This window comes from Auritidibacter ignavus (assembly GCF_029853775.1).
Taxonomy (GTDB): Bacteria; Actinomycetota; Actinomycetes; order Actinomycetales; family Micrococcaceae; genus Auritidibacter; species Auritidibacter ignavus.
The window spans coordinates 2,536,369-2,591,900 of sequence record NZ_CP122564.1 but is presented as its reverse complement, the minus strand read 5'-3'; the positions used below and the strand labels follow the sequence as shown (position 1 = coordinate 2,591,900).

The window sequence follows — 55,532 nt, the reverse complement described above, 5'->3', positions numbered from 1 at the left end:
GCGCCGTTTTTCGGGACCGGATCTTGTAGACCACGTAGGCGATCAATGCCAGCAGGAGCAACCCGATCACCAGGTATTGGAACCAACCGGCGGCCTGTTCCAGCAGGTACCAGTTCTCCCCGAGCAGAAATCCACCGTAGACAAAGATGGTGTTCCAGATCGCTGATCCGGTCAGGGTCAAGAGCCCAAACTTCCACCAGTTCATGCGCTCAACTCCCGCCGGTAGCGAGATCAGTGAGCGGAAGATCGGCACCATACGACCGAGGAACACGGTCCAATAACCGTGTTTGTTGAACCAGTTTATGGTGGCGTCGATCTCCCTGCGCTCCACGAGCGGCAATTTCGTCAACAGATTCATGGTGCGCTGGTTCCCCAGCCAGGCACCCAGCCCGTAGAGACAGTATGCGCCCAGGACTGATCCAACGGTCGCGAACAGCACCGCGGAGGCCCAGGTGAACTGCGCCTGGTCGGAGGCGGCGCTAAATCCGGCCAGGGGCAGGATCACTTCGGAGGGAATCGGCGGGAAGAGGTTTTCGATCAGCACCAACAGCCCGACACCGGTGGGGCCTAAGGCGTTCATTACCGCCACGGCCCAATCGCCGATCAGGCCAAAAGCAGAGTCGGCGGAGTTGGCCTGGGTGGCCATCACCTCCTGGAGCATGATGGTGTCTCCGATCGTTAGTACCGGCGCACTCCTTCGGGGTGTTCGGCAAGTTCTTGGTGGGTCCGTTGAGCTATTTTATGCTCGGTGTAGAAACTCAAAAATGGCACCACGCCACCGCCGGCCATCGCCAACAGCGTCCAGCCGGACCAGCGCATCAGAGCCCACAGTCGGAAACAACCCACCAAATACACCACGTACATCCATCCGTGGACGATGAGTACTAGCAACGACAAGTTTACTCCGCCCAGCACGGAGTCCGGGGGGTGTAGTCCCAGCGTGTTATCCGCACTATCAAAGGTGGTGCCACCGGCGAAAAGCTCGAGGTCGAAACCGTATTTCAGGATCATTTCGACTACCAGCGCCAGGAGCAAAATACCGGTCAGATAAGCGCAGATCCGGTAAAAGGTCAGGGCTCCACGAATCTGTTTGTGGGTGCCGCCAAAACGGCGTTTGCCCACCGACTCAGGGCGGGGTGGCGCAGCCGGCAGATCCTCTTCGGTGATCTGGTCGGGGTCGGGCAGGGTGTTGGGGTCGATGGGAGGTTGTCTATCAGTCACGATCTGTCACGGTGCCTTCGTTGGGTCGAGCTCACTGGTCGGCGGGTGGTTCAGGGTCATGCCCATAGTAATTTCGATAGGCTACCACCGCCGCGGCTTTTTCGGCGCGGGCTTGTTCGCGTCGTTTTTCGAGTTCTTTGCGTCGCCAATGCTGTTCCCACAGCCGGTCGAGTTCTGCCTCGCGTTGGTCTTTCAGGTAGTCATCGCGCACGAATCGCCACCACAGATACAGCGCGAAAGCCGCAAAAATCACCCACTCGATCGCGTAGAAGACGTTGAGCCACACCACGTCGGTTTCCTGCTCCGGGGCGGAGACACGGACAGCTTCCAGGCCATCGGATGTGCTGGACGAGCCGGGGGCCTGAACGGTGTGCACCGTCCCTTCGGTGTCCTCGAATTCTTCGACGACAACATAGCCGGCATAGAGCGGCTCATCCCAGATATTGGTCAGCTCGGCGGTAGCCAGGGTCGAGACGGTTACCGGGGTGGTGGACAGATCAGAGCCGGTATCCGGCCCATCGGCAGGAAGGAGTCTTCCGGTCATGGTCACGGTCTGGCTCGGTTCGATGCCACTAGCCTCAGTAAACAGGCGTTCTGCAACGCTGAGGTCCGTGGGGTTCTGCTCGGTGGCCTCAAAATCCAGCGGTTCTTCGCGCCAGCCCCACACCACCGGAATACTCACGTTACGATCGGTGCCGGTCACCGTGGCACGCGAGACGATCCAATATCCGGTCTGGCCGTCGTGCACGCGGTGAGCAACTTGGACGGTGTGCTCGGGCTCAACAGTGCCGGTGAAGTACACCATCTGGTCAGCCTGAGTGGAAACCATAGCGGTAAATGGTTCGAAGAATTCGGTCATCTCCACCGGGTTTTCGGTTTGTTCCGGTGGCGGGGCAGGGTTGGAGACTGCTTGGCGGGCTTGCCAGACCGACAGGGCCATGAACACCGCCGAAACCAGGATCGCGACCGCTAGGAAACCCAGCCACCGAGGCTTCAGCGCGGTACGGAGCATCAGACCTCGCTTTATCGGGGGTAGCTACAGCAGATGGGAAGGGGTTAGACCTGGGCGATCTGAACTTCGACTTTCTGGAATTCTTTCAGTTCGGTATATCCGGTCGAAGCCATGGCACGCCGGAGTGCGCCCATCAGGTTGGCGGTGCCGTTGGTGTGATCGGTAGGTCCCAATAATACTTCACGCAACGGGGCGACGGTGCCCACATGGGTGCGATCGCCACGGGGGAAGACCGGATGGGCGGCTTCCAGGCCCCAGTGCCATCCCGCTCCAGGAGCTTCTTCGGCTCGGGCCAGGGCGGCGCCGAGCATCACCGCGTCAGCGCCCATACCCAGAGATTTCACGATGTCTCCCGAGTTTCCGAGACCGCCATCGGCGATCACGTGCACGTAGCGTCCACCAGATTCATCCATGTAGTCGCGACGGGCCTCAGCAATATCGGCAATGGCGGTGGCCATCGGCACCCGGATGCCTAAGGCACGACGGGTGGTGGAGGACGCGCCACCACCGAATCCGACCAGCACCCCGGCAGCACCGGTGCGCATCAGGTGAAGAGCGGGCGTGTACCCGGCGGCACCACCGACGATCACCGGAACGTCCAGCTCGTAAATGAACTGTTTCAGATCCAGGGGCTCGGAGGTTTCGGAGACATGCTGTGCCGAAACGGTGGTACCACGAATGACGAACATGTCCACCCCGGCGTCCAGCACGGTGCGGTAGAACTCTTGGGTGCGCTGAGGCGTGAGCGCCCCGGCGACCACGACTCCGGCGTCGCGAATCTCGGCCAGCCGGGCGGTGATCAGGTCGGGCTGGATCGGGGCCGCGTAGAGCTGCTGGAGGCGTGCGGTGTTCTCTGGGGAGAACGCTGCAACTTGCAGGTGGGCGATCTCTTCCAGAATCGGTTCCGGGCTCTCATAGCGGGTCCAGAGACCTTCGAGGTTGAGCACGCCCATGCCTCCGAGCTTGCCCAGCTCGATCGCAGTGGCCGGAGACATGACCGAGTCCATCGGGGCTCCGATGACTGGCATGGAGAACTTGAAGGCATCGATCTGCCAGTCCAGCGACACATCTTCGGGGTCGCGGGTCCGGCGGGCCGGAACAATATTGACCGCGTCCAGCGGGTAGGATGCTCGGCCTCGTTTGCCGAGACCGATCTCAATCTCGTGACTCACTAGTTGGCTCCAGATTTAGCGGTTGTGGTAGTTGGGGGCTTCCACGGTCATCATAATGTCGTGGGGGTGGGACTCTTTGAGCCCAGCAGGGGTGATCCGCACGAAGCGGCCGTCGCGTTTCAAGGCAGGAATGTCGGCGGCGCCAGTGTAGAACATGGTTTGGCGCAGACCGCCCACCAACTGGTGCAACACGGCACTGACCGGACCGCGGTAGGGCACCTGTCCCTCAATGCCTTCGGGGATCAGCTTCTCTTCGCTGGGCACATCGGCCTGGAAGTAGCGGTCCTTGGAGTAGGAACGGTGACCATCACGGGTTTGCATCGCACCCAGCGATCCCATGCCGCGGTAGGCCTTAAACTGTTTGCCCTGGTAAAACACCAGGTCGCCAGGAGATTCTGCGGTGCCAGCCAACAACGACCCCAGCATCACCGAATCGGCGCCGGCGACCAGCGCCTTGCCGATGTCACCGGAGTATTGCAGACCGCCATCGGCGATCAACGGCACGCCGGCAGGAATGGTCGCTTTGGCGGATTCGTAGATGGCAGTCACCTGGGGCACGCCGACACCGGCCACCACACGGGTGGTGCAAATAGAGCCGGGGCCCACCCCGACCTTGACCGCATCGGCTCCGGCATCAACCAGAGCTTTCGCGCCGGCGTAGGTGGCGGCCTGTCCGCCGATAACATCAATATGCCCCGCGGCAGGTTCCTTCTTCAGTCGGGAAACCATATCCAGCACGCCGTGGGTGTGACCGTTGGCGGTATCGACCACGAGTGCGTCGACTCCGGCGTCTACCAAGGTCATAGCACGGTCCCAGCCGTCACCGAAAAACCCGACCGCAGCCCCGACCAGCAGGCGCCCTTCGTGGTCTTTGGAGGCCAGCGGGTATTCCTCGGCCTTGTCGAAGTCCTTGACCGTGATCAGCCCCTGGAGGTGGTTGCGATCATCGACCAGCGGGAGCTTTTCGATCCGGTTTTCAGACAGCAACCGGATGGTTTCTTCACGAGTAATGCCGACGTGGGCGGTCACCAGTGGCATCTTCGTCATGGCCTCGGCCACCGTGATGGTGTCGAACTGTCCTCGGGGCACAAACCGAGTGTCGCGGTTGGTGATGATCCCGACTAACGTGTTGTCTTCTTCTACAACCGGCAAGCCGGAAACCCGGTAGCGGCCACAGAGTTCGTCCCACTGGCTCAGAGTGGCTTGCGGAGAAATCGTGACCGGGTCGGTGATCATTCCGGACTCATTGCGCTTGACCTTATCGACTTCCGAGGCTTGGTCTGCGATGGACAGATTGCGGTGAATCACTCCCATCCCACCCATGCGGGCCATGGCGATCGCCAGACGGGACTCGGTGACGGTGTCCATGGCCGCTGAGATGATCGGGACGTTAATGTTGATCCGCTTGGTGAGCCGGGTGGCGACATCGGCGTCAGCGGGAATGACTTCAGTGGCATTCGGTAACAGCAACACATCATCGTAGGTCAGCCCCACAAACCCGAAGGGGTCGGCGGCTTCGGTGACTGGCTGTTGTGACGGTCCAGAGGTGTTGTTGTTCACGATGGTCGCCTTTCACGAGATGATGCAGGAACAGCACCAAGTATTCGATCAAAACACAGGTTGGTTCTCAGTCTATTCCTCTGGGGTTACTGCGTCACGGTCGGTGACCGACGATGACCGACCTCGGCACGGGGTATTGGGGCCTGATATGGAGCCGCTGGCAATGGCTACTCACCGAAGGGGTCCGCAGGTAGGGTGTGAACTAGATGAAAAGGGGTTTCTCGTGACGGCACCATTGAAATTTTTTCACAGTTCACTGCTGAATCATGCGCCCAAACGGGTTTGGGACTGGTATTCCAGCCCGGGGGCTCTGACTCGGTTGACTCCACAGTGGTTGACCACGGTGGTAGAGCCTCCCACCAACGGCCTGCAACCTGGTTCGCGAACTCACCTGGTGCACGGGGCGCCGTGGGTCGATGCGGTGGTCTCAATGGTGCCGGGGCTGAAGCATCTCACGCCGGTGGGTACCAGCTGGGTGGCGGAACACACCACATTAGAGCCGGGAGTATCCTTCACGGACGAGATGGTGTCCGGGCCCTTAGCATCCTGGGAACACATCCACCGGTTTGTGCCCAGTGGCACCGAGGAGACTCTGGTCTGCGATGAAATCACCTACGAGTTTCCCGGTGATCTCCGGGAGGTGCTGCGACTGCGCGAGGAATTTGAAGAGCAACTGGAACGCGTTTTCCGCCACCGCTCCCGGGTCGTGGCCGGCGACTTGAATTTCCACACCGATCTCGCGTGGAGCAGGCCGTTGACTGTCGTGATCGCCGGTGCCTCGGGTCTGGTGGGTACCCAGTTGGTGGCCCTGCTGACCGCCGCTGGTCACCGGGTCATTCGGTTACAGCGCCGTCGTGGTGAATCGCGTCGGCTCGATGCGGACCGGTTCAGTTGGGATCCTGCTCGGCACCAGCTGGACTCGGAGGTGCTCGAGGACGCGGATGCGGTCATTAATCTCGCCGGTGCATCGATCGTGGGCGTGATGACCGAAAAGCATCGCAACGCGATCTTTGCCTCCCGGGTGCAGACCAACTCCACGCTGGTCGCGGCCATGAAACGTACCACTCGTGCTCCAGCCAGTTTTATTACGGCTTCGGCCTCGGGGTTCTATGGTCACGATGCCTCTCCGATGTCTCTGGCAGCTGAGCCGATTACCGAAGATCATCCCAGCGGTGACGATTTCTTAGCGGCTGTGTGCCGTCAGGTGGAAGGCATTGCCCGTGAGGCCGAAGATCTGGGGATCCGCACCGTGGCGATGCGCACCGGCCTCGTACTCTCAGCTCGTGGCGGTTTACTGGCCACGCAATTGCCCCTGTATTTTGCCGGCGCGGGAGGCCCGTTGGGTCCGGGAACCATGTGGATGCCCTGGATCGGGCTCGATGATCTGATCCAGCTGTATGTTTGGGCGGTGACGCACGATAGCATCACTGGCCCCCTCAATGCAGTCGCCCCGGCGCCTGTCCAGCAACGCGAATTCGCCGAGGTCCTCGGCGAGGTGATCACCCGGCCCACACGCCTACCCACCCCCGGGTGGGCGCCGGCGCTGGTGTTGGGGCGACAAGGCAACCGTGAATTAGCAATGGCCTCGGCGCGGTTGAGTGCCGAGAAGGCGTTAGCTTCTGGCTACCGGTTCCGCGCCGAGACCATCGATGAGGCGATTCGACAGATTTTTGGGCGTTAGCCCTCCGTCACCTCGACGTCGAATTCCTCGGCGTAGGCCTGAGCATCCAACAGAGGACCATTTTCGGTGACCTCCACGCTGAACAGCCAACCCTTACCGTAGGGGTCCTGATTCACCAACTCGGGGTCGTCCACGACCTCCTCATTGATGGCAGCCACGGTCCCGCTCACTGGAGAGTACAGATCAGACACCGATTTGGTGGACTCGAGCTCACCGCAGACCTCACCGGCGGTGACCTCATCACCAACCTGTGGCAGGTCCACGAACACAATGTCGCCGAGCTGTTCGGTCGCGAACTCGGTGACACCGACTTTCACCGGGCTGGACTCATCGATCCACTCGTGTTCGGCGGAATATTTCAGGGTTGACAGGATTGCGGGCATCGCAGGTGTCCTTTACTTTGTGGTGGGTTGATGGAAGCTGTTTCTGGAAGCTACTGAGACGATATACCGGGTCACCGGTTACGCTGGTAGAAGGGCAGGGGCACCACGGTGAACTCGTGCTGTTTACCGCGAATGTCCACAGTGAGCACTGTACCTGGTTCCGGGGCCGGTGCCTGGATATAGGCCAGTGCGATCGGATATCCCAGGGTAGTCGACAGCTGACCGGAGCTCACTTCTCCGATGGGCTGTCCCTGCTCGTCCAGCAGGTGCGCCCCTTCGCGGGCAGCGCGTCGACCGGTTCCTTGCAAGCCAATCAGCACTCGGACCGGGGTCGCCTCGTTCTCCCGGTCGGCATCTACCGCGGCACGCCCCGGGAAGTCTTCGGTCTTTTTGGCCGAGACCACGCCCAGCGACCCGGCTTCCGCCGGAGTAGTGTGCTCGGTCAGCTCGTGACCGTAGAGTGGCATCCCGGCTTCCAGGCGCAACGAGTCGCGACACGCCAGCCCACAGGGTAGTAGTTGCTCATCAGCTGCCCGAAGTTTCTCCCACAGGCTCACCGCCTGGGTGGCATCCAAGAACAGTTCAAAGCCATCTTCCCCGGTGTAGCCGGTTCGGGCCACCACCAGTTCGCCCAGGTTGTCAATCTCCCAGCGAGCGCAACGATAATATCCCAGCTCGGTTACGACGCTGGCGGCGTGTTCATCGATCAAGTCGGTGAGCACGCTGGCGACGATCTGTTCTGCGGCCGGGCCCTGCACAGCAATGATTGCGGTGTGCTCGGTGGTATCGACGAGTTCAGCTGGCTGCGCTAGCCCCTGGTTGACGCCAGCGATCTGGTCGCGGACCGGGTCCACGTTCGCGGCGTTGGGGACCACCATGAAACGGTCCTCGCCCAGCCGGTAGACGATCATGTCGTCCACAATGCCACCGGATTCGGTCAGAGCCAGGGTGTATTTGGCCCGGCCGATAGCCATCGGGGCGAAGTTTCCAGCTAGCGAGCTATTGAGCAACTCCACAGCGCTGGGACCGGAGATCAGCAGGTTACCCATATGCGACAGATCAAAGATACCGGCATGAGTGCGCACCGCTTGATGCTCCACACGCTCGGAGTCATAACGCAGTGGCATGTCCCAACCGGCGAAATCGGTGAACTTGGCACCGGTTTGCTGGTGCGTCTCGTACAGTGCACTCGTTTTTAGCTGTTCAGTCATGGCTTTACTCCCCCTGCTGTTGGTCGTCGCCGGATACCTCAAAGGCTTCAATGGGCGGGCAGGAACACACCAGGTTGCGGTCACCGGCCGCACCATCGATGCGTCCCACCGGCGCGAAGTACTTACCACGACGCAACTCGGGAACCGGGAAGGCGGCTTGTTCGACCGAGTAGGCCCGATCCCAGCTGGAGCTGATCACAGCATCCTGGGTGTGCGGTGCCCGACGGAGCACCGAATCCTCGGCGGCCACCTTGCCGTCAATGACTTCCTGAATCTCTTCACGCATGGCATGCATCGCCGCCAGAAAACGCTCGATCTCGTCCAGCGACTCGGACTCGGTCGGCTCGATCATCAGTGTGCCCGGAACCGGGAAAGCCTGGGTCGGGGCATGGATGCCGAAGTCGATCAAGCGCTTAGCCAGGTCTTCGACAGTAATCCCGGAGTCCTTGGTGAGCTCGCGGACGTCGATGATACATTCGTGCGCGACCAGGTTGTTGTCTCCGGTGAACAGGATCGGAAAGTCCTCGTGGATCCGACGTGCCAAGTAGTTGGCGTTGAGGATGGCAGTCTGCGATGAGGCCTTAAGTCCTTCAGCACCGGTCATCGCAATATAGGCCCAGGAGATGGGCAACACGCCGGCGGAACCGAAGATGGTGGCCACCACGGGATTGCCACCGCGGGCTGTCAGATCGTGGGCACCGTCGTCTGCCAGCGGGTCACCGGGCAAGAAATCCACCAGGTGCTCCCCCACCCCGATGGGCCCCACACCGGGGCCACCACCACCGTGCGGGATACAAAAGGTCTTGTGCAGGTTCAGGTGGGAAACATCGCCACCAAATTGGCCGGGCTTGGCCAGCCCCATCAGCGCGTTGAGGTTGGCGCCGTCAAGGTAGACCTGACCGCCGGCGTCGTGGATCTTCGCGCACACCGCGCGCACCTGGGTTTCATACACGCCGTGGGTGGAGGGGTAGGTGATCATGATCGCAGCGACCTGATCCCCGGACTTCTCCAGGATGCTGTCCAGATCTTCCATGTCGATCGAGCCATCGGGGGCGGTTTTGACCACCTTGACGGTCAGTCCGGCCAACACTGCTGAGGCAGCGTTGGTGCCGTGGGCCGAGGCCGGAATCAAGCACAGACGACGCTGTTGATCACCCTGAGCGATGTGGTAGTTGCGGATCGCCATCAGACCAGCGTATTCACCCTGCGAGCCAGCGTTGGGCTGGACCGAGACGGCAGCGTATCCGGTGATCTCCGCCAGCCAGTCTTCCAGTTCTGCAATGAGCTCGCGCCAGCCGGCGGCCTGATCGGCCGGAACGTAAGGGTGAATGCTGGCAAATTCGGGCCAGGTGATAGATTCCATTTCCGTAGCGGCGTTGAGCTTCATGGTGCACGATCCCAATGGGATCATGGTCCGGTCCAGCGCCAGGTCTTTATCCGCCAAGCTGCGCAGGTAGCGCATCATCTGTGTTTCGGAGTGGATGGTGTTGAAGGTCGGGTGGGTCAGGTAGTCGCTGGTACGCACGAGGGAAGAATCCACCACATCGGCGATCTCGTAGGAAACTTCGTCCAGCTCGCGTGTAGCGCTGGCCGGAAGCTCGGCGCCAAAAGCCTTGGCAACCGCTTCCAGGTGCGCAATGGTGGTGGTCTCATCCACGGACACACCCACGCGGGTCGCATCCACGTGGCGCAAGTTGATATCGGCGTCCAGGGCCTGGCTGATGACCTGCTCGGCTTGGGCTTCGGAGCCGGTGTCGACCACGAGAGTGTCAAAATAGCTGGTGGTGGCCAGGTTTAGTCCGGCCGAGGTAAGGGCCTCGCCGAGCACGCGGGCCTTGGCATGCACCTCGGAGGCAATCTTCCGCAACCCGGCCGGGCCATGGTAGACGGCGTACATGGAGGCAGTGACCGCCAGCAGTGCCTGCGCGGTGCAGATATTGGAGGTCGCCCGGTCGCGTCGAATGTGCTGTTCGCGGGTTTGTAGGGCCAAACGGTAGGCCGGGGTTCCGGCGTCATCAGTGGAAACACCCACCAGACGGCCCGGCAAGGAACGCTCCAGCCCGGCACGAGCCGCCATATAAGCCGCGTGCGGACCACCGTAGAACAGGGGCACACCGAACCGCTGGGTGTTACCCACCGCAATGTCAGCGCCTTGCTCACCGGGAGGGGTAATCAGGGTCAAGGCCAGCAAGTCAGCGATGACCGTCACGAATCCGCCGGCTTCTTTGGCGGTGGCAATCACCTCGGACTGGTCACGGACCCCACCGTTATTGCCGGGTTGCTGCAGGATGATGCCACACAGGCCTTCTTCCGGCAGATTGTCGGTGACGTTGTCAGGGTTGGAGAGGTCACGAATGTCGATCTCCAGGTCCACCATGGTAGCCCGAGAGGTCACTACCGAGAGGGTCTGCGGGAAGATGTTTTCGTCGACCAGGATGATGCCTTTGGATTTCTTCCGATTGGCACGGCGCATCATCAGCATCGCTTCGGCGGCGGCGGAAGCTTCATCCAGCAGGGAGGCGTTGGCCAACTCCAACCCGGTCAGGTCCATCACCATGGTTTGGAAGTTCAACAATGCTTCCAACCGGCCTTGGGAGATTTCGGCCTGGTAGGGAGTGTAGGCGGTGTACCAGGTCGGATTCTCCACCACGTTGCGACGAATGACTGCCGGGGTGAAGGTGTTGTAGAAACCTTGCCCGATCATCTGGGTTTTCACCTGGTTTTTACCGGCCATCTCCCGCAGGCGATCCTGCGCCTGTTCTTCGCTGAGCGGGGCGGGCAGGTTCAGCGGCTCGGTAATCCGAATGTCTTCGGGAACGGCGGCGTCGACTAGATCCTCAACGGAGGCATAGCCGACTGTGTCGAGCATGGTCTGGACATCTTGTGCGGTGGGTCCGAGATGACGGGTGATAAATGAGCTCATCGGAGTACCTCTCATTGTGCTGTCGGTGGCCCACGACCGGTAGTCGTGTCCCCGCTCTGTTCAAGACCTGAGAGTTTTAGCCGCACTCGGTCGGGACCGGGTCCGGTTTTGCACCGTCGGTGAGACCTGAGTGACTCAGGGCTACTTTCCAGAGTTGCCTAACACAAGCGATTCTGTGACCTGAGAGATTCTTGGGGGTGTTACTCCTTCGGTACCTCCTCCGGTGTTGCCACCGAATGAGATTCTCCCGCCTGCGCTCAACGGCATCACCGTCAGTTTACGTGATCTGGGAATCACTGCTCAACACATCACCATTCTGACGGGCACACTCACGACACGCCGGAAAAAACACGTGTGGCCCCGCCAATTCAGGCGGGGCCACACTGAAGATGTCAGGACGCATCAGCACGGTCAGCGCCGGTGATTAGTCCTCGTCTTCGTCTTCGTCGGTCTTGTCGGCGACCAGGGTTTCAGTGGTCAGCACCAGACCAGCAATGGAGGCTGCGTTCTGCAAAGCTGAACGGGTCACCTTCACCGGGTCGATGATGCCCTGCTCCAACAGGTTGCCGAATTCGCCGGTCTTGGCGTTAAAGCCCTCGTTGGCTTCCAGCTCAGCGACCTGAGAGATAATGACGTAGCCGTCCTCGCCGGCGTTCTCAGCAATCCAGCGCAACGGCTGCACCAGAGCGCGACGAACCACACCGACGCCGGCGGCCCGGTCGCCGGTGAGCTGGTCCAGCTCGGCGTTGTCATCCAGAGCCTTCAGTGCGTTGATCAGCGCGGTACCACCGCCGGCGACAATGCCTTCTTCCAGGGCGGCACGGGTCGAGGAGACAGCGTCTTCAATCCGAGCCTTACGCTCCTTGACCTCGACCTCAGTGGCTGCACCAACCTTAATCACACCGACACCGCCGGCGAGCTTAGCCAAGCGTTCCTGGAGCTTCTCGCGATCCCAGTCGGAATCGGTGGCATCGATTTCGGACTTGATCTGAGCCACGCGCGCTTCCACGTCAGCATCGGAGCCAGCACCTTCCACGATGGTGGTGTTGTCCTTGGTCACAGTCACTCGACGGGCGCTACCCAGGACTTCCAGGCCAACCTGGTCCAGCTTCATACCGAGATCTTCGGAGACCACCTGACCACCGGTGAGGATCGCGATATCCTGCAACATGGCCTTGCGACGATCACCGAAGCCCGGAGCCTTCACGGCCACAGCATTGAGTGTCCCGCGGATCTTGTTGACCACCAGGGTGGATAGTGCCTCACCGTCGACGTCTTCGGCGATGATCATCAACGGCTTCTTCTCGTTGAGGACCTTCTCCAACAGGGGCAGGAATTCCTGGACGTTGGAAATCTTGGACTGGGTGATCAGGATATAGGGGTTCTCCAGTACCGCTTCCTGACGGTCAGTATCGGTGACCATGTAGGGCGAGAGGTAGCCCTTATCGAACTGCATACCTTCGGTGATATCCAGATCGGTCGAGGTGGTGGAGGATTCTTCGATGGTGATCACACCGTCAGTGCCCACTGCATCGAAAGCGCGAGCCAGCAGTTCACCGACTTCGTCGTCGCCAGCGGAAATAGCCGCCACCTGAGCCAGGTTCTTGTCGGTGACGTCCTTGGCGTTGTCCAGCAGACGCTGTTCCACAACAGCCACGGCCTGCTCGATGCCCTTCTTGACTTCGTTCGGGGCAGCGCCGGCAGCCACCAAGCGCATACCCTCATTGACGAGAGCCTGAGCCAGCACAGTGGCGGTGGTGGTACCGTCACCAGCGATGTCTTGAGTTTTGGTGGCAACTTCTTTAGCCAGCTGGGCGCCCATGTTTTCGTAGGAGTCTTCCAGCTCGACTTCGCGAGCGATCGAGACACCATCGTTAGTAATGTTCGGGGCGCCGAATGCCTTGTCGAGCACGACGTTGCGACCCTTGGGCCCCAAAGTGACCTTCACAGTGTCGGCCAGACGATCGATACCGGCCTGCAGTGCACGGCGAGCATCGTCATTGAACAGTAGCTTCTTGGCCATCTGTTCTCCTTCCGGTTATTTCAGGACAGTCTTTTCACTCAATCTGTTCTGTCAGTGAATGATCAGCGACTGAGCAGACTTACTTGGTGACAACAGCCAGCACGTCACGTGCGGAGAGCACCAGGTACTCTTCGCCGTTGTACTTAACCTCAGTGCCACCGAACTTGGAGAACAGCACGACGTCGCCTTCGTTGACGTCGACGGAGACGCGCTCGCCACTATCGGTGATACGACCGGGACCAACGGCCACGACGGTGCCTTCCTGTGGCTTCTCCTGTGCGGTATCGGGAATGACCAAACCGGAAGCGGTGGTCTGCTCGGCTTCCAGCGGCTGGACGACAATGCGGTCCTCAAGGGGCTTGATGGAAACTGCCATAATCAAACTCTCCTGTAGTTCTTTGTCACGTTTTTCGTGAACTGAATCAAGGTTTTTGCGCCGGGCGAGCCAACCGTCGTCGCGGGTGCCGGATGGCGTCTGGCATTTAGCACCTTCACTGTTCGAGTGCTAACTCGACTCTATTCTGTGATTAGCACTCGGTCAAGATGAGTGCCAGCCTGTTCTGCTCAGAGAGGAGCAGGCGGTAACGTGAACATCGTGCCAACACACCAACCCACTGCTGAAAACGCCGAAACCTGGGCGCAACTGCTCTCTCCGGCCGGTCGCGCTCTGCTCGATAAGCTCACCACCGAGACGAGTTATCACCGTGAAGATCCCCTGCAGTTAGCGACGCAACTGCGCCGGGACGGCGTGGACTCCACGCTCGCTGCCGCAGTGCTCACCCAGCTGAAGTTGCGCGAAAAAGCCCACGCAAAGTTCGGCGAGTTCGCCCAGCACATGTTCTTCACCACTGATGGGTTACAGCAGGCCACCCGCCTGGGCGTGGCGGCCCACCATGCCCGCCGTTTTCAGGCCCACGGCATCCAGCACGTGATTGATCTCGGATGTGGGATCGGCGGCGATGCCATGGCTTTTGCGGCGATCGATTTGCAGGTCACCGCGGTGGAGGTCGACGACATCACCGCGGCGGTGGCCACCTTGAATTTGACGCCGTTCCCGCACGCTGAGGTGATCGCCGCCGAGGTCGAGACCTGGGTCGCCGATCATGCCGAGCAGCTTTCGGGAGCCGGGCTGTGGTTGGACCCGGCCCGACGTGAAGTCTCCACCGCCGAATCCGCCCACCGGATTTTCGATCCGGAGTCTTTCTCTCCCCCCTTGTCCTTTGTCGAACGGCTCGCCGATGCCGGACACGCCGTCGGGGTCAAGCTCGGTCCCGGTCTCGCCCATGACTCCATTCCCACCACCGCCGAGGCCCAGTGGGTCTCGGATCACGGGTCGGTAGTGGAGGTAGCCCTGTGGTTCAATGATCTTGCCCGTCCCCGGGTGCGCCGAGCCGCCTTGGTGACGACCGCCCACGGTAGTGCTGAGTTCACCTCGGATCGGGAGTTCGGTGACGATCCCAAGGTAGAGGTCCGTCCTACTCCCAGTGTGGGTGGCTATCTCTACGAACCCGATGGCGCGGTGATCCGTTCGGGGCTGATCCGCGAGTTGATGGCTCGGGAGTTTGGGGCCACCGCGCAAGACTCTCCCAGCTGGTTGCTCGATCAGCACATCGCTTATTTCTGTTCCGATCACCTGGTCGACAGCGACTTTGCGACCGCTTATCGGGTTGTGGAGGTTCTGCCCTATCATCTGAAAAAGCTCAGGGCCTGGATCGCCGAACACGGGATCTCTCGCCTTGATATTAAAAAGCGTGGAGTGGACGTCACCCCTGAGCAGCTTCGTCGGATGCTGATGGCAGGTACGGCGAAAACTCGCAAGAAAACCAAGGCCGGTGGCCATCAGGCGACCTTTGTCCTGACCCGGATCGGTAACTCTCGAGTGGCGCTCGTCGTCGAACCGGCCGAGCAGTCCTGACCGCACCCCCGCCGAAAACTGGTCCTAGAAGTAGACCGCCACCGGGCCGTCGTGATCGTCGATAATACGGACCGTGGTGCCGAAAATCTCGGTGAGTACCTCGGGTTGCATAATCTCTGCGGTGGGGCCGGCATGAGAAATCTGGCCGTTTTTCATCGCGACAATATGATCGGCGTACCGGCCGGCAAAGTTGATGTCGTGGAGCACGATCACCACGGTGCGACCCAGGGCATCGCAGGCTCGGCGCAGTTGGTGCATCATGTGCACCGAGTGGGACATATCCAGGTTGTTCAGCGGCTCATCGAGTAAGAGGTAGTCGGTTTCTTGGGCCATCACCATCGCCACATAGGCGCGTTGGCGCTGACCGCCCGACAGCTCATCGAGGTACCGGTCCTGGAGGGTGACCAGATTGAGAAATTCCAACGCCTCATTGATGGCGCGTTCGTCGTCGACGGTGAGTCGCCCTTTCGAGTGAGGGTAACGACCAAAACCGACGAGTTGGCGGACGGTAAGACGGGTGATGAAATGATTCTCCTGACGCAGGATGGCCAGCGTTGTGGCGATTTGAGCCGAGGGCACCTTGTGCACGTCCTGACCGGCGACGGTAATCCAGCCGGTATCAGGTTGCTGAAGCCGTCCGATCATGGTCAATAGCGTGGACTTACCGGCACCATTGGGGCCTACCAACGCGGTGACTTGCCCGGCTGGGATTGCTAAGTCGATGGGGCCGATCTCAGCGTCTTCTGAGTATTTTTTGGCGATATTGCTGATCTGAATCACAGTCGCCCCTTTCTCATGATCACGACCAGGAACACCAAGCCACCGATCATTTCAATGATCACGGTCACCGCCCCTTGAGCATAAAAGATATTGCGCAACACGAAGTACGCTCCGGTTAACACCACATAGCCGAGCAATATGGCCACCGGGAAGATGCGCTTGTGATCGTAGGTGTCGGTGAAGCTATAGGCCATCGCGGCGATCAAGAACCCCAGGAAGGTCATCGGCCCCACCAACGAGGTGGTCACCGCCATCAGGATCGAGACCAGCAGCAGGGTTTTCATCACCTCGTGTCGGTGGACCAGCCCCAGGTTTTCAGCCACCGGTTTGCCGAGGCTGAGGACGTTGAGCCGGTTGGCTCGGCGTAAGAGCAGAAACGCGACGACGATGACAAGTGGGATGACGACCGGTAAGAAGTCGGTGTTGGCGTTGGCGAGATTGCCGAAGGTGCGTGCCGAGAGCACATCGAATTCATTGGGGTCCAGCATCCGTTGCATAAAGGCCGACAGGGAGCTCAGCCCGCCACCGATCACGACACCAACCAGCAGCATGATGTGCACGTTGGAAAATCGGCCGGAGAGTAGCCAGCCGTAGAGCAGTGAGGCGAGTCCGACCATCAGCACCATTTGGAGGATAAAGGGCACCAGGCCCCGGCCGATCGCTGCACCGGCGATACCGAAGAAAAACACTAAGGCGGTTTGGATCGCCACATAGAGGGATTCGAACCCCAGGATCGAGGGGGTCACGATCCGGTTGGCGGTGGCTGTCTGGAAGGAGACGGTGGCCATCGCGTGGCAGGTGGCGACCAGCATCATCACCACGATGGTCGACAACCGCGATTCGACAATCAGCCAGAACCCCTTGTGCCCGAACGGGACCGGAATACCGTAGGTGAGCATTCCCATCGTCGTCAGCAGGGATAACACGATCAGTGAGGCCACCAGGATGAAGTAACGCTTGCGGTGCCGTGCGGTGACAAAGGACCCGGTTTTCGCCCGATGTCGTTGCGGGGCCTGCGGAGTTTTAAACACGCGTGCGCCTCCTGACCAGCAGGTAGACGAACACGGTCGCTCCCAGGACACCCAGGATCATCGAGACAGGAATCTCGAACGGCATGATGATGGTGCGACCAATGATGTCGCAGACGGTCACCACACAGATGCCGACCAGACACACCCACGGCAGGTTTGAGCGCAGGTTATCTCCACGGAACAACGAGACGATATTGGGCACGATCAGGCCCAAAAACGGTAACGCTCCGACGATCACGGTGACCACACCAGTGGTCACGGCCACCAGAGCAATACCGGTAAAGAGCACCAGCCGGTAGTTCAAACCGACGTTGGTGGCAACTTCTTCACCGAGTCCGGCCACGGTGAAGCGGTCGGCTGTCAGAAAGATCAGCACCAATACGATCGCGACAATCCACAGTAGCTCGTAGCGTCCTCGCACGATCGAGGTGAAGGATCCGGCAAACCAGATGCCCAGGTTCTGCAACATGTCGTATTGCAACGCGATGAAGGTGGAGAAGGATCCCACCACAGCACCGAGCATGATGCCAACGATGGGCACAATGAGTGATGATTTCAGCGCCACGCGCCGCAGGAAGAGGAAGAAGACGATGGTACCGATAAAGGCAAAGAGGATCGCTCCGACCATACGCATCATCAGGGTCGGTTCGGGTAGTAGCAGCCAGGTGAGCATCAACCCCAGACCGGCCCACTCAATGGTTCCGGTGGTGGAGGGCTCAACGAACCGGTTTTGAGTCATCAGTTGCATGACCAGTCCGGCCACCGACATGGCGGCACCGGCCAGGATCAGTGCCAGGGTGCGTGGCAGCCGGGTAATGAAAAACATCTGCCGTCCACCCTCTTGGCTCAGGTCGTAGACGCCGATGAACAATGATGCGATCACCAGCCCGAGGGTGACCAGAACGCCGAGGGCTAAGGGCCACATGGTGTGCCAGATTGACCGGTGAGCTGTGGGGCCACTGGTTGGTGGTGTAGATGTCTCGGAACGGGACGGGGCCCTGTTCCGGGAGATCGTCTCTGACATGTCTCCTCACTTCGGCCACGAAATGGCCTGCCCCATCGGTGCGACGGGACAGGCCACCTGCTCGGCCAGGTCGGGATTAGTTTTCAGCCCCACCAGCGTCTTCAAAGGCCTCAGACATCTGGTTGAACAGCTCGGTATAGTGCTGAATGTCTTCGGCAGTGTAGAAATCAGGGCTCATGTAGATGACCTGATCTTCTTTCACCGCGGTGACGTCAGCCAAGGCTTCGGACTCTTCAATGAGTTCTTCAGCCGAGGAATACCCCTCTTCGTCACGGGCGCTGGTACCTGCGTCGCGGTCCAGAACAATCAGCCAGTCGGGGTTGGCTTGGGCGATGGTTTCCACGGAAATGTCGTCACCTTGGTGGTTAGCGGAACCGTCTTGGTCCAGAGCTGGAGTCAGCCCGATGATGTCATAGACCGGGCCCACGGCCCGACCGGTGGTCGGAGCTGAGTAGTTGATGTCCCCACCGGAGGTGATCAGCCCGGCTACGGTCCAGTCCTCATCGTAGGCGGCTTGTGCATTGTCGATGGCCACGTCGAAGTCATCGACAATCTGCTCGGCGTCCTGCTCACGCCCGAAGATCTCGCCCAGCAAAGTGGTCAGCTCCCGATACTGGTCAGCGACGTCACGGAAGCCTTCTTGTTCCTGACCTTCGCGGTCAACGGGGGAGGAGACAATGTTGGTGTCCACCATGGTTGCATCGGGAGCAGCTTCCTGCATGGCTTCAGTGTGCTGATCGAAACGTTGACCGTTCAAAATCAGATCCGGTGCGGCAGCGGTGACCTGTTCGAAGTCCGGTTCACGGTGGTTTCCGATATTGAGGATGTCCTCGTTCTCGCGGTAGGGCTTCAGGGTCTCGGTATCGGGCATCAGATCCACCGGTGCTGCCGAGAGCTCAATATCCCAGTCAGCCAGGGTCCCAAAGATCCGGTTATCAGTGGCCACAATGGATTCAGGGTTTTCGGGCAACTCCACCGTGTTGCCACCCATGTCGGTGACCTCGGTAGCAGTAGCACTACCGTCCTGTTCCGAATTGCCACCGTTATCGTTGGCCGACTCGGTGCCACCACAGGCGGTTAATCCCAGGGTTGCGGCGGTCACGAAGGCCATGACGCCCAGACGAGTGCGAGTCTTATTCTGCATTCTTGAACTCCAATTGAGTATTTGGTGAGTGTTCGCAAGCCTCAGGGTGGGACCCTTTCAAAAGGCTGGGCTTACCTAACTTCATTTACGCTACTAGAGCATTGCCAATTCGTCCACCGTTACCTGCCAGATATTCGCCATTCACTCATCGTTATCTCAGCGCCATCGAGCCATTTCGCCAGAAAAACCGCAGGCTTTCTTTTCGTCCGCACCTGTCGTGTGGCATAAAACACTCTCGCCGGGTGGCTGTGGAGGGAATGACATGGAGCTACCGAGCGTGGTTGGTGGGCAGAATATGTCGAACGATGTCAGCCCGGCATGTCGCACCAGGCCACAACTGGGATACCGGCTGATGCACTGGCTAAAATCATCGGTATTGTTACCGCTCGGGAAAGGCTCAAGTACCGCTGATGCATCTACCCTTCGCACCGTCTGAACCCGCAACACTGGGAATTGAGTGGGAGTTGGGGCTGGTTGATCGCCAGACCGGAGTACTACAACCTCTGAGCGATCGGATCGTTGACCGGGTGGTGGCACCCTCTGAGCAACGACCCTATTTGGTCTCCGGTGAGTTTATGCTCAACACCATTGAGCTCATCACTGGTGTGTGCCGTACCGTTGACCAGGGATTAGACCAGCTGGCTGCCGCTGGGCGAGAAGCTCTCAAGCACGCTCAGGCCGAGAACCTGCTGTTGTATTCGCAGGGCACTCACCCCTTCGCGTCGCCACGACAGGAAACGGTGGCTCCTCAGCAGCGTTATCAGCGGATGCTAGACCGCACCCAGTGGTGGGGCCAGCAGATGGTGATCTACGGGGTCCATGTGCATGTTGGGTTACCGAGTACTGGTGCGGCGATGCCGGCGATCAACCAGCTGATTAACTACTACCCACACTTATTGGCATTGTCAGCCTCCAGCCCGTATTGGGAATCTCAAGATACCGGATATGTCTCCCAACGGACCTTGATTTTCCAACAGCTACCAACCTCAGGACTTCCTTTCCAGTTTGAGCAGTGGTCCGGGTTCGAGTCGGTGGTCAGCGATCTGATCAAAATCGGGATGGTCGACGATGTCACCGAGTGCCGGTGGGACGTTCGCCCGGTGCCCCGTTTGGGCACCGTGGAAATGCGGATCTGCGACGGGGTCTCGACGCTGAAAGAGATCGGTGCGTTGGCAGCGTTGACCCAGTGTTTGGTGGCTGAAGTGATCACCCCTGAGTCAGACCGGTACGCCCCGGTGGAGATTATGGCACCCTGGTTTGTTCAGGAGAATAAATGGCGGGCTGCCCGGTACGGGCTGGATGCGATCGTGATTATCAATGCCGCCGGGGATGAACAGCTGGTCACCGAACACCTCATGGAGACCATCAACCGGTTGGAGCCTGTTGCCCATCGGCTGGGTTGTCACACGCAGCTAGGCTGGGTGGAGGATTTGATTCGATCCGGGGGCCCGGCGGCGCAACAACGCCAGATTGCTCAGCGAGGAGACCCGGGGCGCGCCCCGGATGTTGCGGATCTAGCCCACGTGGTGTTGGATGCGGCCGGTCGCACCGAGCATTCACTGCTCAACTGGGGTTAGACGCTAATCTGGTCGACTGGTTGGCTCGGGTTGGCGGAGAAGTCCAGACCGGAGGGAGCCACCCCGGCCGAGACGAGATGCGCACCCAGGGCTGCCACCATGGCGCCGTTATCGGTGCAGAGCCCAACCGGCGGGATGGTCAGCGAGATACCGGCTTGCTCGCACCGCTGGGCCAAGAGGTCGCGCAATCGCGAATTGGCGGCTACTCCCCCGCCCAGAAGCACGTGGTCGATGCCGTGCTCTTGACAAGCCAGGACCGCTTTCGAGGTGATCACGTCTACGACGGCTTCCTGAAAAGAGGCGGCGATATCGGCCACCGGCACCTGGTCTCCGCGAGCGCGGAACTGCTCCACAGCCCGAGAAACCGCGGTTTTTAGTCCGGAGAAGGACCAATCGTAGCGGTGCGGGCCAGGCTCTTCGGCGCTACCGACGAATTTAGGGGCGGTCAAGCCACGTGGGAACCGAAACGCGGTGGGATCGCCTTCTGCAGCAAGTCGGTCGATGACTGGCCCACCGGGGTATCCGGTGCCTAGTAGCCGGGAGACCTTATCGTAGGCCTCACCGGCGGCGTCGTCGATGGTACTACCCAGCAGCTCGACGTTGTGGGCCAAGGAGGTGACCTGCAGAATTTCGGTGTGACCACCGGAGACCAGTAACGCTCCCAGGGCCTCCGAGTCCTCGGAGCCGAAACGACTGTGGCGTGCTGGCACGTCGTCGGTGTGGGCTTGATGGAGAAAGCCGACCCCGATGTGGGCCACCAGATGGTTGATTCCATATAGTGGCTTACGATAAGCCACCGCCAGCGCTTTAGCCCCGGCGACACCGACCATCAACGCTCCGGCAAGTCCGGGTCCGGCGGTGACTGCGATGGCGTCCACGTCCTCGGGGCTCACCTGGGCTTCCTCGAGGGCCGCATGGAAGACGGGCAGGAATTCGGTGACGTGGGCACGGGCGGCGATCTCGGGGATCACCCCGCCGAAGGCAACGTGTTCGTCCATCGAGGAGGCCACCTGGTGGGCCAGCAATTCTCGACCGCGCACAATGCCCACACCGGTTTCATCACACGAGGATTCGATGCCGAGCACCAGCGGTGCCCGTTCGGTCGGCATGGTCACAGGATGTGTCGGGAAGGTCATGAACGCGCTTTCGGGTCGTCGTGGGTCGGGGTGTTGGGCAGTATTTTACGCATCACCAAGGCATCGACTCCGGGCGGGTAGTAGTGCGGGCGGGTTGAAATGTGCTCAAATCCCAACTGTTGGTAGAGCTGTTGAGCGCCGGGGTTATCGGCACGTACCTCTAAGAGCAGGTCGGTGGCGCCACGTTGCTGGGATTCGTCAAGCATCCACTGCATCAGGGCGGTCCCGATACCCTGGCGACGAACGGATTCTGCTACCGCGATGGTTTGGATATCGGCCAGGGGTAGCACACACATCAACCCCGCGTAACCGACGACCTGCTCTGTTGGTTCGCCGGTGGTGACCGCAACCCGATAGGCTCGGGTCCCGCCTTGCTCCGGTGGGGTGGTGGCGGCCAGTTCGTCGTGGAAGAAGGAGGCCGGCCAGGCATCCAGAGGGAACAGTTCTCGTTCCAGCGCATGCACGGCGGGGATGTCCTCGGCTGTCATCTGACGCAGTCGGTAGGCAATAGTCATCGGGATCACCCGTGGCGCATTGCGGCCGGGATGTGGGCGTCGTGACCGCGCAGGTACATCGGTGTAACCGGTTCGAGCCCACGGCCACGGCGGAGTGCCCGGATGCCGTAGTGCCCCAGGAATTCTGCCAGCGGCTGAGCCCGGTCCCATCCGGGTACGGCGTGCAGAGCGTCAGGGTACAGCCCGGCTCCGGCGCCGACAACCGGCAACCGGGTGACGTCTTCGGCGGAGGTGACAAAGGGGCCGTGCAGGCGCTGGGATTGTCCCCCGATCAGCTCGTAGTGGGCCCAGTACACCTCGTGTCGGCGGGCATCGGTGGCGACCACCAGTTCTTCGTACCCCTCACGCCACAGTGGTGCCACAGCCTGTTCGGCGAGCGCATCCAAGCTCATCACCCCATAGCAGGGAATGCCCCAGCTATCAGCCAGGGTGGCGGCGGTGAGCACACCGACGCGCAGTCCGGTGAAGGGGCCGGGGCCCACCCCAGCGAAGACCGCCTGAAGGTCCTGGACCCCCAGGCTGGCTTCCTCGAGCACTTCCGCCACATAGCCAGCCAAAACTTCGGAGTGGCTCCGTGTGTCCTCGGTGTGCCGGGTGGCGATGGTGTCGTGCCCGGTGACGATCGCTACCGAGGCTCCGGCAGCGCAATCAACAGCGAGATAGTACATACGGGAGTATCCCACCTTAGGGTTGGTCGGGGCCAGTCGATTCCTCGAAGACGACGGCTGGGTGATCAGGAATCAGCTCGGCAAGGTGAAAACGGCTGTGGTGGTCGCAGACAACGATCCGGCGAGATTCGTCGTGGTCGTCTGCGTCGGAAAAGTCGGTCACCATCGGTGCAGTGGGATCCGGGGTCCCACAGCGCTGAAAGTCTAGTTCGAGCCAGCCGGTAGTGGCGAACAGGGCCTCTGCGAGGCCACGGCCCCATTCGATGACGGTTACGGACTGCTCGAGATCGGTGTCGAGGTCGAGGCTGGCGAGCTCGTCGGCGCCCGAGATCCGGTAGGCATCCACATGGACCAAGTCTGGCAGTCCGGGGTGCTGGTTGCGGTGGTGGTGGGCGATGACGAACGTCGGGGATTTCACCGGGTCGGTGATCTTCAGCCCGGTAGCCAGGGCCTGGGTGAAGGTGGTTTTGCCGGCACCGAGGTCTCCGGTGAGCACCAGCCCGTCACCGCCACGCAAGTGCGTGGCCAGATGATGGGCTACCGCGGTGGTTCCGGTTCGATTAGCCACGGTGATGACCAAGGAGTCCTGGGACTTGGTGCTCTCAGCCATCGATGCCCTCCGATACGTGGGGGTAGATGTGTTGCCGGGGTACCCGCTGGGAAATGCGGCTGACGATCTCGTAGTTGATCGTTCCGGCAGACTGTGCCCAGTGGGCCGCGGAAAGGCCCGAGCGTTCCCCGAAGAGTTCCACCTCAGCACCGACGGGTGCAGTAACGGTGTCTTCGGGGCTGATATGCAAGTCCACGACGAATTGATCCATGGCCACGCGCCCGCAACTGCGGTAGATTGTCCCGTCGATCCACACCGGGGCTTCCCGAGCGATCCGCGGGATGCCGTCGGCATAGCCCAGGGGGATCAAGGCCAGCCGGGTTGGCGCGCTGGTGTGATAGAGGTACCCGTAGGAGACCCCTTGGCCTTTCGGCACCGGTTTATTGTTGGCCACGCGGGTGCGTAAGGACATCACCGGGCGTAGTCCGAGGTCTTCGGCGCAGCGGTCGGCGAAGGGGCTGAGCCCGTAGATCGCGACTCCGGCGCGCACCAGATCCAGGTGGGTGTCGGGGCGGGACAGGATAGCCGGAGAGTTGGCGATATTGCGCAGGTCGATGGTCAGCCCATGGGTGCGGGCCCGCTCAACGGCCCAGTGGAAGACACGGAGCTGTTCGTCCACGTCTTCTTCTCGTTCGGGTTCATCGGCTACCGCCAGGTGGGAAAACACCCCGACGGTGCGGATGAGTCCTTGTTGTTGGTACCGTGCGGCGGTTTTGACCAGGTCTTCCCACTGTTCGGGAACGCAACCGTTGCGACCCAGCCCCGTGTCGATTTTCAGGTGAATTTTCGCGGGGGTGCCCATCTGTTCGGCCACCGAGGCGATATGGGGTAGCTCCCAGCCGGAGACGCCCAAATCGATATTGTGTTCCACCGCCTGGGCGAAGTCCGTGCCGGGTGCGTGCAACCAGGCCAGGGTGGGGGAGGTAATGCCAGCGGCCCGTAGCTGGAGTGCTTCTTCGACCAGGACCACGCCCAGCCAGCTGGCACCGGCCTCGAGTACCGTGCGGGCAACGGGGATCAGCCCGTGACCGTAGGCGTCAGCTTTGACGACGGCCATCAATTGGGCCGGGGCGACCCAGTCTTTGATGACGCGAATATTGTGGGCGAGGTTGGCGTGATTGATCACGGCGATCCGGTGCCCGTCTGGGGCCTCTGGGATGAACTCAGCAGAAGACATAACGACTCCATTATTCCACCACCGCTACGGCGACGGTACCGAATGTGTGGGATTTAGCCTCGTGAGGCGAGTACGGCTCGAACGGCCGGGGCTAGGTCCGAGGCGGAGACTGGTCCGGCGTGGCGTGCGCTCACGGCCGCGGCCCCGTGGAGGTGGATGGCAGCCAGCACATGGTGCAGCACCTGGTGTTCGGTGACAGGCGAGTTCGTGCGTGTCCACGCCGTGGCCAAACTGACAGCGATCAGCCCCGCCAAGGTGTCGCCGGTGCCGGCTGTGGCGAGGTCGGCGCTTTGGGCCGGGTGGAGTCCTCGCTGACCCGATGGGGTGGCCACGACGGTATCGGCGGCTTTCAGCACCACGTAGCAACCGGTTGCCTGCGCCAACGCGGTGGCCCAGGCCAGCGCGTCTTTGTCTCCACCGATCGTTGCCGGAACTGCCTCAGTGCCCACGAATCTCTGGCTCAGTCGCGACATTTCCCCGAGGTGCGGGGTCAGCACGGTGGGTGCGGTCCGCGAGCTGGTGCCTCCGAGACGGAGTCGGTCGAGCCACCCCTGGTCCACCAGGTCTAATCCGGTGGCATCAATGACCACCGGTAGGTCGTGTTCCACAGCATGGTCGAGCCCCTCGTCGAGCCGTTGCCGGCTGGTTGAGGTGTCGTCGAGCCCGGGGCCGATCACCAGGCTGGTGACCTGGGGCACCGGTGCGGCGGTGACCACGGTTTCCGGGCGATCGCCGAGTACGAGCGGTCGTAGGCTCGGCACGGTTTCTGGGTCGGCGATCAGGTTTACCATGCCGATTCCGCAACTGGCCACAGCTCGGCTACACAGCAGGGACGCGCCCGGATAGGCTTCGGATCCGGCAATGATTCCAACGACACCGCGGGAATATTTGTAGTCGGTAGCCCGTGGGGGTGGAAAACACGTTGTGACGTCGTGGGGGTCCGGGCACCACACCGTGGGTTGGTAGGATAGGTGCTCCTGCAACCCGATATCAACAGTGTGCACACGACCGGCGTGCTGGTGCCCTGCCGAGAGCAACAGTCCAGTTTTGGTGGCCCCAAAAGTGACCGTGGCGGTAGCGGTCAGCGTGTCTCCGTCCAGCTGTCCGGTATCGGCGTTGATCCCGGAGGGGATGTCACAGGCGATAACTGTGGTCTCCGGACGGGGTCGATCGATACCTCTCTGGGCCAGCACGGCGCTCATCGAAAAAGGACCGGAAGCGCCAGTGCCCAAGACCCCATCGATCACCACGTCGGTGCGCTGGCCCAAGGCGGTGACGAACCGGCCCCCTGCTCGGTGGAACGCGCTCACCGCGTCCTGCGCGTTCTGCTCCGGATTGCCGAGCACCGCAATGGCCTCGACCGAGACCCCACGCTCGGCCAGCATCGACAGCGCCCAGAGGGTGTCAGCACCGTTCTTTCCTTTGCCGATCAGCCCCACAACCCGGCTCCCATAAACCGCACCGTGAGCAGTCTCCGCCAGGTAGGCCAGTACGTGGTGCGCGAGTCCCCAGGCCGCACGGCGCATTAAAAGCGCCGAGGCGCCACGGGCAATTAGGGGCGCCTCGGCCTTTCGGACACTGGTTCCAAAGTAGAGCTTTTTCACGAGAGACCTTAGCCTTCAGCGACCACCATGGCTGCCGCCCAGCCACCGTCGTGAGACAGGGACAGGTGCCAGCGACGCACGCCCTTCGCTTCAGCAATATCGGCGATCGTTCCGGTCACCACCACGTAGGGTTGCCCGGATGCTTCGGCGCCGATGGTGCAGTGTTGCCAGTTCATGCCACCCGGGGCGGCCAACGCTTTGGCAACGGCTTCTTTGGCGGCAAAGCGGGCGGCCAGGGATTGCAGATTGAGCTCACGTTCGGGCGGGGTGAACAACCGTTCCTTAAGTTTCGGGGCTTTGCGAAGTTGCCCCGCAAAGCGGTTGATATCCACCATGTCTATCCCGATACCGATGATCATGTGCTCAGTCTACCGTTCCCTGTTGTTCGTCCTGGTGTTACTGTCTGCTGGCACCCCAGAGGAGCGTTATTCCACGGTGACCGCTTTGGCAAGGTTGCGTGGCTGGTCCACGTCATAGCCCTTGGCAGCTGAGAGTTCCATGGCGAAGATCTGCAACGGCACCACGGTCAACAGTGGCATCAGTAGCGGCATGGTCTCCGGCACGTAGAAGACCTGCTCGGCGAATTCCTTGACCTTCTCGTCTCCTTCGGCTGCCACGACCACGGTGGCTGCACCGCGAGCGCGAACTTCCTGAATGTTGGAGACCACTTTGGCGTGCAATGAGTGTCGGTCCCGCGGAGAGGGCACCACCACAAACACCGGTTGGCCCTGATCGATCAACGCGATGGGGCCATGCTTGAGCTCACCGGCGGCAAAACCTTCAGCATGGATATAGGCCAGCTCTTTGAGTTTCAAGGCACCCTCGAGAGCCACCGGGTAGCCCACGTTGCGACCCAAGAACAACACCGAGTTGTTCTGCTGCATCTGTTGCGCCAAGTCTTTGACCGCCGCAGCGTTTTCCAGCACCTTGTGAATCTTTGCCGGGATTTCGGCCAGTTCGGCCAAAATATCCTTGATCTGCTGGCTGAAAAGTTGCTTCTGTAACTGAGCCAGGTAGAGCCCCAGCAGGTATGCTGCGGTGATCTGGGCCAAGAAGGCCTTGGTGGAGGCCACCGCGATTTCCGGGCCCGCATGAGTATAGAGCACCGCGTCCGACTCGCGCGGAATGGTCGCTCCGTTGGTATTACAAATCGAGACGGTGCGCGCGCCCTGCTCGGAGGCATAACGGACCGCCATGAGCGTATCCATGGTTTCACCGGACTGAGAGATCGACACCACCAGGGTGGAGGGATCGATGATCGGATCACGATAGCGGAATTCGTGCGAGAGCTCGACTTCCACCGGGATCCGTACCCAGCGTTCAATGGCGTATTTAGCCACCATTCCTGCGTACGCGGAGGTTCCGGCGGCCAAGATCACAATTTTGGAGATGGCCTTGAGTTCTTCTTCATCAATGCGCAGTTCGTCCAGGGTCAGCCGACCGCTCGCATCGTGACGTCCCAACAGCGTATCCGCCACTGCGGTGGGCTGTTCGTGGATTTCCTTTTCCATGAAGGTCTCGTAGCCACCCTTTTCAGCAGCCGAGACGTCCCAGTCAACGGTGAAGGGTTTGCCTTCGGCCGGCTGGCCCTCGAAGGAAATGATCTCCACTGAATCGGCGCTGATGGTTACGATCTGGTCTTGATCCAGTTCAATGGCGTTGCGGGTCTCATCGATGAAGCCGGCAACGTCAGAGCCCAGGTAGTTGGCGTCATCGCCCAGACCAACCACCAACGGCGAGTTGCGACGCGAGGCCACCACGTGATCCGGATGCTCGGCGTGCACAGCCAGTAGCGTGAAGGCCCCTTCGAGCCGGTTGACGGTCAGCCGCATGGCCTCGGTGAGGTCCTGGTGCGCCTCGGTGCGGTAGAGGTGGCCCATCAACACCGCGGCCACTTCGGTGTCGGTTTCAGAGATGAAACTGTAGCCATCGGCCACCAGCTCATCTTTCAGGGCCGCAAAGTTTTCCACGATCCCGTTGTGGATCAGAGCGAGTCGGCCCTGATCGGCCAGGTGGGGGTGAGCGTTTTCGTCCGAGGGCACACCGTGAGTTGCCCAGCGGGTGTGTCCGATACCGACCTGCGCTTCGGGCACAGGGTGCTCGGCGATGTTGTCCAGAAGGTTCTGGAGTTTGCCTTCTTTTTTGCGCATTTCCACGTGGCTTGGTTCCTCCGTGGCAATGACCGCAATACCCGCGGAATCATAGCCACGGTATTCAAGTCGTTTCAGGCCGGTCGTCAACACGTCCACCGCGTTGCGCTGTGTCACGGAGACTGGCTGTCCTGCGTATCCAACAATTCCACACATGGATTCAACAATAGCCGGTGATGGACCACTTCCAGACCATTGAGTATCGTTGTCGCCGGAATTGAGCTACCTGTCACCCGATGCGCACCACTGATGTCACTCACAGCACGGTGTTTACCGTCGTGGTCCATAATAGAGCGGTGACTGATTCTCAATACTCCACACCCTCGGTGCCCAAAGTTTTTGGTGCCCGGCAGACCCCGGTGTCGCCGGTGACTGCCAGCAACCCCCGGGTCGGTTCGCCACCGATGGAAGAGCAAAATCACTACTCGCCGTTTATTGAACTGGACCGTCCAGCCTGGGCCCGGCTCGCCCATGAGCTAGAACAGCCCTTTGATGAGTCCGACGTGGAACGTTTGCGGGGACTGGGAGAGCAACTCTCTCTACAGGAGGTCGCCGAAGTATATCTGCCCTTGTCTCGCTTGTTATCGATTTACGTCGATTCCTCGTCGAAACTGCGCCAGGCCTCCAATGAATTCCTCGGAGAGTCCACCCGACGCACCCCCTACGTCATCGGAGTCGCCGGCTCGGTAGCAGTCGGAAAATCGACCACGGCTCGCGTACTCCAGGAGATGCTACGTCGCTGGCCCAATACCCCGCGTGTGGAACTGGTCACCACAGACGGTTTCCTGTACCCGAATGCAGAGTTAGAGCGTCGCAATCTGCTGGGTCGCAAAGGCTTCCCGGAATCCTACGACCGACGTCGCCTGCTGCGGTTCGTCTCCGATGTGAAAGCCGGTAAACCCGAAGTGCGGGCTCCGATGTACTCGCATTTGACCTACGACATTCTGCCCGACCAACAAGTGGTGGTCCGTCGTCCGGACGTGTTAATTATGGAGGGGCTGAACGTGTTGGCCCCGCCCACCGTTCGAGCTGATGGCACCGCAGGGTTAAGTGTCTCTGACTTCTTCGATTTCTCGATCTATGTTGATGCCCGGACCACGTTCATCAAGCGCTGGTACACCGAGCGTTTCATGGACCTGCGCAAATCGGCTTTCACCGACCCCCGCTCCTATTTCCACCGCTATTCCACGCTGTCGGATGCTGAAGCCGAGCGTACGGCATCCGATATTTGGGATCGGATCAATGGCCCGAATTTGAAGGTCAATGTACTACCCACACGCGGGCGTGCCAGACTAGTGTTAACCAAGGACGAGCATCACCGCGTCAAGCGGGTTTTAATGCGGAAAGTTTAACGAAGCGTTCGATGGCTCCACCACGCACACAGCTCAGCGCCTATCGGGCGGTGGCCTCTGCTGCCATCGTCGTGCTGGCGCTGACTTCGTGCGCCTTAGCCGAACCGAGAACCTCGGCCACCCACCGGATGGAACACCGGGTACAGCACCCGCAAGAGCACCCGCGGGTGGAGTTTGTGATCGACTCACCGCTTATGGTCTCTCCCGCCACAGGACCCCCGTCGTCTCGCGAGCCCCTCTTACAGGCCCGGAGCGCTCCAACTCGCCAGGAATCGGTGCTGGAATCCTCGCCACATCCGGCGCGTCAACACTCGATTCTGCACAGTTCGCCCCGGCCCTTGCGACAACAGTCCATTGTCGAGCCATCCGCTGTCCCGACCGCGCCGGGTCCGAGCGCCGGCACCGCCTCAGAGTCGAGCCCAACATCGCCGAGTCGCCCGGAGCCCACCGAGACCACGACTGTCGAAGAACTCGACCATCAGGACCCCGCCTCCATCCACGTCATGGTCAATAAGCACCACCCGCTGGAGCCAATAGACTACGCGCCCGAGGACCTGGTGTCCGTTCAGGGCACCGGCACCTCACAGACTGTCACCTTACGCCAGGAGGCTGCCACCGCACTGGAAGAGCTCATGGAAGCAGCCACAGACGATGAGGTCACGTTCTCCTTACTGTCGGGCTACCGGTCCTATGAACGACAAAACCAGCTCCACCGGCAGTATGTGGCCAGTCATGGTACCGATCAGGCCGAGCACTTCTCTGCCCGTCCCGGCTACTCCGAACACCAGACGGGGCTGGCCGTGGATGTGGCCGGAGAGAATCATCACTGTGTGCTGTCGGCCTGCTTTGGCGAGACCGTCGAGGGCCAATGGCTCGTTGACCACGCCGCCGAGCACGGCTGGGTGATCCGTTATCCGCAGGATTCCGCCGAGCTAACCGGGTATGCCTATGAGCCCTGGCACCTGCGATACGTCGGGAAAGAACAGGCTGAAGCAATTGTCGATGCCGGGGGCATTGCCGAAACAGCGTGGGGCTTTGAGGCCGCCACAACATATCCGGAAGAGTCACACTAGTCACACGGTTCTCTACGTCCTACGATGAATGTCATGCTCCAAGGATTCAAAGACTTCATGATGAAGGGCAATGTCATTGACCTGGCCGTGGCTGTGATTATTGGTGCGGCATTCAGCCAGGTCGTGACCGCGCTGACTGACTCGGTCCTGATGCCGTTGATTTCAGCGCTGGTGGGATCACCGAACTTCGACTCTTTCGCGGTACTGGAACTGAACGGCAACGAGATCCGCTTCGGCGTCTTACTCACCGCGGCCGTGAACTTCCTGCTGATCGCCGCTGCGGTTTACTTCGTGATCGTGCTACCGATGAATAAGATGATCGAAGCTCGCAACCGTCGACTCGGCATCGAACCCGAAGAGGACGCCGTGGCCGAAGACGTTCAGCTACTGACCGATATCCGCGATTTGCTAACCGCCCAGGCCAAGGCCCAGGGTACCGATCAGCTCGCAGATCACTCCCGCGACGAATCCTCTGGACGCCACGCCGAATAGATTTCTCCCATCATCAACAGCTCAGCGCCGGCCAAGTGCCCGGCGCTGAGCCCTTTAACCGGAACCATCCAAACACGGTGCCCAGTTCAGCGTGGCCTGTTCGCAATCCGGTGCAGTAATCAACGTCCAGCTCAACAAGACGAGGCCGGTAGCCAGCACCACAATCCCGATGAACAGCACCCACTGCCACCGCAACAGGTGTTGGGCTGGTTGTGGCATCACGTCCCCTGCGTCAACGTTGTCCTGTTGCGACGGGTCGACGAGATGTTCTGATGCCATGATGTTCGAGATCCTTGACAGGAGATTTACAGAGCGAGCTGTGTGGCGACCTCTTGGGCCAGATACTCAGCTTCCCGCTCAGCCTGCGCCTGATCAGCGGCTTCGACCATGACGCGAACCACCGGCTCGGTACCAGAAGGACGCAAGAGCACCCGCCCGGTTTCGCCTAGTCGGGATTCCGCCTCGGCCACTGCCTGCTGTACTGCGGGATGATCTTTCACTGCGGTTTTGTCCACGTTCTTGACGTTGATGAGCACCTGGGGGAGCTTCGTCATCACGGTGGCTAATTCGGCCAGCGACGATCCGGTTCCAGCAACGCGGGCAGCGAGCTGGAGACCAGTCAAGACGCCGTCGCCGGTGGTGGCGAAGTCCGAGAAGATCACGTGGCCGGACTGTTCGCCACCCAGGGAGTATCCGCCTTGGTCCATGGCTTCCAGCACGTAGCGGTCGCCCACCTTGGTTTCCACGACGTTGATGCCCTGGTCTTGCATGGCCAGCTTCAGGCCGAGGTTCGACATCACGGTGACCACGAGCGTGTCGTCTGCGAGCTGGCCGGCTTCTTTGAGCGCTGTAGCCATGATGCCCATGATCTGATCACCATCAACTACATGGCCCTGGGCATCAACGGCCAGGCAACGGTCAGCATCCCCGTCATGCGCGATCCCGAGATCGGCCCCGCGGTCCACGACAGCCTCTTGGAGACGTTCCAAGTGGGTTGAGCCGTATCCAGCATTGATATTCAGGCCGTCGGGGGCCGCCCCGATGACCACCACATCGGCGCCGGCGTTAGCGAAGGCCTGCGGAGAACAACCGGCTGCGGCACCGTGGGCGGCATCGATCACGACCCGCAACCCGTCCATCCGGTTGGGAAGACTTTTCAGCAGGTGAAGCACGTAGCGGTCTTCTGCGTCGGCGAACACCCGCACCCGCCCGACCTCAGCTCCGGTGGGGCGTTGTGGTGGCTGTGACATTTGCTCCTGGATGGCGTCTTCCTGTGCGTCGGAGAGTTTCAGGCCACCGCGCGCCAAGAATTTGATGCCGTTGTCTGGGGCAGGGTTGTGAGAAGCCGAAATCATCACACCGAAATCGGCGTTGATATCGGCAATCAGGAAAGCTGCCGCCGGGGTGGGAAGCACCCCAGCATCGTAGACGTCGACGCCGGAAGCGGCGAGACCAGCCAAGACCGCGGCGTTAATGAATTCCCCGGAGATTCGTGGGTCTCGGGCCACCACGGCCAGAGGACGACGGCCGTCGGTGGTGTGATGACCTAAAACCACCGCTGCGGCCTGCGCGAGCTGTACAGACAGTTCGACGGTCAGTTCTTCATTGGCTTTGCCTCGAACGCCGTCGGTTCCAAACAATCGAGTCATTCCACTTAGTGTAATCGCGAAAGATAAATGCCCGAGATTCACCACGCACGTGGGATCGTTTCCTGGTTTTTGCCGGCCTGTGATTTCGTGTCACACCGTGAGAAAACAGTCGCCACCGCACCGCGACGGGTTCTTGCTGGGGTGCCTTGGACACAGCGTCAGGGGACCAAAGCACGTATGCTGGATCACATCACCACTATTCACACAGAAGAGGTAACGATGATGCGCAAACTCAGCGCCCTGCGGGCACTGGTGATTGCAATGCTGTGTCTCATACCGGCATTGCTCGCTGGATCGTCTGGTGCCTGGGCCGATGCCGAAGAAGTACCGCCCGGGGATTCAGGAGACAATCAGGTCGCCGGTGACGACGCTGGTGAACTGTACGTGATCGGGACGGATACGACCTTCGCTCCCTTTGAATTCCGGGATCCGTCCGGCGAATTGGTCGGTATTGACATCGATATTATGACCGCGATTGCCGAGAATCAGGGCTTCCAAGTCGAGTTCCGTTCGATGGGCTTTAACGCGGCCCTGCAGGCGTTGAGCTCCAATCAGGTCGACGGTGTGATCGCTGGTATGGGGATCACCGACGAACGCCAGGAAGTCTATGACTTCTCCGACCCATACTTCACCGGCGAGCTGACCATCGCCGCCAACGAAGGCAGTGGCATCACCGGCTGGGAAGACCTGGAAGGGGAGACGGTTGCGGTCAAGACCGGGTCCCTATCCGAAGAGTGGGCCCAAGAAATGCAAGAGGACTACGATTTCGAGCTGAATTCGCTGGACCAGACCACCTCCTTAGTCGAATCAGTCAAAGCCGGCCACGATGCCGCGCTGGTTGATGACTTACCGATTATTGCCTACGGAATTCAGCAGGGCTCGGGTTTGGAACTGGTCTCTGATCCCGAGCCGGCCGGCGATTACGGTTTCGCTGTCAATAAAGGCGAGAACCAAGAATTGCTGACCATGTTTAACGAGGGCTTGCAGGAAATCCAGGCCTCGGGTGAGTACGACGAGATCCTTGACCGTTATCTGGGGGAAGATGCCGAGGGACCAGATAATTCGACATTCATCTGCCTGTTGCAGACCTCCCTGCCGGCCCTGATGATTGGTCTGGGAAACACCCTGGCGATTACCGGCATTTCCTTTGCCATGGCGATGGTGCTCGGTCTGGTCTTCGGTTTCTTGAAGGTCTCCTCCAATATCGTGTTGCGCGGTATTGCCACCACCTATGTCAATCTCTTCCGGGGCACTCCGGTTCTGGTCTGGGCGTTTTTCTTCTACTTCGGTCTCCCCCAGCTCATTCAAACAGAAGTCAATATTTGGGTGGCCGGTGCCCTGACGCTGTCTCTAAACGCCGGTGCTTATATCGCCGAAATTGTTCGCGGGGGTATTCAGTCGGTTGACTCCGGTCAGCAAGAGGCGGCTCGGTCACTTGCCCTAACGTCCGGACAGTCTATGCGCTACGTGGTCTTGCCACAGGCCTTCAAGATCATGACCCCGTCGCTGATCAACCAGCTGGTGATTATGATCAAAGACTCCTCGTTGCTGTTGGCTATCGGTTTCGGTGAGTTGCTCTATCAGGCGCAGCAGATCTACGCTGCCAACTTCCGCGTGACCGAAGTGCTGGCCATTGCCGGTCTGATCTACTTCATCGCCATCTATCTGCTGACCAAGCTCGCCAACTTTGTCGATAAGAAGGTGAATCACTGATGAGCCACACATCATCGAATCCCCACACCTCGACCATCCCCCTGGTGGTCGATGATTCGTCCAACATCATCCGGCTCGAGAACCTCCACAAGTCTTTTGACAAGAATCATGTCCTCAAAGGTATTGATGCCACGATCAAAGTTGGCGAGGTGGTCTGCATTATCGGCCCGTCGGGGTCCGGTAAATCCACGTTATTGCGCTGTCTGAACCGGTTGGAAACTCCCAGCGACGGCGCTGTTTGGGTGGGAGGCTACAACCTGGCTGATCCCAAGGTGGACATCAACGAGGTTCGTAAACATGTCGGGATGGTGTTCCAGCACTTCAATCTCTTCCCCAATATGAACGTCCTGGACAACATCACCTTGGCCCCGCGCAAGGTGAAGAATAAAGCCGCCCAAGATGCCAGTGACCAGGCGATGGCCTTGTTGAAGCGGGTCAACCTGGAGGATAAGGTTGAAGCCAAAACATCGTCCCTGTCGGGTGGCCAAAAACAACGTGTGGCGATCGCACGCGCGTTGGCGATGAACCCCGAGGTCATGCTCTTTGACGAAGCAACCTCAGCATTGGATCCTGAGACGGTCGGTGAGGTTTTGCAAGTCATCCGGGATCTGGCCGGCGGAGGCATGACCATGGTGCTGGTCACGCATGAGATGGGTTTCGCTCGCGAAGTTGCCGACACCGTACTATTCATGGACGATGGCCAACTTGTCGAGCGCGGGTCGCCTGCCGAGGTCTTTGAAAACCCGCAGTCTGCACGGCTACAAGACTTCCTTTCCAAGGTGCTCTAAGCCCGGACCAGCGGCGTTTTTTAGAGAACCCTACAAGCCAACGGGGACCTCGCCATCATGGCGAGGTCCCCGTGTGGTGTGCTGGCTGAATGCGCCAGTACAAAAAGGAGTTTAGCGCTTGGAGTACTGCGGGGCCTTACGGGCCTTCTTCAGACCGGCCTTCTTCCGCTCAACAGCGCGCGCATCGCGAGTTAAGAATCCGGCCTTCTTCAGGGCAGGACGGTTGTTGTCGCGATCGATGTCGTTCAGCGCACGAGCGACGCCCAAGCGGACTGCACCGGCCTGGCCGGAAGGGCCACCGCCACGCACAATAGCGATCACGTCGTAGGCGCCGTCAACGTTGAGAAGCTTCAGCGGGTCGTTGACTTCCTGCTGGTGGAGTTTATTCGGGAAGTAGGTGTCGAGCTCGCGGCCGTTGACTTTCCACTCACCGGTGCCCGGAACCAGACGCACGCGGGCGATGGCCCGCTTCCGGCGACCCACGGCGGAACCGGACTGAGTCAGGGCAGGACGCTCAGCAACAGTGGCACCTGCATCGACAGATTCGGTTGATTCGGAGGTGTAGCTAGTCAGCTCCACTTCCTCGGTGGACTCATTCTCATTCAGAGTCATGGTTCTCCTTAGAAAGAATTAATGGGGCTGACCCTACTGGGCCACCTGGTTCAAGGTGTACTCAACGGGCTGCTGGGCAGCGTGCGGGTGCTCGGAGCCGCGGTAGACCTTCAGCTTCGACATGAACTTGTCGTTGAGCTTGTTCTTCGGCAACATGCCACGAACAGCCTTCTCGACGGCCTGGACCGGGTCTTTCTCCAACAGCTCAGCGTAGGAGGTGGAGGTCAAACCACCCGGGAAGCCGGAGTGACGGTAAGCGCTCTTCTGCTCCAGCTTGTGCCCGGTCAGGGTCACCTTGTCTGCATTGATAATGATGACAAAATCGCCCATATCCATGTGGGGGGCGAAACTTGGCTTGTGCTTGCCGCGCAGTAGCGGAGCCACCTGGCTAGCAAGACGCCCCAGCACCACATCGGTGGCGTCAATAACGTGCCATTGACGATCGATGTCGTCTGGCGTTGGTGTAAACGTACGCACTATTCTTGCCTTCGTTAATTCGGTATCGGTCTGCAACATTCGACGAGTTCTTGGGCGTGAGACCAAGTTGACTCGACTGTATCTTGTGGGTGCTTCCGGTACACCAGGTGAGGGCTGGCGTGAAGCCGGGTCGATATTTCCCAGCGCGATGAGACTTTGCAACGATGCAACGACGTCAGTCTGATCAGCGTACAGTCTGGGATGACTCGCACAACAGCAACCTAGTTTAGCGCGAGTCTACCCCTAACACCAAATATGGGGCATGTGGGCTGTGACGAAACTAGCGTTCTGTGTCGCGTTTGGCTCGAGTCTGTTCGGCTCGCGAGGCCAGGTCTTCATCGTTAGGGTAGTCAACACCACTGAGGATAAGTCCCTCAGCGGGAGCCAACCGCACCTGCGAGTCGCGAACCTTGGCCGCTAAACGGTGCGCCAGCCACCCCGGGTCCTTCGACCCCTCCCCCACCTGAATCAGTGCTCCCATCAGCGCCCGCACCATGTTGTGGCAGAAGGCGTCTGCGACCAGCTCCGCGGTAATGATGCCACTGTCGTCGCGGGTTATACGAATGTCGTGGACCGTGCGGATCGTGGTGGCGTCGGGTTTAGGTTTGCAGAAGCTGAGGAAATCATGTAGTCCCAAAACCGTGTTGGCTTCGGCCTGCATGAGGCTCACGTTGAGTTCACGACGTAACCAACAGGTGAAATGCCGTTCGAGAGGTCGGAAGTTCTCTACACGGTCGGCTATCCGGTACCGATAACGGCGCTGGGTGGGCGAGAATCGAGCATCGAAACCTTCTGGAGCCCGCTCGGCAGTATAAATGTGGATCGCTCCGCCCAGGTGTTTGAGAGTCCCGTTCAGGCGTCGCACCAAGCTTTCGCCAGGATCCAGTGCAGACTTACCGCGGGCAAGCCCCCACCATTCGTCCTGAGTCAGGTCGAACTGAAACACTTGGGCTTCTGCGTGCACGCCGGCGTCAGTTCGACCGGCAACCACTGTCCTTATCTCGCGACGAATAAGTGTGTGTAGCCCCTGTTCGATCTCACCTTGCACCGTGGTGAGTCCTGGTTGACGGGCCCAACCGTGAAAGGCGCCTCCGTCATAACCACAACGGACTTTAACCCGCACCGAACGGCTAGTACGAGCTGATTTATTCGCGGGCCTTGGTTGCACAAAAACGTTCTGGGCCCCGGGGGGTGCCTTCTCGTCGTCCATCACATCTAGTGTAGGCACTGAGACGAAAAGGCGGTGTGAACCCTGCTCATTCGTGTAGGGCTCACACCGCCTTGGTGTCAGGCACGTGCCTGGTGAGGTGTTGACAGCAGATTATTTCTGCTCTTCGTCAGTCTCTTTGGCCTCGTCTGCTGTTGGAGCGTCAGCTTCATCAGTGGATTCAGTCTCCGTCTCGGCAGGAGTTTCAGCTTCGGCCATTTCGGCTTCTTGCGACTCGTCGACAATATCGTCGGCAATCGGCTGCTGTTGTTCAGCCTGTTCGTCCTGCTCGTCGGCAGCTACCACCTCAGCAGCGTGCTTGGCTGCGTTTTCGGCATCCTGAACCACAGCCTGTTTGGGCGAAACCGGCTCCATGACCAGTTCGATTACGGCCATCGGGGCGTTATCGCCGGAGCGAGTACCGATCTTGGTGATGCGAGTGTAGCCGCCTTCGCGGTTCTCCATAGCTGGGCCAATTACGGTGAACAGTTCGTGCACGACGGACTTGTTGGTGCGAGAACGACCAGCAATCATGGACTGCACCTTACGGCGGGCGGGCAAGTCACCGCGCTTAGCGAAGGTGATCAGACGCTCGGCGTAAGGTTGCACTCGCTTAGCCTTGGCCAAGGTGGTCTTGATGGACTTGTGCTCGAAAAGGCTCGCCGACAGGTTGGCCAGCATAGCCCGCTGATGAGCAGGGCCGCTGCCCAGGCGCGGACCTTTAGTTGGGGTTGGCATGGTTTTCTCCTTGGGATATTCCCGCACGCGTGGCGGAAGCCACCGACACAGGAATCACTTATTCGGGTTCGGATGTCTTCTCAGTAACCAGTACGGAACGGATTTAGTACTGGTCGTAGGACTGGAAGTCACCGTTGTACTCTTCGCCGCCGTTGTACTCCTGGGAGTCGGTAGCCAGAGGATCGAAGCTTGCCGGTCCAGAGTCCTTCAAGGACAGGCCCAGCTCAGCAAGCTTCTCTTTCACTTCGTCAATGGACTTCGCACCGAAGTTCCGGATATCCATCAGGTCGGTCTCAGAACGAGCCACCAGCTCACCGACGGTATGGATCCCTTCACGCTTCAGGCAGTTGTAAGACCGCACGGTCATCTCCAACTCCTCGATGGGAAGGGCCATATCGGCAGCGACGGTATCATCGGCCGGCGAAGGGCCAACCTCAATACCTTCGGCGGCAACGTTGAGCTCACGGGCCAAACCGAACAGCTCCACCAGCGTGGAACCGGCCGAAGCCAGCGCGTCGCGCGGAGCAATGGATTCCTTGGTCTCCACATCCAGTACCAACTTGTCAAAGTCGGTGCGCTGCTCAACACGCGTGGCTTCGACTTTGAAGGTGACCTTCAGGACCGGAGAGTAGATGGAGTCGACTGGAATTCGTCCGATTTCAGCGTCCGGGGTCTTGTTCTGAGTAGCGGTAACGTAGCCACGACCGCGCTCAATGGTCAGCTCCATATCGAACTTCCCCTTCTCATTCAGGGTCGCGATATGCAGTTCGGGGTTGTGGATCTCAACGCCTGCCGGCGCAGTGATATCAGCGGCAGTTACCTCGCCGGGACCCTGCTTGCGCAGGTAAGCCACGACCGGCTCATCGTTTTCCGAGGAAACCGAGAGCTGCTTGATGTTGAGGATAATTTCGGTGACGTCTTCGTTCACACCGTTGACGGTAGAAAACTCGTGAAGCACGCCGTCGATGCGGATGCTGGTCACGGACGCACCGGGTATGGATGACAGCAGGGTCCGCCGTAGCGAGTTACCCAGTGTATAACCAAAACCAGGCTCCAAGGGTTCAATAACGAACCGCGAGCGTTGAGTTGATACGGGTTCTTCAGTCAACGTGGGGCGCTGTGCAATGAGCACTGACATTTCCTTTCAGCGAGGCGTCCGCCATATGACGCCCGCAGGTATGGGGAAACGAGGGAGATAATGATGTTTTGCTGTAAACCAGTAGGCCTCTTCCGGCGCATGGCCCGCGGAATTAGCTTACTGATCCACAGTTGGTGTGCTCAACGGTTTAGACGCGACGACGCTTTGCCGGGCGGGCACCGTTGTGGGCGACAGGAGTGACGTCTTGGATCGATCCGACTTCCAGTCCTGCTGCCTGCAGCGAACGAATCGCAGTCTCCCGTCCAGAGCCGGGGCCCTTGACGAAGACGTCGACCTTCCGCATGCCGTGCTCTTGAGCGCGCTTCGCAGCTTGCTCAGCAGCGGTCTGAGCTGCGAAAGGAGTGGACTTACGGGAGCCCTTAAAGCCCATCTCTCCAGCTGACGACCAGGAAACCACAGCACCGGTGGTGTCAGTAATGGAAACGATGGTGTTGTTGAAAGTGCTCTTGATGTGGGCTTGGCCCTGGGCGATATTCTTCTTCGAGCGACGACTCTTACGTACGGTCGCTCCGCGTCCCTTCGGGGGCATGTTTCTCTCTCCTACGAAAAGCTATTGAGGTGATTAGACAGTAAAGCTCTGGGATTGATGGCCCAGGAGACTACTTCTTCTTACCAGCGACGGTCTTCTTCGGGCCCTTACGGGTACGTGCATTAGTCTTCGTGCGCTGACCGTGGACCGGCAGGCCACGACGGTGGCGCAAGCCCTGGTAGCTACCAATCTCCACTTTGCGACGAATATCAGCGGCGACCTCACGGCGGAGGTCACCCTCAACCCGATAGTTTCCTTCGATGTAATCGCGCAACTCCACCAATTCAGCGTCGGTGAGATCCTTGACACGGGTATCGGGAGAAATCCCGGTCGCCTCAAGGGTCTGCTGCGAGCGGGTACGACCCACCCCGTAGATGTAGGTGAGAGCGATGACCACACGCTTCTCGCGCGGGATATCAACGCCTGCTAGACGTGCCATATGGCCGTTCTCCTTGTTCTGTCGAGCAAAGGTCTGCAACGGTACGTCCTGAACCGTGATGATGGTCTCTTATCATCTGCTAACCCTAAGAATCGACGATCTCAGAACAAGATCGATCAATACTGTAGTCAGCCAGTTCAGTCTCCGGCCTTTGCTGTGTCCGGAGGTTGAGACACATGAATAGTTCATGTGCTCTGCACCGCTGTCGGCTCCTGGACGAGCCTTCGTTCTCAGCGCCTATTGGAAGGGCACCCCGCGGGGTGTTAGCCCTGACGCTGTTTATGGCGTGGGTTACTGCAGATCACCATAACGTTGCCATGGCGGCGAATAACCTTGCAGTTATCGCAGATCCGCTTCACGCTTGGCTGAACCTTCATGGTTCCTCCTTGAGCGTTGTGCTAGTTCTTCTATTTTTATTTGTAGCGGTACACAATACGACCCCGGTCCAGGTCGTACGGGCTAAGCTCGACTACCACTCGGTCTTCGGGAAGAATCCGAATGTAGTGTTGCCGCATCTTGCCTGAAATCGTCGCAAGCACAACGTGCTCGTTCTGAAGGCGGACGCGGAACATTGCATTGGGCAACGCTTCGGTTACGGTGCCCTCGACTTCGATGACGCCTTCCTTCTTAGCCATGTCCTCCACAATCGCTTGGCCCACGCAGTCTTCCTGAAACAGGTATACAAAGGCTACGTGGGGACGAATACTTGATGCGCTGTTCGTGATCTGTGATCTGGCGACACGCCAATCCACTGAAGACAAAAACAGCCAACAAATTATGTTATCTCAGACAGGCACATTTTTCCAGCTCGATCCGCCGTGGGACGGCTTACGATGCCGTGGAAGGCAAGGGAACCGGTGTCACACCCAACGGTTGGAGTTCGCTGGCTCCCCCGTCTTCGGCGGTCAGTACCCAAATTCCGTCCTGATGACGGGCAACCGAGTGCTCCCACTGGCTGGCGCGCGATCCGTCGTTGGTGACCACGGTCCAGTCGTCGTCCAACACGGTCGTGTCGATACCGCCACGAACGAGCATGGGTTCGATCGCGAGGCAAAGCCCGGGTTTGATGCGTTGCCCTCGCATTCCGGAGTCGTAATTGAACACGTCGGGGGCTTGGTGCATGGCTGTGCCGATGCCGTGCCCGACGTATTCTTCCAAAATCCCCAGGTGCGAGCCTGGCTGGGCCCGCACGTAGGTTTCGATGGCCTCGCCGATCTCTCCGACATATTTGGCCGAGGCAAAAGCAGCAATGCCACGCCACATCGCTTTGCGGGTAATCTCAGAAAGTCGCTGGTCTTCCGGGTCAACCCCGGTGTTGTTCTCATCGGCTACGATCACGGTCCGAGCCGAATCGGAATGCCACCCATTCAGAATGCAACCGCCATCAATTTTCAGCACGTCACCAGACTGCAAGGGTGTTGCGTTCGGAATCCCATGGACCACCTGGTCATTGACAGAGGCGCATATGGAGTTCGGGTATCCGTAATATCCCAGAAAATTTGAGGTCGCTCCTGCTTCGGTGATGGTCTCAGAGAAAATCTCGTCGAGTTCCAGTGTGGTGGTGCCGGGTTTCGCGGTCGCAGCGACCGCGTCCAGGGCTCGAGACAGGATAAGTCCTGACTGGTGCATCACTGCCATCTCATTGGCGGTCTTCAGTTCAATTTTGCGACGGCTCATGGTCGCCTCCTGACGGTGCTCGCAAAGGTATTCTCACGGTGTGCGCTCAAAAATCAACAACGCCGGCCGAGAATGCTCGGCCGACGCTGTGATGATGTGGTGGCGACTGCGTGATTACTGGTCTTTCCTCGGACGAATCACGGGAAGTGTCCCGGTGCGTGCACGAATGTTGTACACGGCTTGCAACAACCGCTCGGTGACGTCATCGATCATGCCGGTGCCGTCCACGCGGGCAACAATACCGTCCTTGAGGTAGGCATCAACCAGGTCCGCAGTTTCTCGGTGGTAGAGCTCCAGGCGGTGTTTGATGACCTCTTCGGTGTCATCGCTACGGCCTTCGGTCTCGGCGCGGGCCAGCAGGCGTTGCACAAGTTCGTCGTCGGGCACTTCCAGAACCAGAACGGCAGTAAGGGTTTTACCCTGGTTGTCCAGGATGTTGTTCAGGGCCTCAACCTGTCCGGCGGTGCGAGGATATCCGTCCAAGAGGAAACCTTCGGTAGCATCCGACTGGGCCAGACGATCCTCCACCATGCGGTTTGTGACGTCATCGGGTACGAAGTCACCGTTATCCATATACTGCTTGGCCTCACGCCCCAGTTCAGTGAGTTCCTTGACGTTATAACGGAAGATATCGCCGGTGGAAATCGCTGGAATTCCGAGCTTATCGGCGATCAGGGCCGCCTGCGTGCCTTTACCCGACCCTGGAGGGCCCATCATCAAGATTTGAGACATGTGTGATACCTCAGTCCTATCTACTCTGCTCTACACAAGGATCAGACCACTAACGCAGGAGTCCTTCGTAGTTGTGTTGTTCCATCTGGGCATTGATTTGCTTGATGGTCGTCAGAGCAACGCCCACCATAATCAAGATCGACGTACCGCCGAACGGGAAGTCCTGATTCGCACCGATCAGAACAAAGGCTACCAGCGGAATCATGGCGATAACACCAAGGTACAAGGAACCCACGAACGTGATACGAGAAATCACGTATTCCAGATACTGCACGGTGGGCCGGCCCGCCCGGACGCCTGGAATGAATCCGCCGTAGCGTTTCATATTGTCCGAAATGTCCTGCGGATTGAACGTGATGGTCACGTAAAAATATGTGAACCCAATCGTGAGCAAGAAGAAAATCAGCATGTAGACCGGGTGCGACTGCGTGCCGAAATACTCCTGCAACCAGACCACCCATTCTTTGGGTTCTTCTTGACTACCGGGAGCTGGCTGGTTGAACTGGATCAAGATCTGCGGAAGCATCAGGATTGAAGAAGCGAAGATCACCGGAATGACACCGGCCATATTGACCTTGATCGGAATGTAGGTCGAGGTACCGCCGACGGTGCGACGACCAATCTGACGCTTGGCGTATTGGACCGGTACGCGACGTTGCGAATCCTCGACGAACACGATGGCCATAATGGTCAACAATCCCACGACCATCACGATCGCAAAAGTCTGCCAACCCTGGGTGGTCCAGATCTGGCCGAGTCCGGCCGGGAAGCCAGCTGCGATCGAGATGAAGATCATCAGCGACATACCGTTACCCACACCGCGTTCGGTGATCTGCTCCCCCATCCACATCAGCACCACGGCACCAGTGGTGAGGATCAGCACCAACAACAGGATGGAAGGGATGCTGCTATCGGTGAGCAGCGGGAGGTTGCAGTTCAGCAGTGCACCCGAGGAAGCCAAGGTAGACAGCGTGGTCGCATTCAGTAGCGCCAGTGCAATGGTCAGGTAGCGGGTGTACTGTGTGAGCTTGGCTTGTCCTTCGGCGCCTTCCTTATGGAGGCGCTCGAACCGTGGGATCACGACGCGCAACAGTTGGGTGATAATCGCGGCGGTAATGTAGGGCATGATGCCCAGCGCGAAGATGGAGACCTGGAGCATCGCGCCACCGGAGAACATGTTCACGAACGAGTACAGGCCACCTTCGGTTTCACCGCTGGCCAGACACATTTGCACGTTGTCGTAGTTCACTCCCGGTGCAGGGATAAAAGAACCGATCCGGTAGATCACAATGACACCGAGCGTGAATAGGATCTTGGTCCGCAGATCCGGGGTCTTAAAGACCCGTGCAATCGCGCTGAACAAGCGTCCTCCTGAAGGGGTAATGGTCGAGGTGGCCGAAGCCGTTCGTAGTCTGCGTGGGTGGGCCATAACCCGCGCATCTGCGGGTGTGGTGATGACACACCGTAGAGATTCTAGCGTTAAATGCCTCGGTCCTCGATTCGTTGCAAGACCTCCTGCACAGAATCGAGGACCGATTGGCCTGAATCGGAGTGTTTCGCCTTAGCGAGCCGTGGTTGACCCTCCAGCGGCGTTGATCTTTTCAACAGCCGACTTGGAGAATGCATCGGCGGTGATGTTCAGAGCCACGGAGATCTCTCCGGTACCCAGGATTTTCACCGGCTGGTTCTTGCGCACCAAGCCACGCTCCACCAGAGAATCGACGGTGACCTCGCCACCGTCGGGGAAGTGCTGAGCGAGCTTGTCCAGGTTGACGACCTGGTACTCGGTGCGGAATGGGTTTTTGAATCCGCGCAGTTTCGGAAGGCGCATGTGCAACGGAAGCTGACCACCTTCGAAACCTGCAGGGACCTGGTAACGAGCCTTGGTGCCCTTAGTACCGCGGGTAGCGGTCTTGCCACCCTTACCGCCTTCACCGCGTCCGTAACGCAGCTTGGTCTTCTTCGAACCGGCAGCTGGACGCAGGTCATGCAGCTTGACGATGTCTGGGCCGTTCTGGCCTTCGTTGGTGTCAGCCATTATTGACCTCCTCCACTGTGACGAGGTGGCGCACGGTATTAATCATGCCCACCGTGGACTCATCGGCTGTACGGGTCACAGTGTGACCAATTCGCTTCAGACCGAGCGAACGCACAGTCTCACGATGCTTGGGTTTACGGCCCACGGTTGAACGGATCTGGGTAATCGCCAGAGTCGCATCCGAGGCCGTGATGTTCTTTGGAGTTGAACCGTTGTTCGTTGCCATGATCAGGCACCTGCCCTTTCTTCGGCCTTCTTGGCGCGATCTTCCTGCATGGTGCGAAGCATGGCGTGCGGAGCGACCTCATCGACAGGTTTACCGCGACGGGCAGCAACTTCCTCGGGTCCTTCCAACTGCTTGAGCGCATCGATCGTGCCTCGCACAATGTTGATGGCGTTCACTGAACCCATCGACTTGGAAAGCACATCGTGGATTCCTGCGCACTCCAGCACAGCACGCACCGGACCACCAGCGATCACACCGGTACCGGGGGAAGCAGGACGCAACAGCACAACGCCGGCAGCGTCTTCACCCTGCACGATGTGAGGAATGGTTGTCCCGATACGCGGAACGCGGAAGAAGCTCTTCTTGGCCTCTTCAACACCCTTGGCGATAGCGGCCGGAACTTCCTTGGCCTTACCGTAACCAACGCCAACCAGACCGTCGCCGTCACCGACGACAACCAGAGCGGTGAAGGAGAACCGACGTCCGCCCTTGACCACCTTGGATACGCGGTTGATGGTCACCACGCGCTCGAGGAACTCGTCGCGGTTGTCGTTGCCACGGGAGTTGTTACGGCGGGAGCCGCGTTCGTTCTTGGCAGCGCGGTCACGACGGCCTCGACCGCCGCGCTCACCACGACCACCAGTGCGTTCGGTGTTCTGGCTAACCGAACCTGATGAGGTCTCAGACACGGCGTCTTCGTTAGCTTCAGTCACCTGATTGTCCTTTTCGTTGGTGTTTTCGCTCACAGTTTCAGCCCCCCTTCGCGTGCTCCTTCAGCTACTGCCGCGACGCGACCGTGGTAACGGTTACCGCCACGGTCGAAGACGACCGCTTCAATGCCGGCTGCTTTGGCGCGCTCAGCGACGAGCTCGCCAACCTTACGCGACTTCTCGACCTTCTCAGCGTCCAAGCTCCGAAGATCGGCTTCCATAGTGGAAGCTGAAACCAGGGTGAGTCCCTTGGTGTCGTCGACCACCTGCACGAAGACGTGTCGGGCTGAACGGTTGACGACCAAGCGAGGACGTGCCGAGGTTCCGGAGATATGCTTGCGAACACGCTGGTGGCGGCGAGCCCGAGCAGCGTATTTGCCCTTGCCTTTGACAGTGACGTTCGACATCACTTACCTGCCTTTCCGGCCTTACGACGGACCTGCTCGCCCAAATACCGGATGCCCTTGCCCTTATAAGGCTCGGTTCTACGAAGTTTCCGGATATTGGCTGCGGTTTCGCCGACCAGCTGCTTGTCGATCCCGGAGACAGTCACCTTGTTGCCGTCAACTTTGAAGTCGATGCCCTTCGGCGCGTCTACGGAAATGGTGTGGGAGAAGCCCAGGGAAAATTCCAGACCCTGTCCCTTGGCCAGCACGCGGTAACCGGTACCAATGATCTCCAACGTCTTGGAGTAGCCTTCGGTGACACCCACGATCATGTTATTGATCATGGTCCGGCTCAAACCGTGCAACGAACGCGATTCGCGCTCATCGTCGGGACGGCTGACAGTAATAGTGTTTTCTTCCAAATCAACGGTGATAGGCGATGCAACGGTGAAGCTCAGCTCGCCCTTAGGTCCTTTCACATCGACCTGCGAGCCATTGACCTTCACATCAACGCCGGAAGGCACGGTGATCGGAAGACGTCCAATACGTGACATTTTCTCTACCTTTCGTCCGTGTTCCGTTACCACACGTAGGCGAGGACTTCCCCACCTACACCTTTGGAAGCCGCCTGACGGTCTGTGAGCAGACCGGAGGAGGTTGACAGGATCGCAATCCCCAAACCGCCCAACACACGAGGCAGGTTGGTGGACTTGGCATAAACGCGCAGACCGGGCTTAGAAATACGGCGCAGGCCAGCAATAGCGTGCTCGCGCTGCGGGCCGAACTTCAGCTGGATGGTCAGGGTTTTGCCAACACGGGCCTCTTCTTCGGCCCAGTCATCGATGTAGCCTTCGTTTTTCAAGATCTCGGCCAGGCGGGTCTTCAGTTTCGAAGACGGCATGGATACCGAGTCATGTGAGGCCGAATTTGCGTTGCGCAGACGGGTCAACATGTCTGCGACAGGATCGGTCATAGTCATGTGGGCTTCACGCCCTTTCTCGCTGTGGTTTCCCGGACCGGTACACCGGATGGGACCTGTAGCGTAGATAGATTACTGGTCTTTCTTGAATGGGAAGCCCAGAGCGCGCAACAGCGCACGGCCTTCGTCATCGGTCGTTGCGGTGGTCACGACGGTGATGTCCATACCGCGTACGCGGTCGATATTGTCCTGATCGATCTCGTGGAACACGGTCTGCTCGGCCAGGCCGAACGTGTAGTTACCGTTACCATCGAACTGCTTGGAGGACAGACCACGGAAGTCACGAATACGTGGCAGAGCAAACGAGACCAAACGGTCCAGGAATTCCCACATGCGGTCGCCGCGCATGGTCACATGGGCGCCGATGGGCATACCTTCACGCAACTTAAACTGCGCGATGGACTTCTTGGCCTTGGAAACCTGTGGCTTCTGACCAGTGATGGCGGCCAGATCCTTGATGGCACCTTCGATGACCTTCGAGTCACGAGCTGCTTCACCAACACCCATGTTCACCACAACTTTGGTCAGGCCCGGGACCTGCATCACGTTGCTGTAGTTAAACTGGTCCTGCAGCGACTTCTTGATCTCGTTCTGGTATGTGGCCTTCAGACGCGGGGTGACCTTGGGGGCTGCGGCCGTATCGGTGCTAACCTCAGTCATCACAGCTCCTTTCCAGAGGCCTTGGCGTAACGGACCTTGACGGTCTTGGTTTCGCCGTTCTTCTCGACTTCTTCAAAGCGGTAGCCAACGCGGGTCGGCTTGCCAGACTCGGGGTCTACGATGGCAACATTCGAAATGTGCATCGGGGCTTCGACCACCTGGATACCACCTTCGGTAGCGCCCTGGGGTCCCTGACCGGCACGGACGTGCTTAGTCACGCGGTTGACACCTTCAACGAGCACGCGCTCATCTTTGGGGAACACGCGCAGGACTTTGCCCTGCTTGCCCTTGTCCTTGCCTGCAATAACCTGCACGAGGTCGTCTTTCTTGATCTTGGCCATGGGACTAGATCACCTCCGGTGCCAGTGACACGATACGCATGAACTTCTTGTCACGAAGTTCGCGACCGACCGGGCCGAAAATACGAGTGCCACGGGGTTCCTGGTCACCCTTGAGAATTACAGCTGCGTTCTCATCGAAGCTGATGTAGGAACCGTCAGCGCGGCGTACCGATTTCTTGGCACGGACTACCACGGCTTTGACGACATCTCCAGCCTTGACGTTGCCACCGGGGATAGCGTCTTTTACGGTTGCGACGATCACGTCGCCGATGGATGCATAGCGGCGTCCAGATCCTCCGAGAATACGGATAGCCAGGATTTCCTTGGCGCCCGTATTGTCGGCGACCTTAAGCCGCGACTCCTGCTGAATCACTTGATTACTCCTGTCGTCGTGCTGGTTCTCCCCCGAAGACCGGGTGAGCCTAGCCGAACGGTGAACTGATAGCTTTCGCCTTCTGCTTTCCCTCACCCTGAGAGGCTCGTGGCGTCGAACAACGAGCAATCTCGACGTTGTTCAGACCGCTCGAGAACACTCATTCACGTCATCCACGTGCAGGGCAAGGCCGAGGCATTTTCGGCGAAAGTTCTGTGGTTCTTGGCACGTGAGATGGATGGTCTCACCATCAAGAGCACACAGACTCTTCATCTTACACGCCATACTGGCGCTATTTCAATCTAATGGCATGGTGGTGCGGGTGTTAGTTCGCTCTCTGTCGATTGGCGTCGTCCTGAGAAAAGCACGTGACAAAGTCTCAGTTAACGACACAGGCCCACCACAAAAGTGGTGGGCCTGTGTTACTCAGTGCGCCTGGGATTACTGAGCGCGCTCAACAATCTCAGCCAGCCGCCAGCGCTTGCTCTTAGACAACGGGCGGGTCACCATCAAGTCGACGCGGTCACCCACACCTGCGGTGTTCTCCTCATCGTGAGCCTTCACACGCTTGGTGGTGCGAACGATCTTGCCATACAGTGCGTGCTTTTTGTGGGACTCGATCTCCACGACGATGGTCTTATCCATCTTGTCGGAAACCACGATTCCACGAAGAGTCTTCCGGTAGTTACGCTCCGGAGCGGCTTCGGTGGCGGCGGTGTTCGTTGATTCGGTCACTTGTCCTCCTCCTCAGCCTTCTTCTTGGACTTCTTGGTTTTCTTCTTGGATTCTTTGACGTCATCAGCCGGAACGTCGACATTCTCGCGAATACCGAGTTCACGCTCGCGCAGGATGGTGTAGATCCGTGCGATATCGCGCTTGACGACCTTGATACGACCGGTGTTTTCGATCTGACCGGTGGCGGCTTGGAAACGCAGGTTGAACAGTTCAGCCTTTGCTTTCTGCAGCTCTTCGGTCAGGCGGGCGTTATCGAAGCCATCGAGAGCTTCAATGTTGAGTTCCTTGGAACCAACTGCCATGATCACTCACCACCTTCACGACGAACGATACGTGCCTTCATCGGCAACTTGTGGATGGCCAAAGTCAACGCTTCACGGGCGACCTCTTCGGAAACACCGGAAAGTTCGAACATCACTCGTCCGGGCTTGACGTTTGCAACCCAGTACTCAGGCGAACCCTTACCGGAACCCATACGGACTTCGGCAGGCTTCTTGGTCAACGGACGGTCCGGGAAAATATTGATCCAGACCTTACCACCACGCTTAATGTGGCGGGTCATGGCAATACGAGCTGCCTCGATCTGGCGGTTGGTGACGTAGGAGTGGGTCAGAGCTTGGACACCAAACTCACCGAAGGTCACTTCGGTTCCACCCTTAGCCATACCACGACGACCGGGACGGTGCTGCTTGCGGTACTTCACACGACGTGGGATCAACATTAGGCGTTGCCTCCTTCAGTTGCGCCGGTCTGTGCCTTGGCGTCCTGTCCCCCGCCGCGACGACGACGCTGGTTGTTGCGGCCACGGCCGCCACCGCGTCCACCACGACCGGACGGCTTGGCAGCCTCGACTGCAGCCAGTTCCTTATCGGTCAAGTCACCCTTGTAGATCCAGACCTTCACACCAATGCGACCGAAGGTGGTCTTCGCTTCGAATTTGCCGAAGTCGATGTTGGCGCGCAGGGTGTGCAGAGGCACGCGACCTTCACGGTAGAACTCCGAACGAGACATTTCAGCCCCGCCCAGACGGCCCGAGCACTGGATACGGATACCCTTGGCGCCCGCACGCATTGCGGACTGGATGCTACGACGCATCGCGCGACGGAAAGCCACACGGGCGGCCAGCTGCTCAGCGACACCCTGTGCCACGAGCTGGGCGTCCATTTCGGGGTTCTTGACTTCCAGAATGTTGAGCTGGATCTGCTTGCCGGTCAGCTTTTCCAGCGACCGACGAATACGATCGGCTTCTGCACCCCGGCGACCGATGACGATACCCGGGCGCGCGGTGTGGACGTCCACACGAACGCGATCGCGAGTGCGTTCGATCTCCACCTTGGCGATGCCAGCACGCTCCATACCATCGGACAGAAGTTCACGAATGCGAACGTCTTCTTTCACGAAGTCGGCGTAGCGCTGGCCTTCCTGGTTGGAGTCAGCGAACCAACGGGAGACGTGATCGGTGGTGATACCGAGGCGGAATCCATTGGGATTAATTTTCTGACCCATTTAGTTGGTCCCACCCTTCTCTTCTTCGGTCGCAACGACCACGGTGACGTGGCTGGTGCGTTTTCTGATCTGGAAAGCGCGTCCCTGGGCACGAGGCTGGTAGCGCTTCATGGTCGGTCCTTCATCTACGAAAGCTTCGGAGATGAACAGTTCGTCTTCTTTGAAGGACAGACCTTCACGGTCTGCTTTCTGACGGGCATTGTCCACCGCGGAGGCAACAACCTTATACACCGGCTCCGAAGCACCCTGCTGAGCGAACTTCAGAATAGCCAGCGCTTCAGTCGCTTGCTTACCACGAACAAGGTCGACAACGCGCCGGGCCTTCATTGGCGTCACGCGCAAGTAGCGCGCACTTGCCTTGGCTTCCATTGCTTATCCTCTTTCGAATCTCGCAGGGCCCGCCTTAGCGGCGGCCCTTCTGGTCGTCCTTGGAGTGGCCGCGGAAGGTTCGAGTTGGTGCGAACTCTCCGAGCTTGTGTCCCACCATGGCTTCGGTGATGAACACCGGAACGTGCTTCCGACCGTCGTGGACAGCGATGGTGTGACCAATCATGTCCGGAACGATCATGGAACGACGGGACCAGGTGCGGATAACGTTCTTATTGGTCTTTTCGTTCTCAGCAAGAACCTTCAGGTAGAGATGCTGATCAACGTAAGGACCCTTTTTCAGGCTGCGTGGCATTGAGAGATCAGCTCCTTATCGTGATTTCTTGCCGGTACGACGACGACGAACAATGAGTTTGTCGCTTTCCTTATTCGGGCGGCGGGTGCGGCCTTCCTTCTGACCGGACGGGCTCACAGGGTGACGACCACCGGAGGTACGACCTTCACCACCACCGTGCGGGTGGTCGACCGGGTTCATCACAACACCGCGAACAGTCGGGCGGACGCCCTTCCAGCGCATGCGACCGGCCTTACCCCAGGAGATGTTGATCTGCTCGGCGTTGCCGACTTCACCGATAGTGGCGCGGCAACGAACGTCAACGTTGCGAATTTCACCGGAGGGCAGACGCAACTGGGCGTACTTGCCCTCGCGAGCCACCAGCTGGGTGGAGGCACCAGCGGAACGAGCCAGCTTAGCGCCACCGCCCGGGCGTAGCTCCACTGCGTGCACCACAGTACCCAGCGGGATATTGCGTAGCGGCAGATTGTTACCCGGCTTGATATCAGCGTTCGCACCCGATTCGACGATGTCACCCTGCTTCAGCTTGGCCGGAGCAATGATGTAGCGCTTCGCGCCGTCGACGTAGTGCAACAGTGCAATGTTGGCAGTGCGGTTCGGGTCATATTCAATGTGTGCGACCTTGGCCCGAATGCCATCCTTGTCGTAGCGACGGAAATCGACCAGGCGGTACTGGCGCTTGTGACCGCCGCCCTTGTGACGGGTCGTGATCTTGCCGGAGCTGTTACGCCCACCAGTCTTCGTCAGCGGACGAAGCAGTGATTTCTCGGGCGTGCTCCGCGTGATTTCTGAAAAGTCGGAAACCGACGAGCCGCGCTGGCCCGACGTAACCGGCTTGTATTTACGGATAGCCATATCTTTATTCCTCGATTAAGTGGTCTCCGGCTTAGAGAGCCGGACCTCCGAAGATGTCAATGGTCCCTTCCTTCAGAGTGACGATCGCGCGCTTGGTATCTTTGCGCGAACCCCATCCGAAGCGGGTGCGCTGACGCTTCCCGGGACGGTTCATGGTGTTGACCGAATCAACTTTGACATCAAAAATCTTTTCGATGGCAAACTTAATTTCGGTCTTATTCGAGCGCGGGTCGACGATGAAGGTGTAACGACCCTCATCCATATCGGCGTAGCTCTTTTCCGAGACGACGGGAGAAATGATCACGTCGCGCGGGTCTTTGTTGATGGTGCCGCTCATTTGGCCTCCTCCTTCTTGTTGCTGCCGGCGGCAGCCACGAAGGCCTCGTAGGCCGGCTTGGTAAAGACCACATCATCACTCATCAGCACGTCGTAGGTGTTGAGCTGATCAGTGTAGAGGGTGTGGACTCGTTGCAGGTTGCGGGTGCTCAGGGCAGTCACATCGTCACTGCGATCAATGACTACCAGGAAACTCTTCCGACCGGTATTCAGCTCCTCCAAGGCGGCCTTTGCGGCCTTAGTGGACGGAGTCTGTTCGGTCACGAGAGCTTCCAGCACGTGAATCCGGTCGTGACGAGCACGGTCGGACAGTGCTGACCGCAGAGCGGCAGCTTTCATTTTCTTGGGGGTCCGCTGGGAGTAGTCCCGCGGCACCGGGCCGTGGACAATACCACCGCCGGTCATCTGAGGCTCGCGGTTGGAGCCCTGACGAGCGCGACCGGTACCCTTCTGGCGGAATGGTTTACGGCCACCACCGGATACTTCGCCGCGAGTCTTTGTTTTATGAGTTCCCTGCCGTGCAGCCGCTTGCTGTGCGACGACGACCTGGTGCATCAGAGGCACATTCGTCTCGGCACCAAAGATATCGGCCGGCAGATCAACCGTAACTTTCTTGACAGCCATCTGCTCATGCTCCCTTCGCTGCATCGCGAACCAGCACAACCCGACCCTTGGGGCCAGGAATGGCGCCCTTGATCAACAGCAGGTTGTTCTCTGCATCGATAGCGTGCAGAGTAAGGTTCTGAGTGGTAGTGCGCTTATTGCCCATACGGCCGGGCAGGCGCTGGCCTTTGAAGACGCGGCCCGGGGTGGAAGCACCACCGACCGAACCGGGTTTACGGTGGTTCTTGTGCTGACCGTGGGATGCGGCCACACCGGCGAAGCCGTGACGCTTCATGGCACCGGCGAAGCCTTTACCCTTAGAGTTAGCGGTCACGTCAACCTTTTGACCAGCTTCAAACTGTTCAACGGTGACGTCCTGGCCCAGCGTGTACTCAGCGACATCAGTGGTACGGATCTCGACCACATGGCGACGCGGGGTGACGCCTGCCTTCTCGAAGTGGCCGGTCAGTGGCTTGGTTACCTTACGGGGATCAATCTGACCGTAGGCCAGTTGAACAGCGGTGTAGCCATCTGATTCTTCAGTGCGAAGCTGCGAAACCACGTTGGGCTCTGCCTGAACCACGGTCACCGGAACAAGGTTGTTCTCCTCGTCCCAGACCTGGGTCATGCCGAGCTTCGTGCCCAGCAAACCTTTTGTTTGACGGTTAGCGGTCATAGTTCTCTCAGCACCTCCCTAGCCTAAAGCTTGATTTCAATATTGACGTCCGCGGGCAGGTCCAAACGCATCAGCGAGTCGACGGCCTTCGGAGTCGGGTCTACGATGTCGATCAGCCGCTTATGAGTGCGCATTTCAAAATGCTCGCGACTGTCCTTGTACTTGTGCGGAGAACGGATCACGCAGTAAACGTTCTTCTCAGTTGGTAGCGGCACCGGGCCCACTACCTGAGCGCCTGCGCGTATGACCGTATCTACGATCTTCCGTGCTGAAGTGTCAATCACCTCGTGATCGTAAGACTTCAGACGGATGCGGATTTTCTGTCCCGCCATGGCGTCTTGCCTCTTTCGTCCTTGTTGTCCGTACCTGTCCCTGTGTGCGATTCAACGGCCATGGACCAGACAATTGCGCCTCATCGACCGTCTTCGCTTATTCCACCTCCAGCAACAAATCCGAAAACTTCGGGTTCCTCGCTCCTGAAGGGCTCCCATCCACGCGCTCGGGCGTGTCGAAATCTATGTCGGAACACTACGCTCGAGGAGAGGGAGGGAATTCTGCTCACGGGGCGAATACCGATTCAGACACGATGATTCGCTCGTCCATGCTGAGCAACTTATCTAGTATGACATGTTTTGGCGCGCAACGCGAATCCTCGAGTCTCGTTATTGGCAAGATCACGTTATTGCCACGAGACCTCGACACACAACAGGGCCCCGCCTCCGAGACATCTCGGTAACGGGGCCCTGTCGACGAGCCTCAGGCTGAGCTCAGCCCGAACTCAGTCAGAGGTCTTACTTGACGATTTTGGTCACACGACCGGAACCAACGGTGCGACCACCCTCACGGATAGCGAAGCCGAGGCCCTCTTCCATAGCGATCGGCTGGATGAGCTCGACTGACATCTCAGTGGTATCGCCAGGCATAACCATCTCAGTACCTTCCGGCAGGGTGATGACGCCAGTAACGTCAGTGGTGCGGAAGTAGAACTGCGGACGGTAGTTGGAGTAGAAGGGGTTGTGACGGCCACCCTCGTCCTTGGAGAGAATGTAGACGTTACCCTCGAACTGGGTGTGCGGGGTAATCGACCCCGGCTCAGCAACAACCTGACCACGCTCAACGTCTTCACGCTTCAGACCACGCAACAACAGACCACAGTTCTCGCCTGCCCATGCTTCGTCGAGCTGCTTGTGGAACATCTCGATACCAGTGACGGTGGTCTTCTGGATTTCGCGGATACCGACGATTTCAACCTCAGAGTTGATAGCCAGAGTA

The 55,532-nt window shown here is 59.3% G+C and carries 65 protein-coding genes and 1 riboswitch (2 of these 66 only partly in view); of the genes, 8 read left to right on the top strand and 57 right to left on the bottom strand.

From position 1 onward, the window contains the following. The 5 genes in view from QDX22_RS11785 to guaB are tightly spaced (at most 44 nt apart) and all read right to left on the bottom strand, a layout consistent with a single transcriptional unit that may run on beyond the window. Positions 1-661 carry the 5' portion of a DedA family protein gene (locus QDX22_RS11785; protein ID WP_279717878.1) on the bottom strand. The gene continues 29 nt to the left of window position 1, outside the view, so only the first 661 of its 690 coding nucleotides appear in the window; it begins with the start codon at positions 659-661; its stop codon lies beyond the left edge, outside the window. Between the two features lie 17 nt (positions 662-678). Then, positions 679-1,221, bottom strand: a complete 543-nt coding sequence (locus QDX22_RS11780) for a DUF3817 domain-containing protein (RefSeq protein WP_199223081.1) — start codon at positions 1,219-1,221, stop codon at positions 679-681. Positions 1,222-1,252: 31 nt separating this feature from the next. Beyond that, the gene (locus QDX22_RS11775) at positions 1,253-2,233 is read right to left on the bottom strand and encodes an SURF1 family protein (RefSeq protein ID WP_110100611.1); all 981 of its coding nucleotides are present in this window, start codon (positions 2,231-2,233) and stop codon (positions 1,253-1,255) included. 44 nt (positions 2,234-2,277) lie between these two features. Beyond that, positions 2,278-3,405 (bottom strand): GuaB3 family IMP dehydrogenase-related protein, encoded by a 1,128-nt coding sequence (locus QDX22_RS11770; protein ID WP_110097875.1) that lies wholly within the window; start codon positions 3,403-3,405, stop codon positions 2,278-2,280. A 15-nt stretch (positions 3,406-3,420) separates the two neighbouring features. Beyond that, complete coding sequence (gene guaB, locus QDX22_RS11765; RefSeq protein ID WP_110110276.1) at positions 3,421-4,965, bottom strand: IMP dehydrogenase; 1,545 nt, start codon at positions 4,963-4,965, stop codon at positions 3,421-3,423. A 343-nt stretch (positions 4,966-5,308) separates the two neighbouring features. Between guaB and QDX22_RS11760 the strand changes: the two genes are divergently transcribed. Then, positions 5,309-6,646, top strand: a complete 1,338-nt coding sequence (locus tag QDX22_RS11760) for a TIGR01777 family oxidoreductase (RefSeq protein ID WP_279723925.1) — start codon at positions 5,309-5,311, stop codon at positions 6,644-6,646. Here the strand turns inward: QDX22_RS11760 and gcvH are convergent. From gcvH to groES, 5 genes are all read right to left on the bottom strand, one after another. After that, a complete protein-coding gene (gene gcvH, locus QDX22_RS11755; RefSeq protein ID WP_110097878.1) occupies positions 6,643-7,029 on the bottom strand; it encodes a glycine cleavage system protein GcvH in 387 nt (128 codons plus the stop codon). The genes QDX22_RS11760 and gcvH overlap by 4 nt on opposite strands. Positions 7,030-7,100: 71 nt before the next feature. Next, a complete protein-coding gene (gcvT, locus tag QDX22_RS11750; RefSeq protein ID WP_110100615.1) occupies positions 7,101-8,240 on the bottom strand; it encodes a glycine cleavage system aminomethyltransferase GcvT in 1,140 nt (379 codons plus the stop codon). A 4-nt stretch (positions 8,241-8,244) separates the two neighbouring features. Then, positions 8,245-11,163, bottom strand: coding sequence for an aminomethyl-transferring glycine dehydrogenase (gene gcvP, locus QDX22_RS11745; RefSeq protein ID WP_233487890.1), 2,919 nt, complete (start codon positions 11,161-11,163; stop codon positions 8,245-8,247). Between the two features lie 158 nt (positions 11,164-11,321). Beyond that, positions 11,322-11,423: riboswitch (glycine riboswitch) on the bottom strand. Between the two features lie 164 nt (positions 11,424-11,587). Next, the gene (gene groL, locus QDX22_RS11740; protein ID WP_110100617.1) at positions 11,588-13,186 is read right to left on the bottom strand and encodes a chaperonin GroEL; all 1,599 of its coding nucleotides are present in this window, start codon (positions 13,184-13,186) and stop codon (positions 11,588-11,590) included. A 79-nt stretch (positions 13,187-13,265) separates the two neighbouring features. After that, positions 13,266-13,562 (bottom strand): co-chaperone GroES, encoded by a 297-nt coding sequence (groES, locus tag QDX22_RS11735; protein ID WP_110097882.1) that lies wholly within the window; start codon positions 13,560-13,562, stop codon positions 13,266-13,268. A 210-nt stretch (positions 13,563-13,772) separates the two neighbouring features. On the opposite strand from groES, the gene QDX22_RS11730 reads away from it, so the two are divergent. Beyond that, positions 13,773-15,101: a THUMP-like domain-containing protein gene (locus QDX22_RS11730; protein ID WP_110100618.1), complete on the top strand. Its 1,329-nt coding sequence runs from the start codon at positions 13,773-13,775 to the stop codon at positions 15,099-15,101. Positions 15,102-15,125: 24 nt separating this feature from the next. On the opposite strand, the gene QDX22_RS11725 is transcribed toward QDX22_RS11730, so the two are convergent. From QDX22_RS11725 to QDX22_RS11710, 4 genes are all read right to left on the bottom strand, one after another. Continuing rightward, positions 15,126-15,881, bottom strand: a complete 756-nt coding sequence (locus tag QDX22_RS11725) for an iron ABC transporter ATP-binding protein (protein WP_110100619.1) — start codon at positions 15,879-15,881, stop codon at positions 15,126-15,128. Further along, the gene (locus QDX22_RS11720) at positions 15,878-16,912 is read right to left on the bottom strand and encodes an iron chelate uptake ABC transporter family permease subunit (RefSeq protein ID WP_110110275.1); all 1,035 of its coding nucleotides are present in this window, start codon (positions 16,910-16,912) and stop codon (positions 15,878-15,880) included. Before QDX22_RS11720 ends, QDX22_RS11725 begins: the two co-directional genes overlap by 4 nt. Further along, complete coding sequence (locus QDX22_RS11715; RefSeq protein WP_110098170.1) at positions 16,905-17,837, bottom strand: ABC transporter permease; 933 nt, start codon at positions 17,835-17,837, stop codon at positions 16,905-16,907. The genes QDX22_RS11720 and QDX22_RS11715 overlap by 8 nt, the downstream gene beginning before the upstream one ends. Before the next feature lie 175 nt (positions 17,838-18,012). Next, on the bottom strand, positions 18,013-19,080 hold the full coding sequence (locus QDX22_RS11710) for a siderophore ABC transporter substrate-binding protein (protein ID WP_110100621.1): 1,068 nt from the start codon (positions 19,078-19,080) through the stop codon (positions 18,013-18,015). 410 nt (positions 19,081-19,490) lie between these two features. Between QDX22_RS11710 and QDX22_RS11705 the strand changes: the two genes are divergently transcribed. Further along, positions 19,491-20,657: a glutamate--cysteine ligase gene (locus tag QDX22_RS11705; protein WP_279672818.1), complete on the top strand. Its 1,167-nt coding sequence runs from the start codon at positions 19,491-19,493 to the stop codon at positions 20,655-20,657. On the opposite strand, the gene tsaD is transcribed toward QDX22_RS11705, so the two are convergent. The 8 genes from tsaD to glmS all read right to left on the bottom strand — a co-directional run bounded on the left by tsaD (position 20,654) and on the right by glmS (position 28,673). Next, a complete protein-coding gene (gene tsaD / locus QDX22_RS11700; RefSeq protein WP_110100761.1) occupies positions 20,654-21,766 on the bottom strand; it encodes a tRNA (adenosine(37)-N6)-threonylcarbamoyltransferase complex transferase subunit TsaD in 1,113 nt (370 codons plus the stop codon). The genes QDX22_RS11705 and tsaD overlap by 4 nt on opposite strands. 23 nt (positions 21,767-21,789) lie before the next feature. Next, a complete protein-coding gene (rimI, locus tag QDX22_RS11695; protein WP_110097889.1) occupies positions 21,790-22,308 on the bottom strand; it encodes a ribosomal protein S18-alanine N-acetyltransferase in 519 nt (172 codons plus the stop codon). Positions 22,309-22,313: 5 nt separating this feature from the next. Continuing rightward, positions 22,314-22,976: a tRNA (adenosine(37)-N6)-threonylcarbamoyltransferase complex dimerization subunit type 1 TsaB gene (gene tsaB / locus QDX22_RS11690; RefSeq protein ID WP_110100762.1), complete on the bottom strand. Its 663-nt coding sequence runs from the start codon at positions 22,974-22,976 to the stop codon at positions 22,314-22,316. Positions 22,977-22,992: 16 nt separating this feature from the next. Then, positions 22,993-23,586 carry a tRNA (adenosine(37)-N6)-threonylcarbamoyltransferase complex ATPase subunit type 1 TsaE gene (tsaE, locus tag QDX22_RS11685; RefSeq protein WP_110100623.1) on the bottom strand — a complete coding sequence of 198 codons (594 nt, stop codon included), beginning with the start codon at positions 23,584-23,586 and terminating at the stop codon, positions 22,993-22,995. Beyond that, entirely contained in the window at positions 23,579-24,763 is a 1,185-nt protein-coding gene (alr, locus tag QDX22_RS11680; RefSeq protein ID WP_110100624.1) for an alanine racemase, read from the bottom strand. The genes tsaE and alr overlap by 8 nt, the downstream gene beginning before the upstream one ends. Before the next feature lie 53 nt (positions 24,764-24,816). Continuing rightward, on the bottom strand, positions 24,817-26,367 hold the full coding sequence (locus QDX22_RS11675; RefSeq protein ID WP_110110274.1) for a bifunctional ADP-dependent NAD(P)H-hydrate dehydratase/NAD(P)H-hydrate epimerase: 1,551 nt from the start codon (positions 26,365-26,367) through the stop codon (positions 24,817-24,819). 8 nt (positions 26,368-26,375) lie between these two features. Then, positions 26,376-26,726: a holo-ACP synthase gene (locus tag QDX22_RS11670; RefSeq protein ID WP_110097894.1), complete on the bottom strand. Its 351-nt coding sequence runs from the start codon at positions 26,724-26,726 to the stop codon at positions 26,376-26,378. 66 nt (positions 26,727-26,792) lie between these two features. Next, positions 26,793-28,673: a glutamine--fructose-6-phosphate transaminase (isomerizing) gene (gene glmS / locus QDX22_RS11665; protein WP_110097895.1), complete on the bottom strand. Its 1,881-nt coding sequence runs from the start codon at positions 28,671-28,673 to the stop codon at positions 26,793-26,795. 248 nt (positions 28,674-28,921) lie between these two features. Here glmS and coaA point away from each other — a divergent pair, with 248 nt between their 5' ends. The 3 genes from coaA to mscL are packed head-to-tail and all read left to right on the top strand — an operon-like array spanning position 28,922 to position 31,434. After that, a complete protein-coding gene (gene coaA / locus QDX22_RS11660) occupies positions 28,922-29,869 on the top strand; it encodes a type I pantothenate kinase (protein ID WP_110098171.1) in 948 nt (315 codons plus the stop codon). 11 nt (positions 29,870-29,880) lie between these two features. Next, entirely contained in the window at positions 29,881-30,942 is a 1,062-nt protein-coding gene (locus QDX22_RS11655) for a M15 family metallopeptidase (RefSeq protein WP_279673578.1), read from the top strand. Between the two features lie 33 nt (positions 30,943-30,975). Beyond that, positions 30,976-31,434, top strand: a complete 459-nt coding sequence (mscL, locus tag QDX22_RS11650; protein WP_110097897.1) for a large conductance mechanosensitive channel protein MscL — start codon at positions 30,976-30,978, stop codon at positions 31,432-31,434. 54 nt (positions 31,435-31,488) lie between these two features. Here mscL and QDX22_RS11645 read toward each other — a convergent pair whose 3' ends face one another. Then, positions 31,489-31,713 carry a hypothetical protein gene (locus QDX22_RS11645; RefSeq protein WP_110100628.1) on the bottom strand — a complete coding sequence of 75 codons (225 nt, stop codon included), beginning with the start codon at positions 31,711-31,713 and terminating at the stop codon, positions 31,489-31,491. Between the two features lie 26 nt (positions 31,714-31,739). After that, on the bottom strand, positions 31,740-33,083 hold the full coding sequence (glmM, locus tag QDX22_RS11640; RefSeq protein WP_279717876.1) for a phosphoglucosamine mutase: 1,344 nt from the start codon (positions 33,081-33,083) through the stop codon (positions 31,740-31,742). A gap of 27 nt (positions 33,084-33,110) precedes the next feature. Here glmM and QDX22_RS11635 point away from each other — a divergent pair, with 27 nt between their 5' ends. Both QDX22_RS11635 and QDX22_RS11630 read left to right on the top strand, forming a co-directional pair. Continuing rightward, positions 33,111-34,796 (top strand): ABC transporter substrate-binding protein/permease, encoded by a 1,686-nt coding sequence (locus tag QDX22_RS11635; RefSeq protein ID WP_279717875.1) that lies wholly within the window; start codon positions 33,111-33,113, stop codon positions 34,794-34,796. After that, positions 34,796-35,584 (top strand): amino acid ABC transporter ATP-binding protein, encoded by a 789-nt coding sequence (locus QDX22_RS11630; RefSeq protein WP_110100629.1) that lies wholly within the window; start codon positions 34,796-34,798, stop codon positions 35,582-35,584. The genes QDX22_RS11635 and QDX22_RS11630 overlap by 1 nt, the downstream gene beginning before the upstream one ends. 111 nt (positions 35,585-35,695) lie before the next feature. On the opposite strand, the gene rpsI is transcribed toward QDX22_RS11630, so the two are convergent. The 33 genes from rpsI to tuf form a co-directional block, all read right to left on the bottom strand. Next, positions 35,696-36,196 carry a 30S ribosomal protein S9 gene (gene rpsI, locus QDX22_RS11625; protein WP_110097901.1) on the bottom strand — a complete coding sequence of 167 codons (501 nt, stop codon included), beginning with the start codon at positions 36,194-36,196 and terminating at the stop codon, positions 35,696-35,698. Positions 36,197-36,229: 33 nt separating this feature from the next. Next, complete coding sequence (gene rplM, locus QDX22_RS11620) at positions 36,230-36,673, bottom strand: 50S ribosomal protein L13 (protein ID WP_110097902.1); 444 nt, start codon at positions 36,671-36,673, stop codon at positions 36,230-36,232. Between the two features lie 280 nt (positions 36,674-36,953). Then, complete coding sequence (truA, locus tag QDX22_RS11615) at positions 36,954-37,883, bottom strand: tRNA pseudouridine(38-40) synthase TruA (RefSeq protein ID WP_110100630.1); 930 nt, start codon at positions 37,881-37,883, stop codon at positions 36,954-36,956. A 111-nt stretch (positions 37,884-37,994) separates the two neighbouring features. Beyond that, positions 37,995-38,618 carry a 50S ribosomal protein L17 gene (gene rplQ / locus QDX22_RS11610; RefSeq protein WP_110110272.1) on the bottom strand — a complete coding sequence of 208 codons (624 nt, stop codon included), beginning with the start codon at positions 38,616-38,618 and terminating at the stop codon, positions 37,995-37,997. Positions 38,619-38,721: 103 nt separating this feature from the next. After that, on the bottom strand, positions 38,722-39,750 hold the full coding sequence (locus tag QDX22_RS11605) for a DNA-directed RNA polymerase subunit alpha (RefSeq protein ID WP_110097904.1): 1,029 nt from the start codon (positions 39,748-39,750) through the stop codon (positions 38,722-38,724). Positions 39,751-39,904: 154 nt separating this feature from the next. Then, complete coding sequence (gene rpsK, locus QDX22_RS11600; RefSeq protein ID WP_110097905.1) at positions 39,905-40,306, bottom strand: 30S ribosomal protein S11; 402 nt, start codon at positions 40,304-40,306, stop codon at positions 39,905-39,907. Positions 40,307-40,376: 70 nt separating this feature from the next. Next, positions 40,377-40,745, bottom strand: coding sequence for a 30S ribosomal protein S13 (rpsM, locus tag QDX22_RS11595; RefSeq protein WP_110097906.1), 369 nt, complete (start codon positions 40,743-40,745; stop codon positions 40,377-40,379). 263 nt (positions 40,746-41,008) lie between these two features. Continuing rightward, positions 41,009-41,122 (bottom strand): 50S ribosomal protein L36, encoded by a 114-nt coding sequence (rpmJ, locus tag QDX22_RS11590; protein WP_110097907.1) that lies wholly within the window; start codon positions 41,120-41,122, stop codon positions 41,009-41,011. 36 nt (positions 41,123-41,158) lie between these two features. Continuing rightward, complete coding sequence (infA, locus tag QDX22_RS11585; RefSeq protein ID WP_110098174.1) at positions 41,159-41,380, bottom strand: translation initiation factor IF-1; 222 nt, start codon at positions 41,378-41,380, stop codon at positions 41,159-41,161. A gap of 193 nt (positions 41,381-41,573) precedes the next feature. Continuing rightward, entirely contained in the window at positions 41,574-42,422 is an 849-nt protein-coding gene (gene map, locus QDX22_RS11580; protein ID WP_110097908.1) for a type I methionyl aminopeptidase, read from the bottom strand. Between the two features lie 114 nt (positions 42,423-42,536). Then, complete coding sequence (locus QDX22_RS11575; protein ID WP_110097909.1) at positions 42,537-43,154, bottom strand: adenylate kinase; 618 nt, start codon at positions 43,152-43,154, stop codon at positions 42,537-42,539. A 49-nt stretch (positions 43,155-43,203) separates the two neighbouring features. After that, a complete protein-coding gene (gene secY / locus QDX22_RS11570) occupies positions 43,204-44,517 on the bottom strand; it encodes a preprotein translocase subunit SecY (protein WP_279718197.1) in 1,314 nt (437 codons plus the stop codon). A 198-nt stretch (positions 44,518-44,715) separates the two neighbouring features. Further along, positions 44,716-45,192 (bottom strand): 50S ribosomal protein L15, encoded by a 477-nt coding sequence (gene rplO / locus QDX22_RS11565; RefSeq protein WP_110097911.1) that lies wholly within the window; start codon positions 45,190-45,192, stop codon positions 44,716-44,718. Continuing rightward, the gene (rpmD, locus tag QDX22_RS11560; protein ID WP_110097912.1) at positions 45,185-45,418 is read right to left on the bottom strand and encodes a 50S ribosomal protein L30; all 234 of its coding nucleotides are present in this window, start codon (positions 45,416-45,418) and stop codon (positions 45,185-45,187) included. The genes rplO and rpmD overlap by 8 nt, the downstream gene beginning before the upstream one ends. Before the next feature lie 2 nt (positions 45,419-45,420). Continuing rightward, complete coding sequence (rpsE, locus tag QDX22_RS11555; RefSeq protein WP_110097913.1) at positions 45,421-46,164, bottom strand: 30S ribosomal protein S5; 744 nt, start codon at positions 46,162-46,164, stop codon at positions 45,421-45,423. Continuing rightward, positions 46,161-46,535, bottom strand: a complete 375-nt coding sequence (rplR, locus tag QDX22_RS11550; RefSeq protein ID WP_110097914.1) for a 50S ribosomal protein L18 — start codon at positions 46,533-46,535, stop codon at positions 46,161-46,163. The genes rpsE and rplR overlap by 4 nt, the downstream gene beginning before the upstream one ends. After that, positions 46,535-47,068 (bottom strand): 50S ribosomal protein L6, encoded by a 534-nt coding sequence (gene rplF, locus QDX22_RS11545; protein ID WP_110097915.1) that lies wholly within the window; start codon positions 47,066-47,068, stop codon positions 46,535-46,537. Before rplF ends, rplR begins: the two co-directional genes overlap by 1 nt. A gap of 26 nt (positions 47,069-47,094) precedes the next feature. Next, a complete protein-coding gene (gene rpsH / locus QDX22_RS11540; protein ID WP_110097916.1) occupies positions 47,095-47,493 on the bottom strand; it encodes a 30S ribosomal protein S8 in 399 nt (132 codons plus the stop codon). Between the two features lie 72 nt (positions 47,494-47,565). Then, positions 47,566-48,153 carry a 50S ribosomal protein L5 gene (gene rplE, locus QDX22_RS11535; RefSeq protein WP_110100633.1) on the bottom strand — a complete coding sequence of 196 codons (588 nt, stop codon included), beginning with the start codon at positions 48,151-48,153 and terminating at the stop codon, positions 47,566-47,568. After that, positions 48,153-48,494, bottom strand: coding sequence for a 50S ribosomal protein L24 (rplX, locus tag QDX22_RS11530; RefSeq protein WP_110097918.1), 342 nt, complete (start codon positions 48,492-48,494; stop codon positions 48,153-48,155). Before rplX ends, rplE begins: the two co-directional genes overlap by 1 nt. 4 nt (positions 48,495-48,498) lie before the next feature. Then, entirely contained in the window at positions 48,499-48,867 is a 369-nt protein-coding gene (rplN, locus tag QDX22_RS11525) for a 50S ribosomal protein L14 (protein WP_110097919.1), read from the bottom strand. Between the two features lie 441 nt (positions 48,868-49,308). Continuing rightward, complete coding sequence (gene rpsQ / locus QDX22_RS11520; protein ID WP_279717874.1) at positions 49,309-49,602, bottom strand: 30S ribosomal protein S17; 294 nt, start codon at positions 49,600-49,602, stop codon at positions 49,309-49,311. Continuing rightward, complete coding sequence (gene rpmC, locus QDX22_RS11515; protein WP_110097920.1) at positions 49,599-49,904, bottom strand: 50S ribosomal protein L29; 306 nt, start codon at positions 49,902-49,904, stop codon at positions 49,599-49,601. The genes rpsQ and rpmC overlap by 4 nt, the downstream gene beginning before the upstream one ends. A gap of 2 nt (positions 49,905-49,906) precedes the next feature. Then, positions 49,907-50,323 (bottom strand): 50S ribosomal protein L16, encoded by a 417-nt coding sequence (rplP, locus tag QDX22_RS11510; protein WP_110097921.1) that lies wholly within the window; start codon positions 50,321-50,323, stop codon positions 49,907-49,909. Further along, the gene (gene rpsC, locus QDX22_RS11505; RefSeq protein ID WP_110097922.1) at positions 50,323-51,108 is read right to left on the bottom strand and encodes a 30S ribosomal protein S3; all 786 of its coding nucleotides are present in this window, start codon (positions 51,106-51,108) and stop codon (positions 50,323-50,325) included. The genes rplP and rpsC overlap by 1 nt, the downstream gene beginning before the upstream one ends. After that, positions 51,109-51,477: a 50S ribosomal protein L22 gene (gene rplV, locus QDX22_RS11500; RefSeq protein ID WP_110097923.1), complete on the bottom strand. Its 369-nt coding sequence runs from the start codon at positions 51,475-51,477 to the stop codon at positions 51,109-51,111. It lies immediately after the preceding gene. Between the two features lie 34 nt (positions 51,478-51,511). Beyond that, positions 51,512-51,790 (bottom strand): 30S ribosomal protein S19, encoded by a 279-nt coding sequence (rpsS, locus tag QDX22_RS11495; RefSeq protein WP_110097924.1) that lies wholly within the window; start codon positions 51,788-51,790, stop codon positions 51,512-51,514. A 15-nt stretch (positions 51,791-51,805) separates the two neighbouring features. After that, the gene (gene rplB / locus QDX22_RS11490; RefSeq protein WP_279717873.1) at positions 51,806-52,645 is read right to left on the bottom strand and encodes a 50S ribosomal protein L2; all 840 of its coding nucleotides are present in this window, start codon (positions 52,643-52,645) and stop codon (positions 51,806-51,808) included. 31 nt (positions 52,646-52,676) lie between these two features. Continuing rightward, positions 52,677-52,982, bottom strand: coding sequence for a 50S ribosomal protein L23 (rplW, locus tag QDX22_RS11485; protein WP_110097926.1), 306 nt, complete (start codon positions 52,980-52,982; stop codon positions 52,677-52,679). Further along, entirely contained in the window at positions 52,979-53,605 is a 627-nt protein-coding gene (gene rplD / locus QDX22_RS11480; protein ID WP_279695995.1) for a 50S ribosomal protein L4, read from the bottom strand. The genes rplW and rplD overlap by 4 nt, the downstream gene beginning before the upstream one ends. Positions 53,606-53,609: 4 nt before the next feature. After that, positions 53,610-54,260, bottom strand: a complete 651-nt coding sequence (rplC, locus tag QDX22_RS11475) for a 50S ribosomal protein L3 (protein WP_110097928.1) — start codon at positions 54,258-54,260, stop codon at positions 53,610-53,612. Between the two features lie 23 nt (positions 54,261-54,283). Beyond that, positions 54,284-54,592, bottom strand: a complete 309-nt coding sequence (gene rpsJ / locus QDX22_RS11470; protein WP_110097929.1) for a 30S ribosomal protein S10 — start codon at positions 54,590-54,592, stop codon at positions 54,284-54,286. Positions 54,593-55,051: 459 nt separating this feature from the next. After that, positions 55,052-55,532: the end of an elongation factor Tu gene (tuf, locus tag QDX22_RS11465; protein ID WP_110097930.1), read on the bottom strand. Its footprint extends 710 nt past the window's final position; 481 of the gene's 1,191 nt are visible here — the last part of the coding sequence; its start codon lies beyond the right edge, outside the window; the stop codon is at positions 55,052-55,054.

Coding starts and splice junctions, on each gene's coding strand:
- rplV (WP_110097923.1), bottom strand. CDS start 51,477: ATGGAAGCCAAGGCAAGTGCGCGCTACTTGCGCGTGACGCCAATGAAG.
- rpsC (WP_110097922.1), bottom strand. CDS start 51,108: ATGGGTCAGAAAATTAATCCCAATGGATTCCGCCTCGGTATCACCACC.
- rpsH (WP_110097916.1), bottom strand. CDS start 47,493: ATGACTATGACCGATCCTGTCGCAGACATGTTGACCCGTCTGCGCAAC.
- rpsI (WP_110097901.1), bottom strand. CDS start 36,196: ATGACTCTGAATGAGAATGAGTCCACCGAGGAAGTGGAGCTGACTAGC.
- QDX22_RS11775 (WP_110100611.1), bottom strand. CDS start 2,233: ATGCTCCGTACCGCGCTGAAGCCTCGGTGGCTGGGTTTCCTAGCGGTC.
- rpsK (WP_110097905.1), bottom strand. CDS start 40,306: ATGCCCCCGAAGGGACGCGGAGCGACCGTACGTAAGAGTCGTCGCTCG.
- rimI (WP_110097889.1), bottom strand. CDS start 22,308: ATGACTATTGCCTACCGACTGCGTCAGATGACAGCCGAGGACATCCCC.
- rplO (WP_110097911.1), bottom strand. CDS start 45,192: ATGGCTGACACCAACGAAGGCCAGAACGGCCCAGACATCGTCAAGCTG.
- QDX22_RS11645 (WP_110100628.1), bottom strand. CDS start 31,713: ATGGCATCAGAACATCTCGTCGACCCGTCGCAACAGGACAACGTTGAC.
- rpmC (WP_110097920.1), bottom strand. CDS start 49,904: ATGGCAGTTGGTTCCAAGGAACTCAACATTGAAGCTCTCGATGGCTTC.
- truA (WP_110100630.1), bottom strand. CDS start 37,883: ATGGACGACGAGAAGGCACCCCCCGGGGCCCAGAACGTTTTTGTGCAA.
- QDX22_RS11635 (WP_279717875.1), top strand. CDS start 33,111: ATGCCCGAGATTCACCACGCACGTGGGATCGTTTCCTGGTTTTTGCCG.
- rplB (WP_279717873.1), bottom strand. CDS start 52,645: ATGGCTATCCGTAAATACAAGCCGGTTACGTCGGGCCAGCGCGGCTCG.
- rplP (WP_110097921.1), bottom strand. CDS start 50,323: ATGTTGATCCCACGTCGTGTGAAGTACCGCAAGCAGCACCGTCCCGGT.
- coaA (WP_110098171.1), top strand. CDS start 28,922: ATGGAAGAGCAAAATCACTACTCGCCGTTTATTGAACTGGACCGTCCA.
- tsaD (WP_110100761.1), bottom strand. CDS start 21,766: ATGCCGACCGAACGGGCACCGCTGGTGCTCGGCATCGAATCCTCGTGT.
- QDX22_RS11715 (WP_110098170.1), bottom strand. CDS start 17,837: ATGTGGCCCTTAGCCCTCGGCGTTCTGGTCACCCTCGGGCTGGTGATC.
- alr (WP_110100624.1), bottom strand. CDS start 24,763: ATGTCTTCTGCTGAGTTCATCCCAGAGGCCCCAGACGGGCACCGGATC.
- QDX22_RS11630 (WP_110100629.1), top strand. CDS start 34,796: ATGAGCCACACATCATCGAATCCCCACACCTCGACCATCCCCCTGGTG.
- rplC (WP_110097928.1), bottom strand. CDS start 54,260: ATGACCGCTAACCGTCAAACAAAAGGTTTGCTGGGCACGAAGCTCGGC.
- gcvH (WP_110097878.1), bottom strand. CDS start 7,029: ATGCCCGCAATCCTGTCAACCCTGAAATATTCCGCCGAACACGAGTGG.
- gcvT (WP_110100615.1), bottom strand. CDS start 8,240: ATGACTGAACAGCTAAAAACGAGTGCACTGTACGAGACGCACCAGCAA.
- groES (WP_110097882.1), bottom strand. CDS start 13,562: ATGGCAGTTTCCATCAAGCCCCTTGAGGACCGCATTGTCGTCCAGCCG.
- rpmD (WP_110097912.1), bottom strand. CDS start 45,418: ATGGCAACGAACAACGGTTCAACTCCAAAGAACATCACGGCCTCGGAT.
- gcvP (WP_233487890.1), bottom strand. CDS start 11,163: ATGAGCTCATTTATCACCCGTCATCTCGGACCCACCGCACAAGATGTC.
- rplF (WP_110097915.1), bottom strand. CDS start 47,068: ATGTCACGTATTGGACGTCTTCCGATCACCGTGCCTTCCGGCGTTGAT.
- QDX22_RS11670 (WP_110097894.1), bottom strand. CDS start 26,726: ATGATCATCGGTATCGGGATAGACATGGTGGATATCAACCGCTTTGCG.
- tsaB (WP_110100762.1), bottom strand. CDS start 22,976: ATGTACTATCTCGCTGTTGATTGCGCTGCCGGAGCCTCGGTAGCGATC.
- QDX22_RS11705 (WP_279672818.1), top strand. CDS start 19,491: ATGCATCTACCCTTCGCACCGTCTGAACCCGCAACACTGGGAATTGAG.
- groL (WP_110100617.1), bottom strand. CDS start 13,186: ATGGCCAAGAAGCTACTGTTCAATGACGATGCTCGCCGTGCACTGCAG.
- rpsM (WP_110097906.1), bottom strand. CDS start 40,745: ATGGCACGTCTAGCAGGCGTTGATATCCCGCGCGAGAAGCGTGTGGTC.
- glmM (WP_279717876.1), bottom strand. CDS start 33,083: ATGACTCGATTGTTTGGAACCGACGGCGTTCGAGGCAAAGCCAATGAA.
- tsaE (WP_110100623.1), bottom strand. CDS start 23,586: ATGGCTGAGAGCACCAAGTCCCAGGACTCCTTGGTCATCACCGTGGCT.
- infA (WP_110098174.1), bottom strand. CDS start 41,380: ATGGCTAAGAAGGAAGGCGTCATCGAAGTCGAGGGCACCGTAACCGAA.
- mscL (WP_110097897.1), top strand. CDS start 30,976: ATGCTCCAAGGATTCAAAGACTTCATGATGAAGGGCAATGTCATTGAC.
- QDX22_RS11710 (WP_110100621.1), bottom strand. CDS start 19,080: ATGCAGAATAAGACTCGCACTCGTCTGGGCGTCATGGCCTTCGTGACC.
- rpmJ (WP_110097907.1), bottom strand. CDS start 41,122: ATGAAGGTTCAGCCAAGCGTGAAGCGGATCTGCGATAACTGCAAGGTT.
- rplR (WP_110097914.1), bottom strand. CDS start 46,535: ATGTCGAACGTCACTGTCAAAGGCAAGGGCAAATACGCTGCTCGGGCT.
- QDX22_RS11575 (WP_110097909.1), bottom strand. CDS start 43,154: ATGTCTCAAATCTTGATGATGGGCCCTCCAGGGTCGGGTAAAGGCACG.
- glmS (WP_110097895.1), bottom strand. CDS start 28,673: ATGTGTGGAATTGTTGGATACGCAGGACAGCCAGTCTCCGTGACACAG.
- map (WP_110097908.1), bottom strand. CDS start 42,422: ATGAGCCGTCGCAAAATTGAACTGAAGACCGCCAATGAGATGGCAGTG.
- rpsJ (WP_110097929.1), bottom strand. CDS start 54,592: ATGGCGGGACAGAAAATCCGCATCCGTCTGAAGTCTTACGATCACGAG.
- rpsS (WP_110097924.1), bottom strand. CDS start 51,790: ATGCCACGCAGCCTGAAAAAGGGTCCTTACGTTGATCAGCATCTCTAC.
- rplD (WP_279695995.1), bottom strand. CDS start 53,605: ATGGCTGTCAAGAAAGTTACGGTTGATCTGCCGGCCGATATCTTTGGT.
- rplW (WP_110097926.1), bottom strand. CDS start 52,982: ATGAGCGGCACCATCAACAAAGACCCGCGCGACGTGATCATTTCTCCC.
- QDX22_RS11655 (WP_279673578.1), top strand. CDS start 29,881: ATGGCTCCACCACGCACACAGCTCAGCGCCTATCGGGCGGTGGCCTCT.
- rplQ (WP_110110272.1), bottom strand. CDS start 38,618: ATGCCAACCCCAACTAAAGGTCCGCGCCTGGGCAGCGGCCCTGCTCAT.
- rplE (WP_110100633.1), bottom strand. CDS start 48,153: ATGACTGAGGTTAGCACCGATACGGCCGCAGCCCCCAAGGTCACCCCG.
- rplX (WP_110097918.1), bottom strand. CDS start 48,494: ATGGCCAAGATCAAGAAAGACGACCTCGTGCAGGTTATTGCAGGCAAG.